We start from the raw sequence: 43,124 nt of genomic DNA on the forward strand, positions 1-43,124 counted from the left end.
CCAGATCGACGAATTGCTACCCTGGGCCTATCTCGCTACCCAAAAACGCTGGCGCGTGGCCTGAGAACATCGCTTACCCTGCATCGGCATCCCCGTCGAGCATTCGACGGCCAGAGCCGGAGTAGCGTGGCGCGGCAGGCTTATCCTGGGCGCCGGTCATCACGACAAGCTGCCTAGTTCAGGCAGGACTTTCCTGAATAAGCGCCTTGCCGGCGCCAAAGGTCGCACCAGGACTTCGGATGCAATTGCGTCCCGCGAAGACAGAAGCAAGCGTGCCTTTTGCATCAATACGCTCCGTCGCAATCGATGAATGGTTAAGAGCCTCGAATACAGCAGCTTTACTCCTTCCAAGCCAGTTTTATGAGTCGGCCAGCAGAACCGTCGGGTCACCTCAGAGGGTACGGCTTCCCGGTTATTTCCGCTATTGTTTTTAAAATGCAGTCGCACAGCCGCTCTATGTCACGAACCGCGTGCTCCGCTGTAATGCACACCCGAATCCCCCCTCTTTCTGCCCCTGCCGCAGAAACCAAGGTTACTGAGGTTGAGAAGCCGTTATCGAACAAGCCTGTTGCGGTTTCGACAGCACTGGCTTCGGATCCAATCGCAATGATTCTGATAGGAAGTGAATTGCCTTGCTGGGCGGTTGCGATACGGTTGTCAAACAGCTCAATCCGCTCGGCCAGAAGTCCCTGCCGTTGCATGAGTTCAGCCGATCCATGGATCTTGCACGAACCCAGTGCTGCGCCTATTGCTGCCTGATTGGGGGCAGCCGAAAACGCATAGGGACTGGAGTATTCTCGGACTATCGCCTCGTTCTCAGCGGTTCCGAGCATCAACATTCCCCCACTGGCGCCAAATCCCTTGCCCAGCGACGCTGATATGATGGTTCGCTCACCAAGCCATTGCGGAAAACTGGAGCGAGCAAATCCTGTTCCCGCGGATCCGAAGATTGATAGTCCGAGAGCGTCGTCCATATAGAGAAAAAGCCCGAAACGCTCCTGGAGCTGATGCAACTCCTTCATCGGCGCGTTCCCCCCCATGGGGTAAACACCATTACAAACATATGCGACCAGCGAATGGTCGCCGCACAAGCGCTCGAGATGGTCCATGTCGTTGTGCGCGATCGTTTCTACTCGAGTTACGTCAGCTATCAGCGGCCTTTGCTGAAGAAGTGAGATGTGCGCAAAGCCGTCGAATACGACAACGGGTTTCCTTCCTTTTGTCAGAAGCCCTGACGCAAGAATCGGTAACGAACCGACATTCGCGAGCATACCGCTAGAAAACGCGAGCACATGCGAGCAGAACAACCCGGACAACGTTTCCTCGAGCTCACCCAGAAGATCAAAGCCAACTTGCGTCCGGTTACGAGACCAAGGCCATGAGCGGCGAGCCTCAGTGGCTTGGATCGCTGCAGAAACTATTAGCGGATGATTATGAAGCCCCAAGTAAGAGCAACTCACGAAGTCAATTAGGTGCGGGCGGCTGCCAGGCAGATCATTGCCAGCCCGAGTTATGGCTTGCGGGGTGGTCGACCGAGCAAGGAAGCCCATAGGACTAGCCCTACCGTGTACAAAACGCGGCAAGCGGCCACTGAATCCAGATGTGGTTCTCCGAAAGTGCCCATTCGGGTAACACTCTTCAGTCGTGATGTACTGTTCCATTGGCCCTCTTCTCAACGTCGGTCTGTCGGCGCGCTCCAGTCGGATTGTCCGCGCTTTGATCCCGCACATCTCACGAGTTCAAAAAGGTTTGACGATGCGCCCCAGCAACAATTTTCCCCGATTTGCCGATAGGTACCTGTCTGCAAGTGCCGCGCTAGCACTCTGCCCTCCCGGCAATGCAGCCCTTCGGAAAGTCCGTTGCGGTCCGAAGTGCATTGAACAACTCCATACATTGTCGAGCCCTCATCCTCCACAGCTACACGAGCTCCCGCAGTTTTGAGCAATGTGGAGGGCAAGAGCTCTGTGTTGGGAAGACTGTCCAAATGAACTGATCAGTGACCGGTGAACCCAGGATTTCAACAAGACACATGATACGCACATTGCGAAGAGCTGTGTCGGGCCGACGGGCTTCGATTTGGCGAGGCAGTAGCGATTGGTAAGCGGCACCGTTTTGCACGGAAGTTAGCAGCGAACCGAAGCGCTCGATGGCTCCGGGCAGAACCAAATTAGTACGTTGACGCCTATTTGCGCCGAGCGGACCCATCGCACGTGCATGTTTCGCTCGAACGATCGGACCCTGTCGGGGTATGTTACGCGCTCGCATTGGTTACGAGCTCGATGTTCGAGAGTTGACCGTCGCCTCCCAGTACTTGGAAAATGATTGCCTGCTTCTTACGGCCCCGTATGCGCCCTCAAGCTTGTCGATTTTGCGTAGCGCCTTTGGACGTGCTCTTGCGTCAAGGTCAAGTTGGTAGAGCTCTTTCATCGGAAGCCTGTATTTTAGGAGGACAAGTCTGGCGAACAAACTCTCACGACTGGGCATCGTGCAAGGTATCAATTGAGAAATATCTCCTAAATGAGCGATGCGGCACTACCGACTCTGGTGGGGGGTATTCGCTCTCGGAGGAGGCGGTCGCGCCCATTGGGCGCGTACCAATTTGCCTGTCATCACCGTCGGATCGCAAGCACCGCGACGGGCGCCGGTGGACGGAAACCTTTGTTGCAGTTTCTTCTAAGCTAGTCGAACGGTAATCACTGTCGAGTTGTTCCATTTGCTTGGCATCAGACATGAGCTTTCAATACGAGCTTCTCGCGGACTTCATCCGGAGTCATCACACCCACTCCAATACTTTCGAGAATTTGTACTGACTGCTGGACGAGCTCGGCGTTTGTCGCAAGCCTTCCGCGCGAAAGATAGAGGTTGTCCTCCAATCCAACTCGCACGTTTCCACCGGCCAGTGCAGCCATTGCGACATACGGAAGCTGCATCCGTCCGATCGAAAAGGCCGAGTAGACCACCCCCGGCGGGATCTGGTTCACCATCGCCATCAGCGTGACCGGATCGGCTGGCGCACCGTAGCGGATTCCCATGCACAACTGGATTAAGGGCTTGGCAAGCAGACCCTCCTGGATCAGGTCGCGGACCACCCACAAATGGCCGGTGTCGAACACCTCGAGTTCAGGACGCACATCTAGTTCCTGTAACCGCGCGGCCATTTTGCGCAGTGTCGGATAAGTGTTGATCATAACATACTCTCCGGCGCCGAAGTTCATGGAGCCGCAGTCCAACGTGCAGATTTCAGGCCGCAACTCTTCCACGTGCACGAGCCGCTCAAGGGCCGGCGCCATATCAGTCGAGTATGGATCGGGCGGAAGCGGAGCATCAGGCCCACCAAGCACAAGATCGCCCCCTAAGCCGGTCGTCAGGTTGATCACCGGATTCACATCAGATTTCCGGATTCGCCGCACGACTTCGCGGTAAAGCGCCGGATCACGCGAGCCCCGCCCTGTTTCCGGATCACGGACGTGTATGTGCACCACCGCCGCCCCCGATCTCGCTGCCTCGATTGCGGAGCCCGCGATCTGCTCGGGAGTCACCGGCACATGGCGACTACGCTCCACATTCGAACTACTGCCTGTGACCGCGCAGGTAATGAACACCTCGGAGATCATCTGATCGCTCCCTCAATCCTTAACTATTCGAAGCTGCGCCAAACTGAAGCCAGCGCAACCAGCACGCGTACCTGGGCCAGGCTGGGAAGGTACTTCAGGAATCTGGCAGCCTCACCACTGCGGTCTTCATCCAGCAAACAGCGTGCCGCTCATGCGCTCCTAAGCCCGTCTACCTTACGAGCGAAACGATGTGCGTCTCCCAGACGGTCCTTAGACTAGTGTCGGAGTCCCGACACTGGCGTAATCAAAAGGACAGATTGGTCTGAAGTAACGCGGATTAGTTTGATGCGCGAGCTTGTGCCGCTACACAGTGGACCTTGGCGGGAACGGCCGGCCATGGCGGCATAAACTAAACCAAAGGGCCGGCGGCTAACCCGGTGCGGTTCAGGTACACACATCGGAATGAATGTTCACGGCAAAAAATTAGGCGCGTCTATCGCGCGCTCAAAGAATCGTGATCACTGTGTCCAAGCAAAGATGTTGCCCACGAAGAGAATGACGAGGCGGTGTTTATCTCTGCGGGCGCTGGCGGCGGGTCTGCTGCCGTTCAAGAATGCCCGGCCACCGCTTCAATGCGGGGCAGCTCCGGTCTCAACACCTGGTTCGCAAGTATCGTGCTGAGTTCCTCGCCAGACTAGGTAGGTTTGCACAAACTGTTACTCCTGTATCACTAATGAGCAGCTCGCTGTTTTCCCGTTAGCGGGTAGCTCATAACTACAGCAATGAGGCGCGGCCATGATAGGCGCAATTGATCCGCTGCATCCTAGGGGGCGAGTGATGAAGTTCCTCGAAGGGGCGCGCGTCGTCACCGAGGATGAACTGCAAAGCAAAAACATCTCGCGGCATCATATCACAAGAGCCTACCGTGAGCAGATTACGAAGAGCGCATATTACGACCAACTTAAACGTATTGTTGAACCCTCTATCGAGGAGTTTGTGAGTCCCGGCAGTCTGGATACAAGCGGCGAGCACGACAACACAGTCGTGCCCGGACTCCAGCATAAATACGCGCAGACTGGGTTGTTGCTGGTGACAGACCGTTGCGCTTCATATTGCCGCTACTGCTTTCGCAAGCGCATTCTCGGCAAGAATTCCGATGAAATCGCACCTGATTTTGCTCAGGTTGCGCAATACATTAACAGCCATCCCGAGATGACGAACGTGTTGCTATCGGGAGGTGATCCGTTCGTACTCAGCACCGCAAAACTTGACAATATCCTGAACTATCTGCTGCCCATCCCACACTTGGATACGATTCGATTTGGCACAAAAATGATTGCCTATGAGCCCAAGCGATTTGAGGATTTGGCCCTAGCGGCTTTGTTCCAGCGAATATGTCAAGCAGGCAAGACAGTAACAATAGTCACACATTTCGATCACATCGGGGAGATTTCCGACGATGTGGAGCACAGAATTTCTTCTTTGCGCGCGCGGGGCGTGCAATTCCTCAACCAGTCCGTGCTCCTCGCGAACGTCAACGATGATCCGGAGATCTTGGCGGCTACCTTCACGAAGTGTCACCAGATCGGAGTGCGCCCCTATTATCTTTTTCAGGCTAGGCCAGTGAAGGGTGCATCGCACTTTCAGGTTCCATTGCGCCGCGGACTCGAGATTGTGCGCGGTATCAATCAGCGTCTCAGCGGTGTCCACAAGACCTTCAAATACATTATGTCCCATTACACAGGAAAGATCGAGATCCTCGACTTGGGAGACGACGATCGCATGTACATGCGTTATCATCAAAGTAAGGCTGTAGACAACATTGGCAAGATTTTTTCCCGACCACACGTCGAGGCGGCCTGCTGGTTGGACGATTTGGCTGAATGATCAGCTCGAAAGGTGCGCGGATTCCGATTTATTCCGGCCGGGTATTCCGATTTGAAGCCGGCCGGGGTTTTGGAAATCGGCGTTTTTGTTTGGGTCAGTCCCTCAGGCATCAAGATACGGCAGATGCTTCGGCTTGCCCGTGATGGGGTGAGCGCCAGTGAGATCGGGCGCACGCTCGGCGTGGCGCGCAGCGCCATCCAGGACAATCTCAAGCGTGCCTCGACTGCCGGGCTGGCGTGGCTTTGGCGGGCCATCTGACCGACGCCGTTCTTGAACAACGCCTGTTCGCCCACGCCGGCGTCAGGCGCGGCTTCCGCCGGCGCCGGGAGCCGGATTGGGCGTCGCTGGCCTGTGAGCTGAAGCGGCCTAGCGTCAATCTGATGGTCCTGTGGGAGGAATACCGGGGGGCCACCCGGAAGGATATGGCTACAGCCGGTTCTGCGATTTATTTTGGGAATTCGAGCGGCGGCTGTCTCCGACGACGCCGCAGGACCATCCGGTCGGCGCAAGGACGTTCGCGCCCCCACCCGGACCATCGAGCTGCTCCATCGGGGCTTGCGTGTTGCGGCTCATTAGCGCCGTTATGGCGGCCGCCGGCACGGCACTGACCCCGATCACATGCCAGTGCACATCGGCATTACGCCGAGTGGACTCCCGATCGATTCCGGCGTTGGGCGCGGTCGATCGGACCCAACACTGAGGGGCTCGTCCTCGCGATCCTCGCCAATGGACCTCATCTCGAACGGGGATTCCGGACCTGCCTGGGCGTGATTCGGCTATTCAAGGATATTGATCCCGACGCGCCGAGCTGATCGCCGCCCGCGCTGTTGCGGTCCGCGCGCTGACGTACAAGAGCATCGCCTCCAGCATCGCCTCCATCATCGCCAACAAGCTCGAACGCAGTTCTCGCGATACCGAGAACGCGATCAGCGAACATCCCAATCTACGCGGCGCCGGTTACTTCAGAAAGGATTACCCAGCATGCTCACCCATCCCACGCTCGACTGCTGCATAGCCTCGGTCTCCACAGTATGGCCAAAAGGCTTCAAGGACCTCGATGCCCGATCCGAAGCGCTGCCCACCATCGTGTGCCGCGTCTCTTCGCCGCCCTCGCACTCGGCCACGTCGACGGTCGTTACACTAAGATGCTGCGGGCGATCGCACGACTTGATCTGCTGATCCTGGACGACTGAGGACCAGAACCTCTCGACGCCGAGCAGCGCCGTGATTTGCTCGCAACCGTCGAGCGCGCCGACGCTATCCTCGATTTCCTCATCCACAATGCCTACCGAATCGAACTCAAGGGAGAGAGCCTCAGAAGCAGAAGCAAACCGCTCAAGATCAACCGGTCTCTTGACCTTCCCAGCCATCGACGACATCATGAATTTGACCCATGCGAACGACGCCGTGGGTCGCCGGCTTCAGATCGGAATACTCGGCCGGCTTCGAATTGGTATGCATGGCCGGCTTTGTCGGAAATCGGCAGCTATCCCGTCTACTTCGCTCCCGTGGTCGCATCTCGCCAGCCAAAGCCGGGTGAATCACAAATCAAGTTTGCAAGAATCCCGATCCAAAAGCCCACTATCCGGCAACCCCGGTCAGGGCAAAGCGCCCTTTTCAGATTCCAAGTCAACAGCTTGGGAGTTTCTTCACGGACGACTGAACCGTTACCGAACGGGTTGCCGCGATCATACCGCGCGTGCCGAGAATGGCGATGCAGGTAACCGTCTTCCCGTCGCCGCGGAAGCTGGTCGTAGCCGATTGCCCTGCTGGCAGCGGCCATGTGTTCTCGCTGCGTTGGTCCGATCTCAAGCTTTCTTCAATGAAGAGGAGAGGATTGCTGGTCGAGCCGGCCCTGCCCCTCGCGCCCGGCGTCGCGGCGCTTTAAGACCCTGCTCTGCTACGTGCGCGGTATTTCTTTGCGCTTCGCCTTGCTAAGAAAACAGCCGGATCGGTTTCGCCCGGAATGGCCTGCAAGACACAGCCTAGCGATTCGCCCGCGATCGCGATCTTTGCCGGCACGACTTCCGTTTCCTCGAGGACAACCGCGACAGCTATCCGGTACGACTGATGTGTGCCGTGCTCGTGGTCTCGCCTGCGGGCTATTATGACTTTTGGCGCGAGCCCGGAGAGCGCCCACAGTACGCCTCACGTGAGTATCGCATGGCCTTTGGCAGCTGCCGACCTGACCGCATGAGCCGCAAGGCCGAGTGGTACGACAATGCTCCGATGGAGAGCTTCTTCCACACTCTTGAGACCGAGCTCGTTCATCATAGTCAGTACAAACCCGTGCCGACGCCCAGCTTGTTATCTTCGCCTTTATCAAGGGCTTGTACAATCGAACCAGACGCTGTTCCGCCATCGGATACATCTCCCCGCTCGAAATGGAGCGAAAAGCCGCTTAACACATCCACTTTTTCGGGGGAATATCAGCATCAACCCGATTTTGCGCTCTCCGCCCCACACTCTCGGCTGTGCATCCCTTGCCCCCTGCCGCGCCTTCGCCAACGCCTTATGGTCGCCGCGCATGCTCAACTTTCTCTCCAGCGTGAGGGCCAGAACCGCCGCCCCTAATACAGGCAAGCACTCCTTCGAGGTCTATTGACAGCTGTTTCGCCATTCTCGCTCGCGTTTAATCCCATCGCCGAACTGAAGATTGGCGTAACGATTCATTCAGATGGACTAACGCCCAGCAGCGGAGCCGGGCCGGCGCTGGCGAGCAATTGCGCAATTTGATATTGGCGTAAAGGAGACTTGCTGTTGACCAGCTGCAAGAAGGCTGGGTGACGTCGAGTTCCGGCCTCACGATCACAGCCCCCAAAGCTGCTCGGCGGTCAGGTAGTTGCCAACCAGATCAGCATAATGGGCGCGCCATTTACAGTTGGCTGATCGCCCATCCGTGAACCGAAAAGTTGACGCCTCGTACTCGATATTGATGGGTCCTGGCAGTGTGATGTGACAAGCTGCCGCACGATATTGCACATCCGCGCGTGTTTGATCGACTATTCAAACGCGGGGCAAAGCTTAGCGTAGCCGAACCAGCCGCCCGAGGAGACCTGGACAGCTACTTTTGGCAAGCGCGATTGCAAGCGACGCAAACTGCACAATCGGAAGGCGGCGACGCGGGGCCGGCAAACGCGAGAGTCTGGCTTGATAGGCCACAAGCGTGAGCGCCTGCTCAGTCCAGCTGATTGGCTGGTTTGATAATTCATAGACGGCGGATAGCTGTTACCCTGCCCGCATCTGTGCGCCGAACTCTGTGGCCTGCCGCTCGAACAGCGCCCGATAAATGCCCCCCGGCCGCGCGATTAGTGCAGCGTGCGTCCCCTGCTCAACAATGTCGCCACGATCGAACACCAAGATGCGATCGAGGCTCCGAACGGTCGACAGCCGGTGCGCAACAACGATCGACGTACGTCCGTTCATCAGCCGCTCGATCGCCTGTTGGATCAGCGCTTCCGTTTCTGAATCGAGGTTCGAGGTCGCCTCGTCTAGGATCAGAATCGCTGCATCTGCGAGAAATGCACGCGCCAACGCGATCCGCTGCCGCTCCCCACCGGACAGCATTACGCCGCGCTCACCCACAAACGTGCCGTACCCCTTCGGCAGCCGCAGGATGAAGTCATGCGCATTGGCAAGACGCGCTGCCTGCTCGATAGCTGCCATGTTGACCCCCGGCCGGCTATAAGCGATGTTCTCCGCCAACGACCGGTGAAATAAGATCGGCTCCTGCTGCACGATGGCAATTTGGCTGCGCAGTGATTGCTGCGTCACCCTCGCGATATTTTGGCCGTCGATTAGAATACGACCGCCAGAGAGATCGTACAGCCGCTGCATCAGCTTTATGAAGGTCGTTTTGCCTGAGCCAGAGCGACCGACCAGAGCTACCCGTTCACCGGGGCGAATATCGACTGACAGTCCGTTATAGAGTGGAGCGCGATCATCGCCATACTGGAAGCTTACATCTTCGAACGTAATCCTTCCAGCCCGAATGTCGATCCGCTTGGCGTCCGGTGCGTCCACGACGTCGATTGATTCGCTATGGATGGCAACAAGGTCTTCCATGTCATTCACCGACCGCTGCAGATTGTTGATGTGCATACCGAGATCACGCAAATAGGCGTGAAGAAGATAGTAGCTCGTCAGCGCATACGCGACGTCGCCCGGCGATGCGCGCCCCTCTATCCAAAGTAGGATAGCCCCCCCGATCACCGAAGCCCGAAAGCACAAGAGCATCAAGAGCTGCACCGCGGTCGTTGCGTTGTAACGCAGCCAACTGCGCCGCATGCGCGCCCGCCAGCGGTTGATCACAGCATTGAGCCGAGCATCTTCTCGTGTTTCCGCGCCAGAGCATTTCACCACGGCGTTGCAAGTGAGTGCGTCCGCCAACGTGCCAGCAATCCTGGTGTCCCATGCGTTGGAGACACGCGCGGCCGGCGCGATGTAACCCACCGTGAATACTTTGGTGGTGGCGACATAGATCAGCGCGCCACCCGCGACCACGCCGCCGAGGGCGGGCCAGTGCAGACCGAGAAGCACCATCGACCCCAGGAGGACGAGGAGGGATGGAAATAGTGCCACCAGGATCGTGTAGTTGAGCAGGTCGAGCGCCCACATGCCGCGCGTTATCTGGCGCACGGTCGAGCCCGCGAAGGAATTGGCATGCCGATGGGTCGAGAACCGCTGTACCCGCATGAACGCGTTGCGCACGACGTCCGACATGGTTGTCAGCGTGAATGGCACGATCGCTTGCAACGCCGCAAGTCGTAGAACGATTGACAGCAGGCCAAGCGCGAGGATCCCGCAGAAGGCGAGTAGTGCCGCATTTCGCGCGGCCGGGTCGAACGGACCTGATGCTAGCGCATTGACCAGGTGGCCGGAATAGAGCGGCATTAAAAGATCGGCGACTGCTGCGCCAAACAAGCCGATGAGGATGATGGTGGCGCGAACAGGCTGCTTCACCCAATGCTGCAACAGAAACGGGATCACCACGAGCATCGCGACGGTTCGTTTGTCATTTTGAATAATCATTGCGCAGCCCGGCTGCGCTCAAACCGCAAGCCCTCTCGATCCGAATTGACGTTCGAAAATACAAGAGGCGAATGCACCCCGGGGCGAACATCACTTGCTTTCTCAGTTGCGAGACTCAGCCTCAATTCCGATCGACGCATCCAAATACTCGACAAGAAGCGTGGGCGGAACTCAGCCATTCGCGAATAATAAACACCGCGCAACTCTCGCCACCTCGGGAGTAAAGTCGCTGCTGGTTGAAGCATCATGCGCGATGTTGAAAAAGCGGGCGCATCGGCGCATTGATCTGAATGCGGATCCCCGGGGGACGCCGCCGCGCCGGCGGAACTGTTTGCCACCAATCTGGCCATCTTGCAGATCACACAGCGGTCACGCCATAGAATAATGTCCCGCTTTGGACTGCTGAACACTGCGCTGCCATAGCGACCGCCGACGTGCATCCTGACACGCGCAGAACTGGCGCAAGTGCTTGGAAGGCGCGCAAGTGCTCCTGCGAAAAGATAGAACTCCAAATCGCATCCTGGCCAAACAGTTTCGTTATCTTTGAAGGCAGGCCGACAGTTCGGAAGTCGCATAGTTACGCTCGTCCATTCCAGTGACATGTATTTACCCGCAGCATACGTGGCGACCGGTCGAAATGGCCTGATGCTGAATGGCTTGTCGCTGTGTGTGGTTTTCAATCTGGCTCTGGACCCTGCATGATTTGGGCCAGGCGAGCGACGAGCGCCCCCTTTATTTTTTTCTGCTAACTGTCGTGCTCACGACAGCTAGACGAGTTCAACACACGCGGCACGTCGGCTTTCTAACAAACTTGCGGGGCGCGCCTCCACCAATGTCGAAGGCTGGTCTGGTACACCAGTAAGCGTAGTAACACCTGCGCCAATCTCGAAAACCAGGCCAGCCACTACCGCACGAAAATTGCCAGTGCAAAATGGCAGCGTTCAGAGAGCGATTTTCAGTCCGCAGTTGCAACAAAACGCTGGAACTCTCAACGGCTTTGGCGGCGCTCCCGGAGCGGCTTGAACTGCGACTTTGCTGGCCCGCGGCATTCTGGTGGCGACGGCATTGGCCGTCGCAGGGCCGAGCTGAGCTCGCACATCTACTTGAGCTGCGCGTGTAGCGAGACCTGATCGAGTTCGCCTTCCCACCAGGACACAAATACCATGAACTTGTCGATCTAGACTACGATGGCAATGCCAGGGACGAGTTCAGGACTGACCACAGTCAAGGTCGCGGCCAGGGTGACGAAGCCCGCGCCGGTGACACCGCTTGCGCCCTTCGAGGTGAGCATCGCCACAACGAGTATCGTGAGCTGCTGGCTGAAGTTGAGATCGACCCCGAGCGCTTGCGCGATGAACAAGGTCGCCAACGTCATGTAAATGTTGGTCCCATCCAAATTGAAAGAGTATCCTGTCGGCACCACTAGGCCCACGACCGGCTTGGAACAGCCCAGCCGTTCCAGTTTTTCCATCAACTGCGGCAGCGCGCTTTCGGACGGCGATGTTCCGAGCACGATCAGCAGCTCATCCTTGATGTAGACGATGAACTTTAGAATAGAAAAACCTACCAAGCGCGCGATCAGGCCCAGCACAATGATCACAAAGAGCCCGGCTGTCACATAAAACAGGGCGACCAATCCGAGGAGTTTACCGAGCGCGGACGGTCCGAATTCGCCGATAGTGTAGGCCATGGCGCCGAACGCCCCGATTGGGGCTGCCTTCATTACGATCCTAATGACTCCAAACACCGCTTGCGCAGCATCGTCGACCAGACCGCGCATCCGCTCACCCACCTCCCCAAGCCCCATCAGCGAGAACCCGAATAGGATGGCAAACAGTAGCACCTGGAGCACGTCACCTCGGGCCAAAGCGCCAACTACACTATCCGGAATGATATTGAGGAGGAAATCGACCGTCTTCTGCGCTTCCGCCGTCTTGACGTAGTTGGCTACGGCCGCGGCATCCCCCTTGGGAGCGAGCCCATGACCGACCTGAGCGAGATTGCCCATCAAAAGACCCAGGATGAGCGCGAAGGTTGATACGATCTCGAAGTAAAGTAGCGCTTTGACGCCGACTCGGCCGACCTTTCGTGCATCCTGAACATGCGAAATTCCGGAGACAACAGTGCAGAAGATGATCGGCGCGATCACCATCTTGATCAGCTTGATGAACCCATCACCAAGCGCTTTGACCCAGCTACTCGTCCCCACAGCGGGCCATAGCCAGCCAACGAGAATGCCAATCAGGATCGCTATGAGCACCTGGACGTAAAGCACTTTGTACCAGGGCCCAGATTTCCGGGACAGGGCGGCCGGTTTGACAGAGCGGCGCTGGCGCTGATTGTACATCATGCTCGACCTGGCGCCGTGCTCGCAAAGAGGGCGCTCAATGAAGGTACGGCTTCGCTCAGTGTTCCTTCACTGGGGGGCGCAGGGGAATCTGACGGCTCCGAACAGCACAGTCCAGAGCCACGGACTGGCGCCTCTCCCGAATCGGCTTGCCGTCCAAGCGGAACGAAGTTCTGAACCGCTTCCGACAGCAGCGATAGAACGTTGAGAAAGCTTCCTTGAGAGCTGGAAAGCATCAGCGTCACCACCCATTTCTATCTTGTTGGTTGTTCGAAGATGCCATTCCGCATCTCCTAGGACGCCAATCTTAGCAGCCGGCGACCACTCTTCACTTGAGCAGGCACTCTCGCCCCCCATCGCGTGGGAGCGATCAACCTTGAGGAAACACTCGCCATAAGAACTCATGGTGGTGCGGCCTCGCCTGCGTTCACCGGCTCGCGCCTCCTGTCCTCACTTCATGTGAATGCCCCGACATTCCCAAGAGGCTTCGATTTGATCGCAAAACCACGAGGCCGCAAAGACATGCCAAGCAGCATTGCTCACGCTGCCTCCCTGGGCGATCTCGGTTCCGGTTTTTCGAGAGCCGTGTTTTGCGGGGCTGAACAGCACTCCTCGTAAGAGAGCTTCTCACTCCTGTAGCTCGCCAAAGCCTGGAGAGAGCGCTGCACGACGTCCCGTTTCGCTAGATCCGAGGCAGGCGCTGCATCCAGCCACTTCAGCGCCACCTCGACCAATTCGATCGCGCGGTCCCTCTTACCGGTCTCGTAATAGTACTGAGCGACCGCCCCGTACGACAGGAACTTCGCGCCGTCGCTGCCTCGGGGCGGATTCGCAGCGTAACGCAAGGCCTTCGCCGTGTTGCTCTTCTGTGCAAGGTGATCAAGCTTGGCCTCAAACCACTGCTTCAAGGCTGCAGCCGGAGGTCGGGCATGCGCCTGCCAGCACGGCGCTCGGCATCCGATCGGCCGCGCAGCGCTTTCTCGACCGCGTAAAGCTGGGCGATGCGCTCAAGAGCCTCGCGGGCAACCGGAGCTGCCGCCGGAGCGGCCTCGCGCTCGATCTTCACAAACTGGCGCCTCAGATGCGACCAGCAGGAAGGGTGCGGAGGGCTTGGCGAAGTGGACGCGGGGGGTGTTGAAGAACCGCGACAGCGCTGATTCACTCCATGTGAAGGTGAGTCGCGAGGATCGGCGGCGATGCTGGGATGCAAGGAACACGGGCAGCTCGAACTGTTCATCACCGGCTCGCTACCCAGCTTGTCCCCGACGATCACATCCTCGGCCAAGGTCGATCGGGTGCTGGATCTCTCCTGGCTTCGGGGCGAAGTGGCGGGCCTCTACTGCAACGACAACGGCCGCGCCGGGGATTGATCCGGAGGCTGCGCTTTCGGCTGGGTTTCTCCTGGGCGTCGTTCACGATCGGCGCCTCTTGCGGGAGGCCCAGGTCAACATCGCGATCCGGTGGTTCATCGGCTACGACCTTCACGAGGTTCTGCCTGACCATTCTTCCCTAAACCGCATACGCCAGCGTTGGGGCGCTGATCGTTTCCGCCGCATCTTCGAACGAACCGTTCAAGCCTGCCTCGTGGCGAAGATCGCCACTGAGATCGTGCACGTCGACGCCTCCCTGATCCGCGCCAATGTCTCCTGGGAGAGTCTGGCGGTGAGGCACGTCGCGGCCGTGGAAGCGACGAACGCTCCCGAGTTCGACGACACCGCGAAGAGCGCCCGCCAAACAGGTAAATTCAAGAAGGTCTGCACCACCGATCCCGAGGCTACGATGGCGACGAACGGCCGTAATCGCCGGCTCGAGCCGGCTTATAAGCAGCACGCCGCGGTGGACGACAGGCGCGGCGTCATGCTCGATGTGGAGGTCACCACCGGGAGTTGAACGAGGGCCAGCACATCGTCGAGCAGGTGGACCGGACGGCTGAGAGGACCGGCAGAGCGGTGACCACGGTCATCGCCGACGCGGGCTACGCCTACGGCAAGGTCTATGGCGTCATGGAAGAGCGGAACATCCATGCCGTGATCCCTGCCAAGGCCGAGCCGATCCGCTCGCCGGTCCCACTCCGTCGCTTCCGGTACGACACCCAGAACGACATCCTGAAGTGCCCCAGAGGCAAGGTCCTGCGGCCGCAGCGTTCGACCAAGCACGGCCGCTTCTTCTACTCGAAAGCCAAGGACTGCAGCCGTTGCTCGATGGCGAACCTATGCCTCTCTGCCCGTCGGAGGAACAAGGCTGTCGTGGTGAGCGACCATCATCCTGCGCTTCTGCGAGCGCGTCGCCGACGGGAGAACTGGTCAGCCGAGGACAGGCAACTCTACCGGCGACATCTCTGAAGGATACCACGGCGAGGCAAAGACTTGGCATGGACTCGCGCGCGCAATCCGACGCGGTCTTCAGAACATGCGGATCCGGGCGTTCCTGACCGCCCCGGCCGTCAACCTGAAGAGGCTGGCGTTCGCTCTTTTGCGCTTTCTCCAGATTGTCGCCGCCTCTTTCGTATTGCCCGACGATCATCGCCATCTCGCCGCCGCCTGATCCGCGGCCGCTATCGGCGTTTGGCTCAAAGTGGTTCTTCAAAGGCCCCACGCGGCAACGCTGCCAGCTGGCATTGAGCACCTTGGCCACGGTGGCCCTGATGCCTTCGTGGGCGTCGGACACGACCAGCTTGACGCCGCGCAGGCCGCGGCGGGCGAGCTTGCGCAGGAACGCCGTCCAGAACGTCTCGGCCTCGGAAAGGCCGATGTCCATGCCGAGGACCTCGCGTCGGCCGTCGCTATTGACGCCGACCGCGCCAATCACCGCGACTGAGAGATGCGGCCATTCTGGCGCACCTTCACGTAGGTGGCGTCGATCCACAGATACGGCCAGTCGCCCTCGATCGGACGGGCGAGGAAGGCCTTCACCTTGTCATCGATCTCGCCGCACAGCCGGCTGACCTGGCTCTTGGAGATGCCGGTCATGCCCATGGCCTGGACGAGGTCGTCCACCGAGCGGGTCGAGACGCCCTGCACATAGGCTTCCTGAACCACGGCGGTGAGCGCCTTCTCGGCCATGCGTCGCTGCTCCAGGAAGCCCGGGAAGTAGGAGCCCTTGCGCAGCTTGGGAATGCGCAGCTCAACCGCGCCGGCGCGGGTCTCCCAGATCCGGTCGCGGTAGCCGTTGCGCTGGGCCAGGCGTCGGGGCTCTTCTCGCCGTAGGCCGCCCCGGTCTGGCCTTCCACTTCCAGCTCCATCAGGCGCTGGGCGGCAAAGCCGATCATCTCGCGCAGCAGATCGGCGTCTGGGGTCTTCTCTACGAGCGTGCGCAGGTTCATCATGTCATCGGTCATCGGTGGTTCCTCGGTTGCGTTGGCGTGTCGCAACCCGGTCCTACCGGAGAACTGCCGGTGACCACCGCAAAGCCGCCCGCCCGCTACGGCGCTATTTGGGGGTGAGCGTCCGGGCGGCTTTGCTCTACCGAGCTACACCACCACCGGGGACACGACCTGCTGCAGAACGCCTATCGGCGCTGCGAACCTCTGCGAGGGCGCGATGAAGCTCTGCGGCCGTCGTGATCGTTTTCATTGCGCTTTACATCAGGTTGGATTGGAGAGTGCCCAGTTCGCGACGTCGCGCGAGCCCTTCAGGAACCAGATAGGATTCTTGCGATGTCGGGAATTCACCGTTGCGGACATCGGCTGCCCAACGCGACAGGGCCTCCTGCAACAACTGGAAACCATTCGCATAGCCGCGAACAGCAACGACGTTCCGTCTCCCAGCACATCGTGAAAGATGAGCACTTGGCCTGAGCACGGCGCAAGCGAGGGGGTTTGCTGTATATGAACTTGAATGAAAGAATGTCCGTTTAATAGTGTGCGTTGGAAATATCCCCCGGCGCGATATCACCGGGTGCGCAAGCGTCCCTCCCGTGAGGTCTTGGAACAGCAGGCGACATCCGGGTGACATTGGCCTGCTCGCAGGCGAATAATGTTCCAGTGCGGCCCCAGGGCCGCGCAGCTCAATCGGCCGATATCTCGACTTCTATAACAGCAGGCGTCCCAATCGAGGCTTGACGGCACCACGCCGCATCAAGCCTACTTCACCCCGCTGCCACTCCGCATGGCAGCCTAACCCCGGCAGAGGCTCCAGCTATCGACGCGTAAACTCTGTTCCGACAACCGGGACCAGCTCTGTCTGCCGAACCGATCAAAGATGCCGCCGAGGGCGCCGCTCGACGCGCAGGCATCACCCGCCGGCTGGCATCGACGGGCGGGGCCTCATCGAGAAGCGGGGCTTCCTACTTGTGGGGGATTACAGAAGGCGTACATCGCTGGCATAGCGGCTGGTCTACAAGACGCACGCCACCGCGAGCCTTCTGGAAGTCGAAACTGTGTTGCTTCTCAACCATAGTGACCTTGCCCCCAGGTTTTATCCAGTCCTGAGTTCGCCCGTGCTTGGTGAAGTGCTCCCCAAAACTAGGCCAGCTGATGCTGGAATTTTCCGGGGTTTAGCTCATGCCGGCGGGGGCGCCGATGAGCCATTCAACAGCGATATCGGCGCCTTGTTGCCGATCGCGCTATGGGGCCGGACTTCGTTGTAGTCTCTACGCCAATCCTCCATTTTCTGCCGGGCGTCGCCAAGGCTCAGGAACCAGTGCATGTTCAGGCATTCGGTTCTGAACTTGCCGTTGAAGGATTCGATGAAGCTATTGTCCGTCGGCTTGCCGGGACGTGAGAAGTCGAGCACAACGCCTCTTTGATAAGCCCAGATGTCGAGATCGCGGGAGATGAACTCCGATCCCTGATCCACACGAATGCTCTTCGGGTAACCGACGGTTTTGCAGATGCGCTCCAGAGTCAGCACAACGTCCTCGCCTCGATAGCTGAACCGCGGATCGACCGCCGGCGAGAAGCGGCTGAAGATGTCGACAATCGTCAGTACGCGGAGTTTGCGGCCGGTGGCCAGCTGGTCGTGAACGAACTCCATGGCCCAGGTCTCGTTGATCTGTTTGGCATCGGTTCGATCTTCTCGCAGCTTGGCCTTGACGCGGCGCTTGGGCGTTTTGTTGCGTAATTGCAGGCTCAATTCCCGGTACAGGCGATAGACCCGTTTGACGTTAACGGCCCAGCCCTCCCGTTGCAGCAGCACATGAATGCGCCGATAGCCGTATCTCACCCGCGTCGCGCAGATGTCCTTGATCCGGTGTTTGAGAGCGGCCTGGTCGCCGCGCTTCGACTTGTAGACGTAAAGAGCGCGATCAACCCGAAGCGTGGAGCAGGCCCGCCTGACTGACACCTTCCAGTCACTTCGCACCTTGTCGACAAGCTCGCGCTTGCGGCCAGGCCTCAGAGCTTTTTTGAGAGCACATCCTGAAGCATGGCCTTGTCCAACGACAGGTCGGCGACAATCCGCTTCAGCTTCCCGTTCTCTTCCTCAAGCTGACGCAGCCGCTTCATCTCCGAGGGCATCAAGCCTGCATACTTCTTCCGCCAGTTGTAGAAGGTTGCCTCGCTGATCCCGGCCTTGCGGCAGACCTCGGCCACCGCCGAGCCGTCTTCAGCCTGCTTCAGCACGAATGCAATCTGCGCCTCTGAAAACTTCGATGCCTTCATGGAATTATCCTCTCCCCCTCAGGGGATCATAAGTGGAAAATTCCAGTTCAAACTGGCCTAATTTGGCGGGGGCACGTCATTGGATTTGCCCGGTTGGGCGGTGGCAGCGACGGGAGCTGGCGCGGAGCCTTCGGCATAGCGCAGCGCCAGATCCCGGCGCGGGTGGCAGATCATCGCGAACTCGGACGGGGTTCTCCATCCGAGCTGCGAGTGTGTTCTTGTGTCGTTGTAATCGGCTCGCCAACATCCAAGTATGACGCGGGCTTGTGCCAGTGACGTGAACAACGTCTCGTTCAACAGCTCATCCCGCAGCCGGCCGTTGAAGCTCTCGATGAAGGCGTTCTGCATGGGTTTGCCCGGCGCGATGTAGTGCCATTCGACACGGCTTTGGTCGGCCCACACCAGGATGGCGTTGCTTGTGAGTTCGCTGCCGTTATCGCTGACCACCATCCTGGGCTTGCCGCGCTCGATCATCAGCCGGTCCAGTTCCCGCGCCACGCGAATGCCGGAGAGCGAGGTGTCGGCCACCAGCGCCAGGCACTCGCGGGTACAATCATCGGCGACGGTCAGGATCCGGAAGCGGCGGCCGCAGGTCAGTTGGTCCGACACAAAGTCGAGCGACCACCGGTCGTTCGGTGTCATCGGAACCAGCATCGGCGCCCTGGTCCCGATCGCCCGCTTGCGGCCACCACGGCGGCGCACCGATAGCTTCTCTTCCCGATAGAGCCGGAAGAGCTTTTTATGGTTGATCAGAGCCCTCCCGCCTGAGCAGAACATGCAGCCGCCGAAGCCGAAGCGGCGGCGCTCCTGAGCGATCGCCCTCATGCGTTCGCGAAGGCTGGTATCGTCAGCCTGCGTCGTCTGGTATCTCATGGTCATGCGGCAGCAGCCGATGGCTTTACACGCCCGCCGTTCGCTCATCCCATGGGCATCCACCAGATGAGCGACAGCTTTCCGCTTCCCCGCGGGCGTCACCACTAATGGGATGACCCGCCCCGTCCTCTCAGTCAGACTGAGTTGGCTTTTGAAAGGAGGAAGCAATGAGGACACGGAACAAGCCCAGGCCGGCAACGGTGTTTGGGATCGACATTGGCAAGAACCTTTTCCACGTCGTTGGGCTCGACGCCGCCGGAATGCCGATCCAGAAGGCGACCTTTCGGCGCGATACGCTCTTGCAGTTCTTCGAACGTGCAGGACCGGCTTTGGTGGGGATGGAGGCCTGCTCCGGCTCGCAATGGTTGGCCCGCAAGATCGCCGCCATGGGGCACACCGTTCGCATTATCCCAGCTCAATTCGTGAAGCCATATGTGAAGTCCAACAAAAATGACATCATCGATGCCGCGGCGATCGCCGAAGCCGTGACGAGACCAACGATGCGCTTCGTCGAGCTAAGGTCGCCTGAGCACATTGACCTGCAAGCGCTGCATCGTGTTCGCGATCGGATGATGCCGCAACGGACGTGCCTCATCAATCAGATGCGCGCTTTTTGCCTGGAATATGGGATCGCTATTCACCAGGGCGCCGGCAAGTTCAAGGCTGATCTGCCGAGGGTTTTGGCCGATCAGTCGAATGATCTAACCTCGGCGATGCGTCGCATTCTTGCATCTACATTTGACGAGCTGCGGCAGCTGGAGCTGCGGATTGCCGAGGTCAACCGCGAGATTGAGGCAATTGCCTCTCAAAGCGATACCGCACGTCGATTGATGACCATCCCGGGCATTGGTCCGCTGGCCGCGACGGCGCTTTTGGCAGCAGCTGGATCTGCCCGCCAGTTCAAAAAGGCCCGCGATATGGCAGCTCGGCTAGGTCTTGTCCCGAGAGAATATTCTACGGGAGGCAAAACGAAGCTGCTGGGGATAAGCAAGCGCGGCAATCGATATCTGCGCCGGATGATCATCCATGGCGCCCGTTCCTGCGTGACTCATCTTGATCGCTCGCGATACCGCCTTGGCGCGTGGCTAGATGGACTTCAGGCACGCATGCACACTAACAAGGTCACCGTCGCCTTGGCGGCCAAGATTGCGCGGATCGCATGGGTGGTGATGACCAAGCCCGGCGCAAGCTATGAACGGCGGGATCCGGCCTTTAGCTGATCCCGTTTGTTCCAGACTGCGAGGTTCGTGAAGGTGATGACGAAACAGTCGATCGGCGCGCCGTAAACCCTGTGCAAAAAAGCGGGCTTCGAGCCCGAACCATTTATCTGGGAACGGCACCCGCGGATCTCATCATGGCCTGTCCGCAACAGCGGCCCACTTGCAAGAGGCCGGATACATTTGTGCAGACTGCATCGTCCTCATTAAACGACCTTGCACGGGCGGGGCGGGTCATACATTCTTTCCCACGAGATCCTTCAGCGCCGCATTGTCCAACATGGCGTCTGCCAGAAGCCGCTTCAGCTTCGTGTTCTCGTCTTCCAGCGACCGCAGTCGCTTGGCCTCCGATAGGTCCATCCCGCCGAACCTGGCCTTCCATTTGTAGATGCTGGCATCGCTGACACCATGCTTCCGGCAGAGATCGGCGACCGGAACCCCCGCTTCGTGCTCCTTCAAAATCCCGATGATCTGTTCTTCCGTAAACCGCTTGCGCTTCATGCTCTGGTCCTCGGCTGGGCCAGAACGAACTTCAAACTGGATTAAGCTCAAGGGGCAAGGTCAATAGCATTGGGCACCGCGCGATGTCTCGGATGCTAATTTGCTAAGTTGTGAAGCCGCGCGCGCAGTGGTGATGCAGAGGTACACGGCCGAACACCGAGGGTGCAAGTGACCCTCGTCTTTTCGAGCAGCTCGTAGGTGAGTCTCCAGCGATAGTAGCCGCGAAAAATCATGGAAAATCGAGCCGCTCGTGATCGGCGGCAATTCGGCCGACCGCAGCCGCAGGGAGGCAGGCTGACAAAGAGCGGCTGCGCAGGTCTCCAGCGGTTGATACTTGGTTGAGCGCTGCTGCACTATTTCTGCCCTAATCAAGGCTGGACGCACATTTTCGGCATAAAAGGGTTGGCTTGCTGCCTCGCCGCCCGAAGGCCCATGCCACCGATCAACGTCCCCTAGCGTCAGGCCGCGCTGCGAGAAAACGTCATTCACGTCCAGGATCTTGGAAAGACTCGTGATGCCTGACGAGTCCGATCTGTACCGTTGTCTTGGGTGGCCAGCGCCTCCTCGGCCCTGGCCTGGGGGCAGCCGGGTCATCGCTCATCGCGGAACTGGAGCAGCGGCACCTCAGTCCTGCCGCACAAGCTCAGCTGAGGTGCTGATCGGGAGACCTCTCTGGCCGCGATCAATTGAGGCCATGACTACAAATGCACCGCGGAAGGAAAGAACACAACCGGTGGCATTTCGTCGATAGCGACGTTGAGCGCTTGACTTACGATGCGGAATGATTGCAAGGGCGCGTAAAACTATGCGCTTGCAGAGAAGCTCATTCTTTAGCGAAGCTCGCGCACGATTTCTGCTGTAAGTGCGCATTCTTCGAAGGATTCGATACACGAAACCTAGGTACTGTCTGTGAAATGATCGATCTAATACACATTCGAGCTAGAAACGCTGAGCCCTGTGGGGTGGCGTTCGCTGAGGCTGCCGGATTTAGCGACTTCGACGAGAGTAGGTGTTGTGGTCGTATCGGGGACTATCAGGGCGGGCCGATCGCCTTAACTCCATGGTCGGCGAACTGGACTGCATCTCAGCCCTTCTGCAACTGCAGAGCCGTGTTTCAGCGAGCGCGCGGTGTCGCACCCGTGGTTGTTGCTGCTACACCATGGGCGACGAAGCTGAACGGTCTCACCATGGTGGGAGACCTTTGGAGGGTGTGTGTGCAGCTCCGTGATAAGCCCGATGCGATGGGCGTCTCTCGAATGAGGACAATCCTGTACGGAATGCATTTAGACTGGAGAGAAGCTAATGTCTGATGATAGTGGCAAGAAACATGATGATCAGTCCTATACCCGTGGATGGTCGCTTCAGGGCCGGGTCGCCCTGGTGACCGGAGCTACAGGTGGGCTAGGCAAGGCGATCGTAGCCGAACTGCGCGAACGCGGAGCAGAGGTGTATGGCGTGGACGTGGTCGGGGACGACACATTCCACGCAGATCTCTCCACTGCGGACGGCAATCGTGATATGGTGTCCTACGTTATTGGGAAGGCGGGACGTCTCGACATCCTTGTGCTCAATGCTGGAAGCCAGTTCTCGGCACCACTCGATCAATTTCCAGACGCAGAATGGAACCGCCTTCGAGCTGTAATGCTGGACGGCCCCTTCTTCGCCTTGAAGGCTGCTTGGCCAGCTCTGACGAAATCCCCTAGTGGTCGCGTTGTGGTCACAGCTTCGCCTTTGAGCCACGGAGGCGCATCCAACAAAGCGGCCTACACTGCCGCCAAGCATGGAGTTCTCGGCCTGCTTCGCGTTGCTGCGTTGGAAGGCGCCAAGCACGGGCTTACCGTAAATGGTGTAGCGCCGGGGTGGATGGATACTGCCATGATGCAGGGGCAATTGCAGGAGCAGGCGGCAAAGCGAGGCATAAGCACCGAGGAGGTCGTCGCGCTCTTTCGTGCCGAACAACCAGGCAATCGTCTTATCGATGTGCGCGAGGTCGCAGCAACGATTGGCTTTCTCGTGAGCCCCCTGGCGTCCGCAGTTAACGGAGCTTGCATACCCGTCGATCTCGGTGCGAGTGCGCGCTAGCACGCCCTTTGGTTTGTGCGATCAGCCGCGTTTTCTGATCGCGCTCGGCTTCGGAGATGTGGACCGTATGAGATACGATTCACGCCGGACGGCCCATCCATGGTTCTATTCGAGCAGGATCGCTCCGATGAGGCAAACGATGGCGTCCTGATTGGGGAAGATGCCGACCACCTCGGTGCGCGGCTTGATCTCGCCGTCAAGGCGCCCGATCGGCTTGGTGGGGTGCAGCTTGGTCCGATGCTGCGGCGGGAAGGTGATGTAGGCGAGCACGTCGGCCGCGCCTCGTCGAGAAAGCCAGCAAGCTTGGGCAGCTTGGGGCGAGGCTGGTCGGCGAGCCACCGCCACTGTGTTCGCGCGGCCTCGGCATGGTCCTGGGCGATCCCATTCGTACTTCAGCGGATTGGGGAGAGCCGGCGCATGGGTTCGTCGAAGCCGATCTTGTTGCCATTAGCGATCCTTCGGCGCGCGGCAGTTTCGTCCACACGCTCGTTCTCACGGACATCACGACCGGCTGGACGGAATGCGCACCACTTCTGGCGCGTGAGCAGAAGCGTTGAGCACGGTTCTGACTGAACTTCGTAAACAGACGGCGCCTGCCCATGTCCTCCTGATTCGCAATCGGCCGGTGGCCAGAGAAGTAGCGATGTGACGCATAGATGGCGAGCGTATACCTGATCAATTTCGATGGGGACTAGCGGTCCGAGTTCGAGGACAACGTGCTGGGCACCGCCGGGCTCGATGAGCATCCTGAACGTCTGTCGGCCAGCGCTACCAAAGCGTTCTATCTGTTGAACAGATGCCCCCCGCTCGGCATCATCTGCCTAGAGGGGGGTCAGCAGTATCGATACGCGAACTCGCCGGCGCGGAATCACACGGGCGGAAATGCAGCTAGTTTGATCTGATCGACGACCTGCAAGGCGGAGTCAACGCTGTGCGATCCTCGCTGCAGCGCGTCCCGAATGTCTCTTCCGCTCAGCAAAATTAGCAGGTGTTCCGATCATACTGAATTACTTTGGCGAGTTCAGTCATTGTAGGAAGAGCGTCCTTCAGCGCGGTTGCATAGCGTTCGACACCCTCTTCGATTTCACCACGCGAAATTGAGAGTGGCGGCGAAAACGAGTTGACCGCGATAAAGGGCAAGGATCGTGTCACTACGCCTCTTTGCATGGCGTGCTTTGCTGCCACACGGTGAGGGTCTGAACCTTGTGCGAACGGCCGTCGCGTTACCCTATCGGCAACGAATTCGACCCCAATCATAAGTCCCATGCCCCTGACGTCACCAACGAACGGGTGTTCAGCAAGGTGCTCTTGCAGAAGTTTCAGCATGTACGGCCCGTCGCTATCGCATTTCTCCACCAATCCTTCTCGCTCAATGATGTCGATGTTCGCCATCGCCACGGCGCTGCCGACCGGATGGCCGGAATAGGTGAAGCCGTGCATGAACGCGCCCGTCCTTGGCGATGCGTCTTCCAGGACCTTCCAGATCCGCTCCGAAACTGCTGTGGCTGAGACTGGAAAATAAGCGCTCGTAATTCCCTTTGCCATGTTCACGATGTCAGGCTTGAGACCAAATGTGCCAGTCCCGAACCAGGCGCCCGTACGACCGAAGCCAGTGATGACCTCGTCAACAATGAGCAGGATGTCGTGCTGGTTCAGCAGCTCTTGGACTTTTGCGTAATAGTCCGTCGAAGGGATCAACACGCCACCGGTCCCCATCACGGGCTCGGCAATGAAGGCCGCGATGGTCTCTGGTCCCTCCCGCTCGATCATGGCCGAAAGGTCGGCGATGATGCGCTCGTAGAACTGCAGTTCGCTCTCCCCGTCGTGAGCGAAACGGTAATAGTGCGGGCACGACGTATGTAGAACGCCCTCGATTGGCATGTCAAAGGCTGTATGATACGCGGGAATGCCAGTGAGGCTACCGCTTGCGAACGAGACACCATGATAGGCGCCAAGGCGCGAGATAATCTTCTTCTTCTTGGGCCTGCCCCGCAGGTTGTTGTAATATCGCACAAGCTTAAACGCCGTATCATTAGCGTCCGATCCAGATGAGCCGAACGCAATGCGCGCCAGGTGCGGCGCCCCTGCCGTTTCGCGGAGCAGTGATAGCACGCGATCGGCCAGCCTTATTGTTGGCTCGTTTGAAGCCGTGCCAAACATGTGAGAGTAGCTAAGCTCTTGCATCGCCTTTGACGCAGCGGCGGCGATCTCGCGACGCCCGTACCCAACATTGACGCACCAAAGTCCTGCGCCAAAATCGATCAAATCCATGCCTCGCCGGTCAGTCAGCCGAGCGCCCTGGCCGTGGGTGTAAATAATTGGCCCGTTCGTCTGCTGGTCGTAGATAGACGTCGCTGGATGAAACACGCTAAGCTTATCCATCTCTTCGAGAGAGAAATTCGCTTGTTCTTGAGTCATTCTTGGTTGCCTCTAGGAATGATTGTACCGAACGGAAGCGCTATCAGTGCCCGCTTTCGTTTGACGGAGCTCATGGGCTCGGCGCCTGCCGTGCGGCTAGCATCTTCAACAGGCGGCCGTCGCGCTCGGCCTCCAGTTCCGCGATGGACCGTCCATTCGCCTCCGCGAGAACGCCTTCGACAAGCCGTGCGCACAGATCAGCCGTAAGCCGTGGTGTGCCAAGTGCTGCCCAGCGCTCCTCCTGGCTCGGTCCGAGATGCCGGAGGTAGTGCTCTATACCGCCAGGGCCTCCGCCGAGGTGATAGGCCATATGCGCACCGGTAACCGACCAGCGTAGACCTGGGCCATGTACAAGCGCCGCGTCGACCGCGCCAACATCGGCGATGTTCTCGGCGACGATATTAACAGCCTCCCGCCAGAGCGCGGAAGCCAGCCGGTTGGCGATGTGCCCGACGGCGTCGCGCGAAAGCACGACCGGCTTACGACCGAGGCCCGCAAAGAATGAGACAGCGCTTTCGCGCACGTCTGCATCGGCAGCATAGATCTCCACCAGCGGCATGAGGTGCGGCGGATTGAATGGGTGCGCGGTAATGAACCGAGCGCTGCGGTTTAAGGCGGGCGAGAGCTGACTCCAAGTCAGGGACGAGGTACTGCTTGCAATAATTGCATCTGAGCGTGAAGCATCTTCGATGCGCGAATACAGCGCTGTTTTCATCGAAACCACTTCCGGGGCGTTTTCCTGAATCCAGAATGCGCCGGAAACCGCGGCTTCGGGCGTCTTTGCAATGCTGAAGGATCCGGCGGCCGAGCGAAGCTCCACAGGAGCGCAAATCTGCTCGCGTTTGCGAGCAATCACGTCCAGGACTGCTGAATGGGATTGTGGCGTAGGGTCCCAGGCCACAACATCATAGCCATAGGCTGTAAAAAGCGCCGCCCAACTCTGGCCGATGAGCCCGCAGCCCAACACTGCAACTGTGCCATTGCGCGCTGTCATGATCAGTGGTTCACCTCGCTCTACAGACAATCGGCCACGGCAACGGCAAGACAGTCGCCGAGGAGGAGAACGACCTCGACGGTGGTCCTCACGATGCCGCCCTCGGATCCATAGGCGTGCAGTTTCGTAGGGCTAGAATGTCCTCAAGTAGTTTTGCGCCCGCCAGCAAGTTCCCCTCGTCTCGGGGCGCGGCCACGATTTGGAGTCCGACCGGCAGGCCGGAACTGGTGAAGCCGCACGGCAGCGACAGCGCCGGACAACAGGCCAGCGTGATCGCTGAGGCAATGGTGAGCCAATCTACATAGTGGTCGAATGTCTTGCCGTTACACTCGGTGACATACCGATTGTCGATCGGAAAAGGTTCGACTACGGTCGCAGGAGACAACAGCAAATCGTATTCCTTGAAGAAGTCCACTGCGCGCGTCATCATCGCCAGCCGTTGTGTCTCGGCGCGCTCGATCTGTTCGACGGTGAGCTTCAAGCCTTCCTCAATATTCCAGATAACCTCTCGCTTGAGTAGATCACGGTGGCTGCGCAGCAGCCCAGCTTTGCTGACTGCGAAATCAAAAGCGCGCAGCACGTGGAAGCATTCCTGGGCTTCACGAAAGTCGGGATGCGCTTCCTCAACGATAACGCCCGCTTCGACCAATCGCGAAGCGGCCCGGCGTGTAATTGCGGCAACTTGGGGATTGACCGGAGTGATGCCGAAGTCGGGCGAATAGGCAACCCGTCGTGGCTTTTTGCCCGATCGGGCGGCCGAAAGGAACGAGTGCGGCAGCTTTGGAAGCGACAGCGGGTCTCCACGATGTTCACCGCTCATCGCGTCCAACATCAGCGCAACATCCTCCACATTGCGGGCCATGGGTCCCGGCACACCAAGGTTACGGTCGACCTTGAACTTCGGTGTGTGCGCAACCCGGCCGATGCTGGGCCGCAGGCCAACCACGCTGCAGAAGCTCGCCGGGTTCCGGAGCGACCCCCCCATATCGGACCCGTGCGCAAGCCACGCCATTCCAGTGGCAAGCGCGACTGCAGCGCCACCGGAGGAGCCGGCCGCCGAGCGCGACGGATTCCATGGATTGAGTGTTGGCCCGAAAACGTCGTTGAAAGTGTTCGCACCGGCTCCGAACTCGGAGGTGTTCGACCGGGCATAGACGAGCGCCCCGCTCTCTTCGAGCCGCTCGACAAGGATATCTGACCGCGCGGGGACGTAGTCCCTGAAGATCAGCGACCCTTGCGTATTGCGTACACCAGCGACGTCGGTGAGATCTTTGATCGGTACGGGCAGACCGGCGAGGAGACCGCGCTCGCTTACTGGCCGCTTCATCAACACCTCAGCGTTCTTCCGGGCGCGATCAAAACACAAGATTGGGAGTGCGTTAACCGCACCGTCAACCTCCGCAATCCGTGCTTCTAGTACACACAGGAGTTCGAGCGGCGATACTTCGCGGGTCGCCAACATTTGAACGACACTGCTGGCCGTATCACGGATTATCTGCTGCACTTTAGAAGCCCCTTCTACCTGCGACCGATCGAATTAAGAAACCGAAATCCAGACAGAAGGTGGTTCGGCGGCGCGTCCCTCGCCACCATTACTTCGACTGCTGACCTGGCAGCAGTTCTGGGCGCACCCATTCGTAAATCCTTGCAGTTGCGCTGTTAGTTGACCGCGGTTGCGGTGACACTACAGCTTCGTTGAGAAGGAATCCGCGCGGAACAAGCCATGCAACGCTCGCATGCTGCTGAGTTGTGCCCGTTGGCGCAGGACTTCCTCTTTGGCGGACCACTTCATTCAGCCAGTTCGGTTTATGATTCTGTTTCACCGAGGCCTTACGAGGGGCGGAGATCTCTTTTTGTATTAAATTGTTCGTGTCGGCTTGCCGAGCTCTCACTCGCCGCACGCTAGATGGCCCGTCTCGTTAAACAGGACCGTCATTGCGGGTTGCCGTTTGAGGGCATCTGCGCGTCCTCTCAACGTCGCGGATGCGCCGATAACCCCCCTTTTTGTTTCGCCAAATTCATGCGGAGCCCGCGAACGTTCAAGCTTAACCGGTCGGTGTCAGCCAAGCGCACGAAAGAGCTCGCGCGGCATAGTACCTGTTAAGCTCATATGCTAATGCGAGGCCGCCCAACGCGATTTCGCAGTATGTTAGGCTCTCAGCTCCTTGGTCATCCGTTCTCCAAGGGCCGAGCCCTCTTGCATCAAGGCCTTCCAGTCAATCGGCCTCTTCAGTGCTGCCCGATCCCGAGAATTAATAAGGATCTCCGCCGCGATATCACCTAGAGCCACGTCAGTCGTCGGTCCGTAGCGGAGCGCTTTCGGCACGGCGAGCATGCCTTGGTCGGAAAGAAGCTGATTGATGTACGCTAGTGCAGCCTCGTTGTTGCGTCCGCCCCGTACGATGTTCGTATAGGAAGTGACGGCGTAGATACCTTCTCGAGCGACAACCGTTTCCAACGGGGTTCCCGATTTCCGTGCCTCATATGCCCGACCCTCCCACAATGTACCGGCTTGCGCCTCACCCTGTGTAAAGGCCTGAAGTTGCGCGACAGAGCTGGGCGGTGTCGCAATAATGTTGTCCTTCGCCGCGGCTATAATTTTGAAGGCTGGATCCATGTTGGCTAATGAGCCACCATTGCCTTCGGCGAGAGCTAGCAAGACCATCCAGCCAGTATAGCCGTTGGCCGGCATTGTCGAAACCTTGCCCTTCAAGTCGGGCCGAGCGATATCCGAGAAGCCCGTGAGCGGGAGCTTGATGGTATTGGCGTTGTACACGGGCACAATCGAAGCAACGCTGAATGGCGCGCCATAATCGCCGAACTCACGATAGCCAGGAAGGACACGGGAAAGATTAGGGGCGTCTGACGGGCCAAAGCTCTCTAGAATGCCTCCCGCAATTGCTTGAGGCATGAGCGGGCTATCCGCCATAAAAAGATCAATATGGGGGGTGGCTTTGTTGGAAATAAGCTTGGCTAAGTCGACGGTGGGGCTCGAAGGGATATATTCGACCTTGAGGCCTGTACTTTCTTCGAGAGGTTTTGCCACGCCCTCAATCAGGGCCTTGTCGTACGTGCCTCCGTAGCCGTTGATTCTTAACGTAACGCCGGCAAATTTTTTCTGCTGAGCGTAGACTGCAGGCGATGAGAATGTCGCCAGAGCCGAGGCAGCACCGAGCGCTAGAAAGTCGCGTTTTTTCATAATTCTCTCCCATACAGTTGCTGGATTGCAAACTTGGCTGCAGTAAATGAGCGCCCAGAATCATCGTACTAGGGGTACAAATCGAATGGCTTCTGGATCAATGGAAATGTCGATCTGCTCACCTTGCTTTGGCTTTTGACCGACGGGAAATTGGGTATCCATGATCAGTTTGCATCCGTGCAGGCGAAGCTGGAGCCGGGTAAGGGAGCCATGATAGTCACTCGCCTCGATCGTCGCGCGATGTGCCGGCTGCCCCGGCAATTCATGCGCCTTCTTGACATTCTCCGGCCGAACGACGGCGGTGGCCTTTCCTGCGTGGCCAGAGATTAGCAAACACAATCCATCATCGGCTTTGAATTCGCCTCCCTCGAGGATCTGTCCATCCAACAGAGAGCATTGTCCGATAAACTCGGCCACGAATCGCGTGGCTGGAGCATCGTAAATCTCCTCTGGGCTACCGATCTGCTCCACCGCGCCCTTGTTCATGACGACGATACGGTCGGCTAGTGTGAGCGCCTCGTCTTGATCGTGGGTTACAAAAAGAGTGGTCGTTTCAAGGCTACGGATGAGGTGGTGGAGATCCTCACGTAGACGTACGCGAAGTTGCGCATCTAGATTGGAGAAGGGTTCGTCTAGCAGGAGAACCTTCGGCTGAAGCGCAAGCGCCCGGGCAAGCGCGACGCGTTGTTGTTGGCCTCCGGAAAGCTCACGCGGGTAGCGGCCGGCGAGATGCTGCAGCTCCACCCGGCTGAGCATGCCCTGAACGCGGTTCAGCCGTTCCTGCCTCTTCATGCCGATATTCACCAGCCCATACTCCACGTTTTTGGCCACAGTCATATGTGGAAAAAGAGCATAGTTTTGGAAGACAATGCCAACGTCGCGCCTATAGGCCGGAACGTGCGTCACACTTCGGCCGTCGATCAGGATATCTCCGCTCGTCGGCGAGACAAACCCAGCCAGCATCCGTAGGCTCGTCGTCTTGCCGCACCCGGACGGGCCGAGAAGACACACCAACTCGCCACGGCGGATTTCAAGCGAAAAGTCGGGTACAACCGTGATTGAGCCGTAGTCTTTCCTGATGTTTCGAAAGGAAACGACCGGTTCGCATTGGAGATCGGGCGCAAGTGCATCTTGAGCAAGTATTTGCATGTTACTTCCTAGACGACAGACCTTGGGCCCGAAATACGATCGGCGATCAAGATGGCCAGCAATGTGAAGACGATCACGACCGAGGATACGGCAGCCACGAGCGGGTCGACTGTTTGTTCAACATATGCCAATACCTGTACGGGAAGCGTGACATTACCTCCGGCGCCTAAGAAAACTGAGAGGTTCACATTTCCGAAGGAAGTAACAAACGCGAACACACCGGCGGAAATGATGCCAGGCACAAGAAGCGGGATCGTCACTGTCCTTAGAACGGTCACGGGCGTTGCACGCAGACTCATTGCGGCCTGCTCCAGATTTCTATCGAACAAAACCATACTCGCAGACAGCGTGCGGACTACGTAAGGCAGCGTCACGACCACGTGTCCGACGAGCAAGCCAAGGAAAGTTTGACTTATGCCAATCCAGACTTGCATTTGCATCAATCCCAAGCCGAGGACCACGGCTGGGATCAGCAGCGGAGAAAGCATGAAACCTCGTATGAGTCCTCGCCCCCGAAAGTTGTGTCGCTCGATCCCGAATGCCGCCGCGAAACCAAACAGAAGGGATAGCACTGTCGCGAGCGCGGCCACTTTCAGACTTAGAGTCAGCGAGTCGATGAAAAGTGAACTCTCCCAGAAAGCGTAATACCAACGGAGGGAGAAGCCAGTCGGCGGAAACCGCATCGCGTCGCCCGATGTAAAAGAAGTCGCGACGACGATAACCGCAGGAAGTATCAGCGTGAGGTATACACAGACGCGAAGAAACCTGCCGGCCCCCGCTAGAAGTCGATCCATAATATCATCGAACATGAAGGCCCCTCGTGAGAGGGCGGATGATGGTGGCATTCAGGGCTGCCATGAGTCCGAACCCTATAGCGAACAGAATGAAGGCCATCGCGGCTCCAAATGGCCAGTTCGATGTGCTGAGGATTTGATCATAAACAAAGCCCCCAATCATTTGCGCACGAGGTCCACCAACTAGCCGGGGAGTGACAAAAGCAGAAACGGCCATGACGAAGATCAGAGACAATCCGGCCATTATTCCTGGAGTTGAGAGAGGGATAATCACCTTTATGAACGTACGCGCGCGACTTGCACGCAGACTCGTCGACGCCTGCTCGAGAACGGGATCTATTTGCATGACGACATTCATGACCGAAAGGATCATGAATGGGAGGAATTGCTGAATTAGAACGACGACGACAGCTGTGCGATTGAACAATAGCTGCTGCGGACTAGAGATAATTCCCAACCACATTAGGATATTGTTCACCAACCCCTGTCGACCCAGGAGCACCAACCAGCCAAACACAACAATCACCAGACTTAAGGTGAGAGGTACGATCACCATCAGCATTCGCAGGCGACGCTGATGTGGGGGGTGGCGTGCGAGGGAATAACCGACAGGAAAACCAAGGACTAAGCATCCAAGACAAACAATGACTGCGTAGCTCACTGTTTCACCAAGCACTGATAGGTAGAGCGAGTTTCCGAAGAATTTCTCGTACTGAGCGAGAGAGTAGCCCTCCGCGCCCATTGTTGTGCTACCGGAAAAGAAGCTTATTCGCAGGACGATGCCAGCCGGAATAAGCAGAAAAGCGGTCAGGGTGAGCAATGCCGGCGCCAAGAATAGCATCCAGGTGTTTTTCTCAGTTTCCGATTCAGCTGTAGACGAGCTCATCGCTTTCACCGAAGAAGTTTGTTGACCCAGACTCGATCCGTCATCCGCCGGACGGGAAATCAGCAGGAAACTCTAGCGCGCTTCTTTGGAATCCCGTCTCCGTTTCCGATCGTCGAAAGGTAGCCCGAGGAGGCGATGGAAAGATGTAAACTTGTGCTGTTTGACGCATAATAACTGCGCGCAGTCGGGGAAGCGAGACGAATTTCAACATAAATTACACCCTGAGCGCCCGTTGGCTAGTGGTGCCCTACCCTGCAACGGGGCTCGAATGAAATTCACGGCCAATCACTGGACCTCTCGGTTCTCCGGGAGATGGCACGCGCGGGCCCCAGGGCGGAAAAGGTTTCGGCGAAGTGTTTGTACGTTTTGAAGCCGGACGCGGCCAGTTGCACATGGACTCGTGGCGCGGATCTGACCGTTTTAGACCCCGCGGGCTTCAAGTCCGCCATATGTCGCTACTGGTAAGCGGGCGACGCACTAACCAGCACCGCTCCGCGAGATCATCATGGGAATGGGTGCGGCATTGGCTATGCGCAATGCATCTGAGCGAAAGCGATCTGTATCCCTTGTTTGGTGCCTCCCTAACTCTTGTTTGACTCTTGTTTGAAATTCGGCTCCGCATGTCTGCATATGCACAAACGCTTCGTTTCACGGAGCACGGCTGTCGAACCACATGATGGACGGGACGCAGAAGACGGGCGCTCTGTTAGGCCGATCGACCAGAGAGTCCTTTATTGACCAAGGGCCGGCGATGGAAGAGAGAATGACCAAAGACCCGGCGTTACCAAGACCCTGAGGGGTCAGGAACGCTGAGCTTACGGGATGGCATCGCCTCCGGCGGCAACATCGACGCTCCGTCATGTTCGATTCGCACTTCAGTCACTGAGCAAGGGATGATGGCTCCTCCGACGCACTGATCCGTCGGCTGGCGCAACGGCCTCGAATGCTTCCGAAAAAGCGCGTTACATGGGAAATATTGCAGCTTTTCTGCGCCAGCCCGCTGCTCGTCGATGCGATCTCTCGATCTCAGTCTGCTATTGAAACGTGGCCTTCAGCTCGGTACAGCGGCAGATCACCATGGAAAAAATCGCGAACAGCTTGCTTTCCGCCACCGAACAGGACGCCATAATCGGGACGCGTCATGCAATGCATTGCGAGCCTGAGCTTTCAAACGATGAATGGAAGACACAGCAACGGATCCGTGACACTCTGAAGAGATTCGGACTGAACTGCCCCAAGACATTTCACAAGACCGGTCTTTACGTTGACATTCAGGGATTGGCCTCCGGGCCGCAGCGTTCCATCGCTATTCGCGGCGACATCGATGCATTGCCAATCCAGGAAGCTCGAGATGATTTGCGATATCGTTCGCAAGTTCCGGGCGTTATGCATGCCTGCGGACACGATATGCACGCGTCAATCGCATTGGGCACCGCCCTCGCATTCCATAGGATTCGCGCGAGTTTTTCTGGCAAGCTTCGCGTGTTTTTTCAGCCTGCTGAGGAGGCAGAGCCGCTCGGTGGCCGTTCAGTTGCCGAGGAAGGGTTACTCCGAGGGTTTGACGCTGCCGTCGGCTTTCACGTGAAAACTGATTTGCCCGCGGGAATGTATGGCGCACGCACTGGCGCAGTGACCAAGTCGGCCGACCAGTTTGAGCTCAAATTGATCGGGACCATGGCTCATGGGGCTAAGCCGCACGCCGGCGTGGACGCAATTGCGATGGCAGGGGCATTTATCAATGAAGTGCAAAAGATCGTATCGCGGGAGATGCCCTTCGAGGATGGAGCGATCATCACGATTGGTACGATCGCAGGAGGGGAGGCGACAAACATCATTTGCCCTTCCGTCTGCATGACCGGGACAATCAGAACGAGCGGTGCAGAGCGTAGAACGCTTCTGATTCAGCGCGTTCGAGAGATTGCCGAAGGCGTGGCGGCCATGCATCGAGGCAAAGCAGAATTTTCCTGCAAGCTTGGGGAGCCGCCTGTCATCAATGATGCTGAAATGGTCGAACGGTTTCGGCGGCTCGTCGTTGAAACGGTGGGCGAAGATAAGTTTTCTGACAAGAAGTCTCCGACCGCCGGCGGCGGCAGTGATGACTTCGGTTTCTATTCCGCCTGCGTGCCTTCGATCTATTTCTGGTTTGGCAGCGAGGAACGCGGCAATGAGTCTGGCGTGCACACGCCGACTTTCGGGGCGTCCGACAACTTGCTCGTTCCAACTACGGAACTCACGATCCGCTACTGCTTGGCAATGCTGAATTCGTGATGGCATCGGGTGTTCATTTCCACCACAAGCGAAGCACTCCGGCGGGATGGCGCTCTGCTCGACACGCCCGCGACGAATGGGAATTCCGCCGAGTGTTCCCGATCTGCTGCACTAACCTTATTGGCTGGTCACAACAAAGCTAGCACGACCAAGCCCTCACGGAAGGAGTTGAACCTATGGCCATGCCCAAGAGCTCGCAGGCGTTCCCCCGATCCGAATATCTGCGAAGATTAACTGAAGTAAAATTGGAAATGAAGCGGCGAGAGATCGACGCGCTGGTGGTTACGACACCCGCCAACATTACCTATCTTTCGGGTTACACATCAAAGTCGGGGTATGTGCCTCAAGGCCTACTCGTGTCTTTAGAAGACGAAGAGCCGACCTTCATTACACGTCGCATGGACGGACCAGCTGCAATTCATCAGATGTTCATCGATCGTAGCCGAGTGATTGGCTACCCGGAAGCGCTCATCGCCAACCCCGATCGGGATGGATACGATGCGATCATCGACTTCCTTTTGGACAAGGGTTTGGGCAATCGAGCGATCGGGCTCGAAGCGAAATTCTTGCCCTCCTTGACTATTGAGAAGTTCAGGCTCAGAGCGACCAAAGCGAGAATTGTCGATTGCACGAACGCGGTTACCTGGATTCGGGGTCTGAAGTCAGATCTCGAAATCGCAATGATGCGTGAAGCCGCCGCCATTAGTGACGCTGGGATGCTTAAAGCGAAAGAAGTCATTCGACCCGGACTGCGTGAAGCCGACGCAGCCGCAGAGATTATTGCAACGCTAGTACGTGGCGCCAATGGAAAGCCAGGAACGGATATCGCGAGCTTTTTCATGTGCTCGACGCCACGTACGTCTACATGCCACATTCGCTGGACCGAGGACATCTTCCGACAGGGATCGCAGATTAACCTCGAATTAAGCGGCGTGCGCCACGGCTATACTTCTCCGTTAATGCGTACCATGTCCATCGGCAGGCCGGCGGACCATCTACGGCGACTGCACGACGGAGAGGTGGCAGGTTTGGAGGCTGCCCTCGCAGCCGCCAAGACGGGTGGCACGTGCAGCGACATCGCAGTGGCCTTCAATGCCACGCTGAAGAAGCATGGTTTTGAGAAGGAATCGCGGTGTGGCTACGCAGTCGGCATCGACTGGACGGAGCCGACGGCGAGCCTGAAGGAAGGTGATATGACGGTTCTCCAGTCAAACATGACGTTTCATCTCATGCTCGGAAACTGGATCAATGAAGATGTCGGTTACGTGATCAGCGAAACTTTTCGCGTCACCGATACGGGCGGCGAATCATTCACCAAGTTGCCGCGTGAACTGTTCGAGATCAATTCCTAGGCAACGCCGTGCCGCGGGCCGAAATCGATCAACGCCCGCGAGCCTCGCATTACTATGCCCGAATGCATAGGCTGCGCCGTAGCGATTGCTCCGTCGGAGCTGGTCAGGTTACGGAGACGGAGCGATGGCGGGACGATCGCCCAGTGACATTGCATATTCGATGTCGTTGGCCCCTTGCGTCGTTGGATTGATGTCGTAGCTGGGTCATGGTCCCTTCCACGATCGCGAGCGCCTGTTGATGATGTCCAGATCGAGCGCCTCAACGTTTGCAGCGGGGTACGTACGAACCGCCCACCAGCCGATTGACCGAGGTTGCCACGACTACCGTCCCAGCGGGACATCGCTAGTCCGGCGGAGCCGGACCAGGAGTGAAAAATCGGATTATGCATCCATCGCTTGCCCAAGTGGAACGCGGTACTGTCGACTCAGATGCAGTGAGGATTGCGACGATCTTCCGGGCAATGGCGACTTTCGCTTTGTTCACGCCGATTCGCTTCCCGACCTTGATGCTCCAGGCATTGAGGCAAGACCATTTCTTCGTTCAGTACAGCAGAACGGTTGCGGCCTCGATTGGGTAAGTTCGTAGAATCGATCGCCCAACGGGATCTCTTGCCGTTGCCGTCAGTTTCGCCAGATTGGATAGGTCGCAGCGTTGATCAGGCTGCGAACCTGATTCTCGATGTCCCGTCGAATGGTCACGAGGCGAAATCGCGCAACGATTATCGCACGAATCTTGTGGCTTTCTTGGCTTTTTGACCTTCACCTCCCGGTACCAAACCAACCGACCCGCAGCAGTTCGGCGAGACCCCGCGCCTCGTTGATCACTCTTGTTCATACGGACCGAGACGGCTGCGAGCGCATGCCGAGGGTCGATACAGACAACGGGAAGATCAACTCTGCGGAGTTCATGCCTAGCCTAGATTCGCCATCGCGCCAGTTTCGAATCCGGTGCGCTCGCCATGAGGCGCATGAAACGAAGCAGGCTGGGCCACGCGCCCGGATCAGAGTCGGCTTTTCCTTCGAAAATTACTTCCCATCTCCCCAACTACGCATATCGTGGTTTCCCCTCTGCGAGACGTCCAGCCCAACGTTTGCTTTATTTAGCTACTCCGAATCGTCTGATTGCGAGAGCTTGACAATAGCTTGGGTCCTTCCTCCCGAGCGTCGGCCGTAATTACGTCATCCTTTGCAAATGTAGCTCTGACTCATATGTGGAACGGCCCGGGCTGCAAGATCCTTTTTCTGGTAGAACAGGGGATGACGGTGCGGTCATATGTTCGGCCTGTGAATGCGGCGCCTGGCCGCTGGCCACGATGATATCCGCGGAAGGCAATCGCCCAATCAATTTCTCGCGCTCGAAGCGCAGTGAGTCAGGCGGTCTGATTGCTACCGGGAATGTGCTCATTTGGGTCCATCCAGATTTGCACCTTGCCTCCTCGGCAGCTTCCTGCTTTCGCCGCAGAGCTCCTAAGATCAGGATTTCGGCATTGTGGTGAGCGCCTGATAGATGGCGCCTCTGATCAGCAAGGCCCGGATGGTGCGGCCAATCTCGTTGGCGAGCGCCACAGATCCGACGTTGACCGGCTCTTTGCAGCATGGTCCGAATCCAGAGCGGGAGTTTCAAGCCTCGTTTAGCCAGATTGATGATTGAGGTCGCACAAAGATCAAGAACGTCCGTAGCTGCCGATTCCCACGCGTTGTTGTCGCCCCGAGCCTTTCTTTCCCGCCGCTCGATTGTGACGTCGGTGTTAGCCCCCTCCAGGTCGCAATAATCTAGTGCGGTCGCAAAACCGCGAAGACCGATGTCCGAACAGTAGCGGAGGGGCCGAGACCGGGAATGCTCATTAGACGCCTCGCATCGGGGTCCTTTCTGACCGCAACCAAAATGCCTCACTCGAGCTTCTCTATGCGGTTGTAGGCAGCTCAATCTGTTCGGCGAATCGGTCAGGGCAAAGCAGGCGGCGCCGGGGATCCTCTTGTCGCTTCGTCCCGGAGAAGCACCAGGAGTTTTGCGATGCTTGCCATGTGCCTATGCCGGCGAATACGTTGAAACGAAAACGAAGCTCGCGCTTTGGTCACGCAGTGTCTGTAAATGATAGCTGGTGTATTCGGATTGAACTCGAATTGACAGTGTCTCGGGCGCAAGCAGGTTGCCCCGAGTGAAGGCGTGGATCGGTTGAGTGACTTCGGAGCAGTATGCGGCAAAAGCTGCTGTTGTGCTCTGGCGCGCCAAGCGACGGGCGCGCCAGAAGTGGCAGTTGCGAATCCCCGACAAGTTCGTGGCTCAGCGGAGCCGGATGCTCCCGCCAGCACGCACGGGTCGAGGAAGGTCTGCATGCAACCGCGTCAACTCGATCAGGCGCTCCTGCACGGGATCTTGCACGGGACCGCTCCGCCCATTACCTGCGGCGACATGCAGGAGCATCTGCTCGCCCGTGGCGACGGGCGCGTCATCACCATCCCGAGCGAGCACGTGGAAAAGGTGGAGGCGCTTGCTATCTGCTCCGAGAATCTGCGTCAGCACCTGGACGCGGTCGCCAGCGTGTAGTTCACCGAGGTGCGCCAGGTGGGTCTCAACCGTGTAGTAACTACCGTGCTTTGAGCGATACTCGCCCTCGATCCCGATGTGAGCGAGTAGGTTGTCGGTAGCCAGGCCGAGGATATACAGATACCGGCTCTCGGTAATGTGGCCGTTGTAATCGACCCAATCAGAGGGCATTTGCAGGGTCCGCATCCGCAGTGGACCGGAACTTCTGTCAAGCTTGGGCGCGCGCTTACACAGCCCCTCTTCCCAGCGTGCGAGCGCGTTGCCGGCGCCGTACTTATGGGAGCGCAGTCCTTGCAGCACGGCCACTATACGGTCGTCGCGTTGCTCTTCAAGTGTCCCAAATGAAAAGGCCTCGTCTCGCGACTCTGCCTGTTCAGCAAGTTTGTCGAGAAAGGCGTCTGTTAGCTCTGGGACATCAGCGAGCGTCGTGCATGGCTGCTTCAGCAAAGGCCCCCATTGCTTCAAGTAGCGGCGCAGTCCCGCTCCACCTCCACCTATGAGGAAGGGACCATTGATGGCCCGCCCTAGACCCAAAGAATAGCTGACGGCGTCATCCACCTCCTGTTCGGTTGCCACATCGTCGTGAACTAGCCACAACGCCTCGCGCCACAGGGCTTCCTGCAGCCGGTTTGCAATAAAGCCGTCGATCTCTTTGCGGACCACAAGCGGGTGCATCCCGATGGCTCGGAAGATTTCCGCCGCGCGATCTAGCATTTCGGGCGCGGTCCTCTGCCCGGCGCAAAGTTCGACAAGCGGCAGCATGTACACTGGGTAGAATGGGTGAGCGACGAGAAAGCGTGCGGGGTGCTGCATCTTTGCCTGAAGCAGAGACGGGCGCAGGCTCGAAGTCGACGAGCAGATCAGGATCTCCGGTGCCGTCACTTGATCAGCAGCGGCCAGCAACTCCTGTTTGAGCTCTAAGCATTCCGGCGAAGACTCTTGGACTAGTTCCGCGCCTTGAACCGCGACCGCGATCGAGTGAGCCGACGTCAGCGAACCCTCAGGCGGCAGGGGCGCGAGCGTCAACCGCCGAAATGCCCGACGCGCGTTCGCGACCTGCTCCTGAACACGCTCGAGGGCCCCAGTGGCCGGATCGTGCAGCCGCACGTCAACTCCGTTAAGAACGAACCGTGCGGCCCACCCGCCACCGATCGCACCTCCTCCCAGCAGCGCGACTGCCTTAGGTAGCCTCTCCGACATGGCCTCGGCCGTCTTGGAGATCATTAGTGAGTTCTTATTCATAGACTTGAAGGCCGAGCTTCTCGCGCACCTGACGTGGGCCCATTACCCGCACTCCCATCCTCTCGAGAATTTGCACCGCCGCATGGACGAGTTGGGCGTTGGTCGCCAACTGCCCTCGCGATAGATATAAATTGTCCTCCAGCCCCACTCGCACGTTTGCGCCCGCCAGCGCCGCCGCCGCGACATACGGAAGCTGCATCCGACCGATCGAAAAGGCAGAATAGACTGAGTGCGGCGGCAGGCCATTGACCATGGCTGTCAGTGTCGTCAAGTCGTCTGGCGCTCCATAGGGAATTCCCATGCAAAGCTGAATCAGCGGTTGCTTGATCAGCCCTTCCTTGACCAAGTCGCGCGCGATCCACATATGGCCGGTATCGAACACCTCGAGTTCTGGAAGCACTCCGATCTGCTGCAAGCGGGCGGCCATCCTCCTCAGCGTCGGGAAGGTATTAACCATTACGTACTCGGCAGCACCAAAATTCATGGACCCGCAGTCCAGGGTGCAGATCTCCGGGCGCAACTCTTCCACATGCACCAGTCGCTCGAGGGCTCCCACCATGTCTGATCGCGGGCTTGGCGGCATAGGCGCGTCAGGCCCGCCCAGGATCAGGTCGCCGCCCATCCCTGTCGTCAGGTTGATCACTGGATTGACATCGGAGTTCCGAATGCGCTCCACAACTTCCCGATAGAGCGCCGGATCCCGCGATCCCTGGCGGGTCCGGGGATCACGCACGTGAAGGTGCACGACGGCCGCTCCCGCCTGCGCTGCCTCGATCGCTGAGTTCGCGATCTGCTCCGGGGTCACCGGTACATGCGGACTACGCTCCACGTTCGACCCGCTACCTGTGACTGCACAGGTTATGAACACCTCAGAAATCATCCTACCCTTCTCCTCCCCTTCAAAAATCTGCTTGCCCGACCGAGCTTCACCGTGCGGACCCGGCTCAAAGGATTACAGCAGAACAAGATCCGGATTTTAGTGATAAGGCCGCTCGCCGAGTAGAAATTCTGCGCCCCGTCGCGAGCAGGCGACGCTTTTGCTCTCGAGCAATCAAAGTACGATGAACGGTCCAAACGTTACGCGCCGATAGGCTGGACAGCCTTGTCATCCCATTTCGCCTTGTGCTCGAGGTCGACCAAGTTGAAACACATGCCGAAGCAGCTGCGTCGTGGCGACTAGGATGACGGTTAGCGCCAGGCAAACCCAATCAGTGCCTTCTTCTGGATGATGAATTTGCGAACCACCTAGTGTCAACTCCCGCGGCCTGCTTGGCCTCTCGTTGACCTACTTCGCGAGCCACGCGTTGAAGCGAGCGCGGAGTTCGTCATGTCTATCAGCCCAGAAGGTGTTATCGAAAAAGAACGCATTGGTCATGCGGTTGGGCGCTTTGGGCAGATACGGCAGGACGGTCGTACCCACGAGGGCAATAGCTTCTTTGTTAATCGGCCCCTAGGGATATAACCTGTCAAGTCGGCCTGCGCCTGAGGCGCAACGGCCAACGCGAGGAACTTGTAGGCATTCGCCAACCAGGCGGTACCGTTTGGAATTGCCCAGGCTGACGACCCAAGCCCTAACCATCCCACAGGATCGCGAAGTGCTTACCGGCATTCTTCGCATGATAGATCCTGCTCGTGGGGGGCTTTGCCCATAATGACTTACCCCCGCCGGCGATGAGCCGAACCGACTGGGCGGTATACTGCCATCAGATCACATACTTCTTGATTGTGCCGAAGGTACACAGCGATGATCAGCTACGCGGCGAGCGCTTCCGCCACGTTCGCCATGGCCCCTCGATTTCGCCTGTCGAAGTCGTGTGAAATGTGAGTCCTTTCGGCTATGCCTCCACACTAATGCCATCCGCCAGTGAATCACAATGCTGGTCGGTACCGATCATCTTGTGGTTCGTCCGTTGAATGCGGCGAGGAGAAAGCAAACCTCCTCGCCGCTACATCATTCGAGGCTACTTTGCGAGCCACGCATTAAAGCGCTGGCGTAGTTCGTCGTTTTTCTCACTCCAGAAGACGGGATCCTGCAGGACTGCATTATCAATGTGGTCCGGCGCATTAGGAAGGTTGGGCAACACCGCCGGATCGATGAGTGCCATTGCGTCCTTGTTGGCGGGTCCGTAGGCGGTGAGGTTCATTACGTCGGCCTGGGCCCGGGGCGAACCGGCGAAGGCGATGAATTTGTAGGCTTCGTCTAGCCGCGAGGTGCCTTTGGGAATTACCCAGGCAACACCATTCAGCATCGCCGCATCCCACATGATCTCGAAATGCTTCCCGGAATTCTTAACGGCATCATAGATACGGCCGTTATAGGCAGCAGTCATGATAACTTGGCCATCGGCTAGAAGCTGCGGAGCCTGTGCGCCAGTCTCCCACCAAACAACGTCCCTCTTAATCGTGTCGAGCTTCTCAAATGCGCGATCTACTCCCGCAGGCGTGCTGAGGACCTTGTAGACGTCCTTGATTGCCACACCATCGGCGATCAACGCCCATTCCAGATTAATTGCCGCCCCTTTCCATAGTCCTCTTTTGCCGGGATATTTCTGCAGATCGAATAGGTCGGCGATTCTCTTTGGGCCATTCGGCAGCCTATCCTTGTCATAAGTTATTACTGTCGCTGAAGTTGAATCCGGCAACCCACATTCATTCGTGTCGGCTCCCATGAACTTGGCCCTGTCGAGGCCTAACGTTTTCCAGTCTAGCGTCTCGATGACGCCGTCCGCGCACAATCGAATGGCTGCTCCAGTAGTGACGAAGACTACGTCCCAGCTTACGGTCTTGGTCTGGACCATGGCGCGGATTTTGGAAACGCTGTAATCGTACTCGTCTCCAGTGATGTTAATCCCGGTCGCCTTCGAGAACGGCTCGAAGAGAACTTTGCGCTGGACCTGCTGAAACGCGCCACCTCCCGAGGTGACCGTGAGATGATCACCGGCAAAAGCTAGTTTCGGCGCGAATATGGCCGCTCCCGTTACGGCCAGAGCACTGGCGGCTCTCAAAAACTCCCTCATCTTCTGCTCTCTCCCTATTGTGCCGCTCCGATGGAAGCAGCGTTCCTGAAGTCCTCGCCCGCTTGTTTGCGGGTCGCCTTGGCCGCCGTTACGGCGCGTTGAGCGCCCGGCAATCCTCGGTTTTCCACCCGATGGTGATCTCCGCACCAAGCTCGACTTGTGCCGA

Annotated in this window: 23 protein-coding genes and 10 pseudogenes; 10 read left to right on the forward strand and 23 right to left on the reverse strand. The window is 58.1% G+C overall.

From position 1 onward, the window contains the following. Positions 1-386: 386 nt before the first annotated feature. Both AC0L3C_RS33990 and AC0L3C_RS33995 read right to left on the reverse strand, forming a co-directional pair. Positions 387-1,730, reverse strand: coding sequence for a PLP-dependent aminotransferase family protein (locus tag AC0L3C_RS33990; protein ID WP_473410171.1), 1,344 nt, complete (start codon positions 1,728-1,730; stop codon positions 387-389). Positions 1,731-2,723: 993 nt separating this feature from the next. Beyond that, a complete protein-coding gene (locus AC0L3C_RS33995; protein ID WP_473410172.1) occupies positions 2,724-3,614 on the reverse strand; it encodes a beta-keto acid cleavage family enzyme in 891 nt (296 codons plus the stop codon). Between the two features lie 777 nt (positions 3,615-4,391). Between AC0L3C_RS33995 and AC0L3C_RS34000 the strand changes: the two genes are divergently transcribed. The 4 genes and pseudogenes from AC0L3C_RS34000 to AC0L3C_RS34015 all read left to right on the forward strand — a co-directional run bounded on the left by AC0L3C_RS34000 (position 4,392) and on the right by AC0L3C_RS34015 (position 7,329). After that, entirely contained in the window at positions 4,392-5,441 is a 1,050-nt protein-coding gene (locus tag AC0L3C_RS34000; RefSeq protein WP_473410173.1) for a KamA family radical SAM protein, read from the forward strand. Positions 5,442-5,453: 12 nt separating this feature from the next. Next, complete coding sequence (locus AC0L3C_RS34005; protein WP_473410174.1) at positions 5,454-5,699, forward strand: helix-turn-helix domain-containing protein; 246 nt, start codon at positions 5,454-5,456, stop codon at positions 5,697-5,699. 812 nt (positions 5,700-6,511) lie between these two features. After that, a pseudogene (locus AC0L3C_RS34010) lies at positions 6,512-6,766 on the forward strand (ATP-binding protein); the annotation flags it as partial. Between the two features lie 389 nt (positions 6,767-7,155). Then, the gene (locus AC0L3C_RS34015; RefSeq protein WP_473410175.1) at positions 7,156-7,329 is read left to right on the forward strand and encodes a hypothetical protein; all 174 of its coding nucleotides are present in this window, start codon (positions 7,156-7,158) and stop codon (positions 7,327-7,329) included. Between the two features lie 1,340 nt (positions 7,330-8,669). Here AC0L3C_RS34015 and AC0L3C_RS34020 read toward each other — a convergent pair. The 3 genes and pseudogenes from AC0L3C_RS34020 to AC0L3C_RS34030 form a co-directional block, all read right to left on the reverse strand. Then, on the reverse strand, positions 8,670-10,472 hold the full coding sequence (locus tag AC0L3C_RS34020) for an ABC transporter ATP-binding protein (RefSeq protein ID WP_473410176.1): 1,803 nt from the start codon (positions 10,470-10,472) through the stop codon (positions 8,670-8,672). A gap of 1,099 nt (positions 10,473-11,571) precedes the next feature. Next, positions 11,572-12,819: pseudogene (gene dctA, locus AC0L3C_RS34025) on the reverse strand (C4-dicarboxylate transporter DctA). Between the two features lie 539 nt (positions 12,820-13,358). After that, positions 13,359-13,912, reverse strand: a pseudogene (locus AC0L3C_RS34030) (IS66 family transposase); the annotation flags it as partial. Between the two features lie 103 nt (positions 13,913-14,015). On the opposite strand from AC0L3C_RS34030, the pseudogene AC0L3C_RS34035 reads away from it, so the two are divergent. After that, positions 14,016-15,303, forward strand: a pseudogene (locus tag AC0L3C_RS34035) (transposase); the annotation flags it as partial. A 63-nt stretch (positions 15,304-15,366) separates the two neighbouring features. Here the strand turns inward: AC0L3C_RS34035 and AC0L3C_RS34040 are convergent. From AC0L3C_RS34040 to AC0L3C_RS34055, 4 genes and pseudogenes are all read right to left on the reverse strand, one after another. After that, positions 15,367-16,156 (reverse strand): annotated as a pseudogene (locus AC0L3C_RS34040) (IS256 family transposase); the annotation flags it as partial. Between the two features lie 463 nt (positions 16,157-16,619). After that, positions 16,620-16,812: pseudogene (locus tag AC0L3C_RS34045) on the reverse strand (aminotransferase class III-fold pyridoxal phosphate-dependent enzyme); the annotation flags it as partial. A 506-nt stretch (positions 16,813-17,318) separates the two neighbouring features. Further along, a protein-coding gene (locus AC0L3C_RS34050; RefSeq protein WP_473410177.1) for an IS3 family transposase occupies positions 17,319-18,418 on the reverse strand; the annotation gives its coding sequence in 2 pieces (ribosomal slippage) (positions 17,319-18,166 and positions 18,166-18,418; 1,101 coding nt in all). 57 nt (positions 18,419-18,475) lie between these two features. After that, positions 18,476-19,468, reverse strand: a complete 993-nt coding sequence (locus tag AC0L3C_RS34055) for an IS3 family transposase (protein WP_473410178.1) — start codon at positions 19,466-19,468, stop codon at positions 18,476-18,478. On the opposite strand from AC0L3C_RS34055, the gene AC0L3C_RS34060 reads away from it, so the two are divergent. After that, complete coding sequence (locus AC0L3C_RS34060; protein WP_473410179.1) at positions 19,459-20,511, forward strand: IS110 family RNA-guided transposase; 1,053 nt, start codon at positions 19,459-19,461, stop codon at positions 20,509-20,511. The genes AC0L3C_RS34055 and AC0L3C_RS34060 overlap by 10 nt on opposite strands. A gap of 234 nt (positions 20,512-20,745) precedes the next feature. On the opposite strand, the pseudogene AC0L3C_RS34065 reads toward AC0L3C_RS34060, so the two are convergent. After that, positions 20,746-21,009 (reverse strand): annotated as a pseudogene (locus tag AC0L3C_RS34065) (transposase); the annotation flags it as partial. Positions 21,010-22,311: 1,302 nt separating this feature from the next. On the opposite strand from AC0L3C_RS34065, the gene AC0L3C_RS34070 reads away from it, so the two are divergent. Next, positions 22,312-23,091, forward strand: a complete 780-nt coding sequence (locus tag AC0L3C_RS34070; protein ID WP_473410180.1) for an SDR family oxidoreductase — start codon at positions 22,312-22,314, stop codon at positions 23,089-23,091. 108 nt (positions 23,092-23,199) lie between these two features. Here the strand turns inward: AC0L3C_RS34070 and AC0L3C_RS34075 are convergent. Beyond that, positions 23,200-23,468: pseudogene (locus AC0L3C_RS34075) on the reverse strand (transposase); the annotation flags it as partial. A gap of 3 nt (positions 23,469-23,471) precedes the next feature. On the opposite strand from AC0L3C_RS34075, the pseudogene AC0L3C_RS34080 reads away from it, so the two are divergent. After that, a pseudogene (locus AC0L3C_RS34080) lies at positions 23,472-23,677 on the forward strand (ISNCY family transposase); the annotation flags it as partial. 395 nt (positions 23,678-24,072) lie between these two features. On the opposite strand, the gene AC0L3C_RS34085 reads toward AC0L3C_RS34080, so the two are convergent. The 7 genes from AC0L3C_RS34085 to AC0L3C_RS34115 all read right to left on the reverse strand — a co-directional run bounded on the left by AC0L3C_RS34085 (position 24,073) and on the right by AC0L3C_RS34115 (position 32,531). Further along, entirely contained in the window at positions 24,073-25,509 is a 1,437-nt protein-coding gene (locus tag AC0L3C_RS34085) for an aminotransferase family protein (protein WP_473410181.1), read from the reverse strand. A 70-nt stretch (positions 25,510-25,579) separates the two neighbouring features. After that, a complete protein-coding gene (locus tag AC0L3C_RS34090; RefSeq protein WP_473410182.1) occupies positions 25,580-26,503 on the reverse strand; it encodes a 3-hydroxyacyl-CoA dehydrogenase NAD-binding domain-containing protein in 924 nt (307 codons plus the stop codon). A gap of 88 nt (positions 26,504-26,591) precedes the next feature. Beyond that, entirely contained in the window at positions 26,592-27,965 is a 1,374-nt protein-coding gene (locus tag AC0L3C_RS34095; RefSeq protein WP_473410192.1) for an amidase, read from the reverse strand. 687 nt (positions 27,966-28,652) lie between these two features. Further along, positions 28,653-29,702, reverse strand: a complete 1,050-nt coding sequence (locus AC0L3C_RS34100; RefSeq protein WP_473410183.1) for an extracellular solute-binding protein — start codon at positions 29,700-29,702, stop codon at positions 28,653-28,655. Between the two features lie 60 nt (positions 29,703-29,762). Further along, a complete protein-coding gene (locus AC0L3C_RS34105) occupies positions 29,763-30,851 on the reverse strand; it encodes an ABC transporter ATP-binding protein (RefSeq protein ID WP_473410184.1) in 1,089 nt (362 codons plus the stop codon). An 8-nt stretch (positions 30,852-30,859) separates the two neighbouring features. Continuing rightward, positions 30,860-31,660: an ABC transporter permease gene (locus AC0L3C_RS34110; protein WP_473410185.1), complete on the reverse strand. Its 801-nt coding sequence runs from the start codon at positions 31,658-31,660 to the stop codon at positions 30,860-30,862. Next, positions 31,650-32,531 (reverse strand): ABC transporter permease, encoded by an 882-nt coding sequence (locus AC0L3C_RS34115; protein ID WP_473410186.1) that lies wholly within the window; start codon positions 32,529-32,531, stop codon positions 31,650-31,652. Before AC0L3C_RS34115 ends, AC0L3C_RS34110 begins: the two co-directional genes overlap by 11 nt. Positions 32,532-33,608: 1,077 nt before the next feature. On the opposite strand from AC0L3C_RS34115, the gene AC0L3C_RS34120 reads away from it, so the two are divergent. Together AC0L3C_RS34120 and AC0L3C_RS34125 are read left to right on the forward strand one after the other, a co-directional pair. Then, positions 33,609-34,799: a M20 family metallopeptidase gene (locus tag AC0L3C_RS34120; protein ID WP_473410187.1), complete on the forward strand. Its 1,191-nt coding sequence runs from the start codon at positions 33,609-33,611 to the stop codon at positions 34,797-34,799. 176 nt (positions 34,800-34,975) lie between these two features. Continuing rightward, positions 34,976-36,151, forward strand: a complete 1,176-nt coding sequence (locus AC0L3C_RS34125) for a M24 family metallopeptidase (protein ID WP_473410188.1) — start codon at positions 34,976-34,978, stop codon at positions 36,149-36,151. A gap of 343 nt (positions 36,152-36,494) precedes the next feature. On the opposite strand, the pseudogene AC0L3C_RS34130 reads toward AC0L3C_RS34125, so the two are convergent. The 5 genes and pseudogenes from AC0L3C_RS34130 to AC0L3C_RS34150 all read right to left on the reverse strand — a co-directional run bounded on the left by AC0L3C_RS34130 (position 36,495) and on the right by AC0L3C_RS34150 (position 42,958). Next, positions 36,495-37,234 (reverse strand): annotated as a pseudogene (locus AC0L3C_RS34130) (IS110 family transposase). 537 nt (positions 37,235-37,771) lie between these two features. After that, positions 37,772-37,924 carry a transposase gene (locus tag AC0L3C_RS34135; RefSeq protein WP_473410193.1) on the reverse strand — a complete coding sequence of 51 codons (153 nt, stop codon included), beginning with the start codon at positions 37,922-37,924 and terminating at the stop codon, positions 37,772-37,774. 511 nt (positions 37,925-38,435) lie between these two features. Beyond that, entirely contained in the window at positions 38,436-39,923 is a 1,488-nt protein-coding gene (locus AC0L3C_RS34140) for a 3-hydroxyacyl-CoA dehydrogenase NAD-binding domain-containing protein (protein ID WP_473410189.1), read from the reverse strand. Positions 39,924-39,933: 10 nt separating this feature from the next. Continuing rightward, positions 39,934-40,821, reverse strand: a complete 888-nt coding sequence (locus AC0L3C_RS34145) for a beta-keto acid cleavage family enzyme (protein ID WP_473410190.1) — start codon at positions 40,819-40,821, stop codon at positions 39,934-39,936. 1,081 nt (positions 40,822-41,902) lie between these two features. After that, entirely contained in the window at positions 41,903-42,958 is a 1,056-nt protein-coding gene (locus AC0L3C_RS34150) for an ABC transporter substrate-binding protein (RefSeq protein WP_473410191.1), read from the reverse strand. Between the last annotated feature and the right edge of the window lie 166 nt (positions 42,959-43,124).

The organism is Bradyrhizobium sp. WSM4872, assembly GCF_055811715.1.

Bases quoted from the DNA above. Each gene is read 5' to 3' on its own strand.
- AC0L3C_RS33990 (WP_473410171.1), bottom strand. From the start codon at position 1,730: ATGTGCGGGATCAAAGCGCGGACAATCCGACTGGAGCGCGCCGACAGA.
- AC0L3C_RS33995 (WP_473410172.1), bottom strand. From the start codon at position 3,614: ATGATCTCCGAGGTGTTCATTACCTGCGCGGTCACAGGCAGTAGTTCG.
- AC0L3C_RS34000 (WP_473410173.1), top strand. From the start codon at position 4,392: ATGAAGTTCCTCGAAGGGGCGCGCGTCGTCACCGAGGATGAACTGCAA.
- AC0L3C_RS34015 (WP_473410175.1), top strand. From the start codon at position 7,156: ATGCAGGTAACCGTCTTCCCGTCGCCGCGGAAGCTGGTCGTAGCCGAT.
- AC0L3C_RS34020 (WP_473410176.1), bottom strand. From the start codon at position 10,472: ATGATTATTCAAAATGACAAACGAACCGTCGCGATGCTCGTGGTGATC.
- AC0L3C_RS34060 (WP_473410179.1), top strand. From the start codon at position 19,459: ATGAGGACACGGAACAAGCCCAGGCCGGCAACGGTGTTTGGGATCGAC.
- AC0L3C_RS34070 (WP_473410180.1), top strand. From the start codon at position 22,312: ATGTCTGATGATAGTGGCAAGAAACATGATGATCAGTCCTATACCCGT.
- AC0L3C_RS34085 (WP_473410181.1), bottom strand. From the start codon at position 25,509: ATGACTCAAGAACAAGCGAATTTCTCTCTCGAAGAGATGGATAAGCTT.
- AC0L3C_RS34090 (WP_473410182.1), bottom strand. From the start codon at position 26,503: ATGACAGCGCGCAATGGCACAGTTGCAGTGTTGGGCTGCGGGCTCATC.
- AC0L3C_RS34095 (WP_473410192.1), bottom strand. From the start codon at position 27,965: ATGTTGGCGACCCGCGAAGTATCGCCGCTCGAACTCCTGTGTGTACTA.
- AC0L3C_RS34100 (WP_473410183.1), bottom strand. From the start codon at position 29,702: ATGAAAAAACGCGACTTTCTAGCGCTCGGTGCTGCCTCGGCTCTGGCG.
- AC0L3C_RS34105 (WP_473410184.1), bottom strand. From the start codon at position 30,851: ATGCAAATACTTGCTCAAGATGCACTTGCGCCCGATCTCCAATGCGAA.
- AC0L3C_RS34110 (WP_473410185.1), bottom strand. From the start codon at position 31,660: ATGTTCGATGATATTATGGATCGACTTCTAGCGGGGGCCGGCAGGTTT.
- AC0L3C_RS34115 (WP_473410186.1), bottom strand. From the start codon at position 32,531: ATGAGCTCGTCTACAGCTGAATCGGAAACTGAGAAAAACACCTGGATG.
- AC0L3C_RS34120 (WP_473410187.1), top strand. From the start codon at position 33,609: ATGGAAAAAATCGCGAACAGCTTGCTTTCCGCCACCGAACAGGACGCC.
- AC0L3C_RS34125 (WP_473410188.1), top strand. From the start codon at position 34,976: ATGGCCATGCCCAAGAGCTCGCAGGCGTTCCCCCGATCCGAATATCTG.
- AC0L3C_RS34140 (WP_473410189.1), bottom strand. From the start codon at position 39,923: ATGATCTCCAAGACGGCCGAGGCCATGTCGGAGAGGCTACCTAAGGCA.
- AC0L3C_RS34145 (WP_473410190.1), bottom strand. From the start codon at position 40,821: ATGATTTCTGAGGTGTTCATAACCTGTGCAGTCACAGGTAGCGGGTCG.
- AC0L3C_RS34150 (WP_473410191.1), bottom strand. From the start codon at position 42,958: ATGAGGGAGTTTTTGAGAGCCGCCAGTGCTCTGGCCGTAACGGGAGCG.